Annotated in this window: 50 protein-coding genes (1 of these 50 cut by a window edge); 20 read left to right on the top strand and 30 right to left on the bottom strand. The window is 72.1% G+C overall.

Annotated features, from left to right (window positions below; translation table 11 throughout):
- Positions 1-421: the 3' portion of an NAD(P)/FAD-dependent oxidoreductase gene (locus ACZ592_RS04145; protein WP_471579939.1), read on the top strand. The gene continues 992 nt to the left of window position 1, outside the view; 421 of the gene's 1,413 nt are visible here — the last part of the coding sequence; its start codon lies beyond the left edge, outside the window; its stop codon occupies positions 419-421.
- Positions 422-461: 40 nt separating this feature from the next.
- Here the strand turns inward: ACZ592_RS04145 and ACZ592_RS04140 are convergent, their stop codons facing one another.
- On the bottom strand, positions 462-1,322 hold the full coding sequence (locus ACZ592_RS04140) for a LysR family transcriptional regulator (RefSeq protein WP_471579938.1): 861 nt from the start codon (positions 1,320-1,322) through the stop codon (positions 462-464).
- 68 nt (positions 1,323-1,390) lie between these two features.
- Between ACZ592_RS04140 and ACZ592_RS04135 the strand changes: the two genes are divergently transcribed.
- The gene (locus ACZ592_RS04135) at positions 1,391-2,347 is read left to right on the top strand and encodes an EamA family transporter (RefSeq protein ID WP_471579937.1); all 957 of its coding nucleotides are present in this window, start codon (positions 1,391-1,393) and stop codon (positions 2,345-2,347) included.
- Positions 2,348-2,395: 48 nt separating this feature from the next.
- Here the strand turns inward: ACZ592_RS04135 and ACZ592_RS04130 are convergent, their stop codons facing one another.
- From ACZ592_RS04130 to ACZ592_RS04115, 4 genes are all read right to left on the bottom strand, one after another.
- Positions 2,396-2,794, bottom strand: a complete 399-nt coding sequence (locus tag ACZ592_RS04130) for an STAS domain-containing protein (protein ID WP_471579936.1) — start codon at positions 2,792-2,794, stop codon at positions 2,396-2,398.
- Positions 2,795-3,047: 253 nt separating this feature from the next.
- Positions 3,048-3,590 carry a hypothetical protein gene (locus ACZ592_RS04125; RefSeq protein WP_471579935.1) on the bottom strand — a complete coding sequence of 181 codons (543 nt, stop codon included), beginning with the start codon at positions 3,588-3,590 and terminating at the stop codon, positions 3,048-3,050.
- 526 nt (positions 3,591-4,116) lie between these two features.
- Positions 4,117-5,592 carry a helix-turn-helix domain-containing protein gene (locus tag ACZ592_RS04120; RefSeq protein ID WP_471579934.1) on the bottom strand — a complete coding sequence of 492 codons (1,476 nt, stop codon included), beginning with the start codon at positions 5,590-5,592 and terminating at the stop codon, positions 4,117-4,119.
- Positions 5,593-5,703: 111 nt separating this feature from the next.
- Entirely contained in the window at positions 5,704-7,155 is a 1,452-nt protein-coding gene (locus tag ACZ592_RS04115; RefSeq protein ID WP_471579933.1) for an amidase, read from the bottom strand.
- A gap of 155 nt (positions 7,156-7,310) precedes the next feature.
- Here ACZ592_RS04115 and ACZ592_RS04110 point away from each other — a divergent pair, with 155 nt between their 5' ends.
- Positions 7,311-7,901, top strand: coding sequence for a TetR/AcrR family transcriptional regulator (locus ACZ592_RS04110; protein WP_471579932.1), 591 nt, complete (start codon positions 7,311-7,313; stop codon positions 7,899-7,901).
- 326 nt (positions 7,902-8,227) lie between these two features.
- Positions 8,228-8,362: a hypothetical protein gene (locus ACZ592_RS04105; RefSeq protein WP_471579931.1), complete on the top strand. Its 135-nt coding sequence runs from the start codon at positions 8,228-8,230 to the stop codon at positions 8,360-8,362.
- A gap of 38 nt (positions 8,363-8,400) precedes the next feature.
- Here ACZ592_RS04105 and ACZ592_RS04100 read toward each other — a convergent pair whose 3' ends face one another.
- On the bottom strand, positions 8,401-9,321 hold the full coding sequence (locus tag ACZ592_RS04100; RefSeq protein ID WP_471579930.1) for a trypsin-like serine peptidase: 921 nt from the start codon (positions 9,319-9,321) through the stop codon (positions 8,401-8,403).
- 204 nt (positions 9,322-9,525) lie between these two features.
- Complete coding sequence (gene fxsT / locus ACZ592_RS04095; protein ID WP_471579929.1) at positions 9,526-13,233, bottom strand: FxSxx-COOH system tetratricopeptide repeat protein; 3,708 nt, start codon at positions 13,231-13,233, stop codon at positions 9,526-9,528.
- Between the two features lie 135 nt (positions 13,234-13,368).
- Here fxsT and ACZ592_RS04090 point away from each other — a divergent pair, with 135 nt between their 5' ends.
- Both ACZ592_RS04090 and ACZ592_RS04085 read left to right on the top strand, forming a co-directional pair.
- On the top strand, positions 13,369-13,506 hold the full coding sequence (locus ACZ592_RS04090; protein ID WP_471579928.1) for a hypothetical protein: 138 nt from the start codon (positions 13,369-13,371) through the stop codon (positions 13,504-13,506).
- Positions 13,507-13,658: 152 nt separating this feature from the next.
- Positions 13,659-14,213, top strand: a complete 555-nt coding sequence (locus ACZ592_RS04085; RefSeq protein WP_471579927.1) for a tellurite resistance TerB family protein — start codon at positions 13,659-13,661, stop codon at positions 14,211-14,213.
- A gap of 115 nt (positions 14,214-14,328) precedes the next feature.
- Here ACZ592_RS04085 and ACZ592_RS04080 read toward each other — a convergent pair whose 3' ends face one another.
- The gene (locus ACZ592_RS04080; RefSeq protein WP_471579926.1) at positions 14,329-15,252 is read right to left on the bottom strand and encodes a class I SAM-dependent methyltransferase; all 924 of its coding nucleotides are present in this window, start codon (positions 15,250-15,252) and stop codon (positions 14,329-14,331) included.
- A gap of 98 nt (positions 15,253-15,350) precedes the next feature.
- Entirely contained in the window at positions 15,351-15,968 is a 618-nt protein-coding gene (locus tag ACZ592_RS04075) for a helix-turn-helix domain-containing protein (RefSeq protein WP_471579925.1), read from the bottom strand.
- Positions 15,969-16,146: 178 nt separating this feature from the next.
- Here ACZ592_RS04075 and ACZ592_RS04070 point away from each other — a divergent pair, with 178 nt between their 5' ends.
- Entirely contained in the window at positions 16,147-17,091 is a 945-nt protein-coding gene (locus tag ACZ592_RS04070; protein WP_471579924.1) for an NAD(P)/FAD-dependent oxidoreductase, read from the top strand.
- Entirely contained in the window at positions 17,088-18,101 is a 1,014-nt protein-coding gene (locus tag ACZ592_RS04065) for an MFS transporter (RefSeq protein ID WP_471579923.1), read from the top strand. The genes ACZ592_RS04070 and ACZ592_RS04065 overlap by 4 nt, the downstream gene beginning before the upstream one ends.
- 60 nt (positions 18,102-18,161) lie before the next feature.
- Here the strand turns inward: ACZ592_RS04065 and ACZ592_RS04060 are convergent, their stop codons facing one another.
- Positions 18,162-19,334, bottom strand: a complete 1,173-nt coding sequence (locus ACZ592_RS04060) for a serine hydrolase domain-containing protein (RefSeq protein ID WP_471579922.1) — start codon at positions 19,332-19,334, stop codon at positions 18,162-18,164.
- Positions 19,335-19,474: 140 nt separating this feature from the next.
- Between ACZ592_RS04060 and ACZ592_RS04055 the strand changes: the two genes are divergently transcribed.
- The 4 genes from ACZ592_RS04055 (at position 19,475) to ACZ592_RS04040 (ending at position 25,682) form a co-directional block, all read left to right on the top strand.
- The gene (locus ACZ592_RS04055) at positions 19,475-21,061 is read left to right on the top strand and encodes a hypothetical protein (RefSeq protein ID WP_471579921.1); all 1,587 of its coding nucleotides are present in this window, start codon (positions 19,475-19,477) and stop codon (positions 21,059-21,061) included.
- A gap of 154 nt (positions 21,062-21,215) precedes the next feature.
- On the top strand, positions 21,216-21,734 hold the full coding sequence (locus tag ACZ592_RS04050) for an MmyB family transcriptional regulator (protein ID WP_471579920.1): 519 nt from the start codon (positions 21,216-21,218) through the stop codon (positions 21,732-21,734).
- 193 nt (positions 21,735-21,927) lie between these two features.
- Positions 21,928-23,055: an alpha/beta hydrolase gene (locus ACZ592_RS04045; RefSeq protein ID WP_471579919.1), complete on the top strand. Its 1,128-nt coding sequence runs from the start codon at positions 21,928-21,930 to the stop codon at positions 23,053-23,055.
- Between the two features lie 131 nt (positions 23,056-23,186).
- Positions 23,187-25,682, top strand: a complete 2,496-nt coding sequence (locus ACZ592_RS04040; RefSeq protein ID WP_471579918.1) for an ATP-dependent Clp protease ATP-binding subunit — start codon at positions 23,187-23,189, stop codon at positions 25,680-25,682.
- 28 nt (positions 25,683-25,710) lie between these two features.
- Here the strand turns inward: ACZ592_RS04040 and ACZ592_RS04035 are convergent, their stop codons facing one another.
- Positions 25,711-26,313: a vitamin K epoxide reductase family protein gene (locus tag ACZ592_RS04035; RefSeq protein WP_471579917.1), complete on the bottom strand. Its 603-nt coding sequence runs from the start codon at positions 26,311-26,313 to the stop codon at positions 25,711-25,713.
- Between the two features lie 200 nt (positions 26,314-26,513).
- Between ACZ592_RS04035 and ACZ592_RS04030 the strand changes: the two genes are divergently transcribed.
- Complete coding sequence (locus ACZ592_RS04030; protein WP_471579916.1) at positions 26,514-27,380, top strand: AraC family transcriptional regulator; 867 nt, start codon at positions 26,514-26,516, stop codon at positions 27,378-27,380.
- Between the two features lie 22 nt (positions 27,381-27,402).
- Here the strand turns inward: ACZ592_RS04030 and ACZ592_RS04025 are convergent, their stop codons facing one another.
- The 5 genes from ACZ592_RS04025 to ACZ592_RS04005 form a co-directional block, all read right to left on the bottom strand.
- Complete coding sequence (locus tag ACZ592_RS04025; RefSeq protein ID WP_471579915.1) at positions 27,403-28,326, bottom strand: TauD/TfdA dioxygenase family protein; 924 nt, start codon at positions 28,324-28,326, stop codon at positions 27,403-27,405.
- A 102-nt stretch (positions 28,327-28,428) separates the two neighbouring features.
- Positions 28,429-29,259: an ABC transporter ATP-binding protein gene (locus tag ACZ592_RS04020; protein WP_471579914.1), complete on the bottom strand. Its 831-nt coding sequence runs from the start codon at positions 29,257-29,259 to the stop codon at positions 28,429-28,431.
- The gene (locus ACZ592_RS04015; protein ID WP_471579913.1) at positions 29,246-30,334 is read right to left on the bottom strand and encodes a taurine ABC transporter substrate-binding protein; all 1,089 of its coding nucleotides are present in this window, start codon (positions 30,332-30,334) and stop codon (positions 29,246-29,248) included. The genes ACZ592_RS04020 and ACZ592_RS04015 overlap by 14 nt, the downstream gene beginning before the upstream one ends.
- Positions 30,335-30,426: 92 nt before the next feature.
- Entirely contained in the window at positions 30,427-31,188 is a 762-nt protein-coding gene (locus ACZ592_RS04010) for an ABC transporter permease (protein WP_471580008.1), read from the bottom strand.
- Positions 31,189-31,795: 607 nt separating this feature from the next.
- The gene (locus tag ACZ592_RS04005; protein ID WP_471579912.1) at positions 31,796-32,641 is read right to left on the bottom strand and encodes a hypothetical protein; all 846 of its coding nucleotides are present in this window, start codon (positions 32,639-32,641) and stop codon (positions 31,796-31,798) included.
- Between the two features lie 581 nt (positions 32,642-33,222).
- On the opposite strand from ACZ592_RS04005, the gene ACZ592_RS04000 reads away from it, so the two are divergent.
- The 3 genes from ACZ592_RS04000 to ACZ592_RS03990 all read left to right on the top strand — a co-directional run bounded on the left by ACZ592_RS04000 (position 33,223) and on the right by ACZ592_RS03990 (position 35,258).
- The gene (locus ACZ592_RS04000) at positions 33,223-33,558 is read left to right on the top strand and encodes an STAS domain-containing protein (RefSeq protein ID WP_471579911.1); all 336 of its coding nucleotides are present in this window, start codon (positions 33,223-33,225) and stop codon (positions 33,556-33,558) included.
- Positions 33,559-33,658: 100 nt separating this feature from the next.
- Positions 33,659-34,516, top strand: a complete 858-nt coding sequence (locus tag ACZ592_RS03995; RefSeq protein ID WP_471579910.1) for a DUF1206 domain-containing protein — start codon at positions 33,659-33,661, stop codon at positions 34,514-34,516.
- Positions 34,517-34,664: 148 nt separating this feature from the next.
- Positions 34,665-35,258 carry an acyl-CoA-like ligand-binding transcription factor gene (locus tag ACZ592_RS03990; RefSeq protein WP_471580007.1) on the top strand — a complete coding sequence of 198 codons (594 nt, stop codon included), beginning with the start codon at positions 34,665-34,667 and terminating at the stop codon, positions 35,256-35,258.
- A gap of 35 nt (positions 35,259-35,293) precedes the next feature.
- Here ACZ592_RS03990 and secD read toward each other — a convergent pair whose 3' ends face one another.
- The 12 genes from secD to ACZ592_RS03930 all read right to left on the bottom strand — a co-directional run bounded on the left by secD (position 35,294) and on the right by ACZ592_RS03930 (position 50,692).
- Positions 35,294-37,642: a protein translocase subunit SecD gene (gene secD / locus ACZ592_RS03985; protein WP_471579909.1), complete on the bottom strand. Its 2,349-nt coding sequence runs from the start codon at positions 37,640-37,642 to the stop codon at positions 35,294-35,296.
- 70 nt (positions 37,643-37,712) lie between these two features.
- Positions 37,713-38,111, bottom strand: coding sequence for a hypothetical protein (locus tag ACZ592_RS03980; protein ID WP_471579908.1), 399 nt, complete (start codon positions 38,109-38,111; stop codon positions 37,713-37,715).
- 185 nt (positions 38,112-38,296) lie between these two features.
- Positions 38,297-39,346 (bottom strand): LacI family DNA-binding transcriptional regulator, encoded by a 1,050-nt coding sequence (locus ACZ592_RS03975; RefSeq protein WP_471579907.1) that lies wholly within the window; start codon positions 39,344-39,346, stop codon positions 38,297-38,299.
- Positions 39,347-39,410: 64 nt separating this feature from the next.
- Complete coding sequence (locus tag ACZ592_RS03970) at positions 39,411-40,298, bottom strand: ROK family protein (RefSeq protein WP_471579906.1); 888 nt, start codon at positions 40,296-40,298, stop codon at positions 39,411-39,413.
- Positions 40,295-42,028, bottom strand: a complete 1,734-nt coding sequence (locus tag ACZ592_RS03965) for a class I mannose-6-phosphate isomerase (protein WP_471579905.1) — start codon at positions 42,026-42,028, stop codon at positions 40,295-40,297. Before ACZ592_RS03965 ends, ACZ592_RS03970 begins: the two co-directional genes overlap by 4 nt.
- A 46-nt stretch (positions 42,029-42,074) precedes the next feature.
- A complete protein-coding gene (locus ACZ592_RS03960; protein ID WP_471579904.1) occupies positions 42,075-45,305 on the bottom strand; it encodes a glycoside hydrolase family 38 N-terminal domain-containing protein in 3,231 nt (1,076 codons plus the stop codon).
- 36 nt (positions 45,306-45,341) lie between these two features.
- Entirely contained in the window at positions 45,342-46,154 is an 813-nt protein-coding gene (locus tag ACZ592_RS03955) for a carbohydrate ABC transporter permease (protein ID WP_471579903.1), read from the bottom strand.
- Positions 46,155-46,165: 11 nt separating this feature from the next.
- Positions 46,166-47,140, bottom strand: a complete 975-nt coding sequence (locus ACZ592_RS03950) for a carbohydrate ABC transporter permease (RefSeq protein WP_471579902.1) — start codon at positions 47,138-47,140, stop codon at positions 46,166-46,168.
- The gene (locus ACZ592_RS03945; RefSeq protein WP_471579901.1) at positions 47,137-48,468 is read right to left on the bottom strand and encodes an ABC transporter substrate-binding protein; all 1,332 of its coding nucleotides are present in this window, start codon (positions 48,466-48,468) and stop codon (positions 47,137-47,139) included. Before ACZ592_RS03945 ends, ACZ592_RS03950 begins: the two co-directional genes overlap by 4 nt.
- 169 nt (positions 48,469-48,637) lie before the next feature.
- Positions 48,638-49,474 (bottom strand): aminoglycoside adenylyltransferase family protein, encoded by an 837-nt coding sequence (locus ACZ592_RS03940; protein ID WP_471579900.1) that lies wholly within the window; start codon positions 49,472-49,474, stop codon positions 48,638-48,640.
- Positions 49,475-49,527: 53 nt separating this feature from the next.
- Entirely contained in the window at positions 49,528-49,998 is a 471-nt protein-coding gene (cynS, locus tag ACZ592_RS03935) for a cyanase (protein WP_471579899.1), read from the bottom strand.
- An 82-nt stretch (positions 49,999-50,080) separates the two neighbouring features.
- A complete protein-coding gene (locus tag ACZ592_RS03930) occupies positions 50,081-50,692 on the bottom strand; it encodes a carbonic anhydrase (RefSeq protein ID WP_471579898.1) in 612 nt (203 codons plus the stop codon).
- A 162-nt stretch (positions 50,693-50,854) separates the two neighbouring features.
- On the opposite strand from ACZ592_RS03930, the gene cynR reads away from it, so the two are divergent.
- From cynR to ACZ592_RS03910, 4 genes are all read left to right on the top strand, one after another.
- Positions 50,855-51,775, top strand: a complete 921-nt coding sequence (gene cynR / locus ACZ592_RS03925) for a transcriptional regulator CynR (protein WP_471579897.1) — start codon at positions 50,855-50,857, stop codon at positions 51,773-51,775.
- A gap of 98 nt (positions 51,776-51,873) precedes the next feature.
- Positions 51,874-52,389, top strand: a complete 516-nt coding sequence (locus tag ACZ592_RS03920; protein WP_471579896.1) for a lytic polysaccharide monooxygenase auxiliary activity family 9 protein — start codon at positions 51,874-51,876, stop codon at positions 52,387-52,389.
- Between the two features lie 318 nt (positions 52,390-52,707).
- Positions 52,708-53,583 carry an SGNH/GDSL hydrolase family protein gene (locus ACZ592_RS03915; protein ID WP_471580006.1) on the top strand — a complete coding sequence of 292 codons (876 nt, stop codon included), beginning with the start codon at positions 52,708-52,710 and terminating at the stop codon, positions 53,581-53,583.
- A 160-nt stretch (positions 53,584-53,743) separates the two neighbouring features.
- Complete coding sequence (locus tag ACZ592_RS03910; RefSeq protein ID WP_471580005.1) at positions 53,744-54,574, top strand: endo alpha-1,4 polygalactosaminidase; 831 nt, start codon at positions 53,744-53,746, stop codon at positions 54,572-54,574.
- Positions 54,575-54,631: 57 nt separating this feature from the next.
- On the opposite strand, the gene ACZ592_RS03905 is transcribed toward ACZ592_RS03910, so the two are convergent.
- A complete protein-coding gene (locus tag ACZ592_RS03905; RefSeq protein ID WP_471579895.1) occupies positions 54,632-55,543 on the bottom strand; it encodes an ATP-binding cassette domain-containing protein in 912 nt (303 codons plus the stop codon).
- The gene (gene cbiQ, locus ACZ592_RS03900) at positions 55,540-56,235 is read right to left on the bottom strand and encodes a cobalt ECF transporter T component CbiQ (RefSeq protein ID WP_471579894.1); all 696 of its coding nucleotides are present in this window, start codon (positions 56,233-56,235) and stop codon (positions 55,540-55,542) included. Before cbiQ ends, ACZ592_RS03905 begins: the two co-directional genes overlap by 4 nt.
- Positions 56,236-56,323: the final 88 nt, after the last annotated feature.

Genomic DNA, 56,323 nt, shown 5'->3' with positions numbered 1-56,323 from the left:
CGTCTACGGCCAGGGCCTGACGGTGGCCGCCCTGGAGGCCGACCTGCTGCACCGCTCGCTCGTGCGGCGCCGGGCGCGCGCGCAGGGCCTGGACGGACTGAGCCGCGCCTACCAGCGCGGGGTGGCCCGCATCCTGCAGGCCCCCTGGGCGCTGTCCAGCAACTCCGACCTGATGTGGGACCCGCGCGACCGGCCGCTTCCGGCCCGGTTCACCCACTGGTACAACCACCACCTCTTCGAGGTGGCCGTGCGCGACCCCCGCGTCTGGGCACGCTTCGTGCGGGTGATCAACATGGTGTCCCCGCCGACGCTCCTCTTCCACCCCGCCGTCCTCGGCAAGGTGCTGGCCCGCGCGGCGACGCAACGCCGTGCCCGGGGTAGCGCGCCCGGGGCCCGGCGGGACATCGGGTCGGCCGTCTGAGCCCGCTCCCCTGCTGACGGAGGCCTCCCCTGCTCTCGCCTCAGCGTTCCGCGACCATCGCGCGGGCCAGCCGGACCAGGTCCGGGATCGCGGGGTGGGCGGGGGTGCCGCGCTGCCAGGCCAGCACCAGCGGGACCGGCGGGGCATCGGTCAGGGGACGGTAGACGATCGAGGGGTGCGTGTGCAGGCGGGGCGTCGCCGAGGTCGAGATACCCACGGCGCGGCCGACGGCGACGGCCGTCAGCCACTCGTCCGTGTTGGTGACCTCGATCGTCGCCGTGGGCCGCGCGGTGTCGGGCCAGAGGTCCAGCGTGGTCGTGCCCGCCACCGTGTTCAGGGCGATCGGCCACGCCGCGAGATCCGCCAGCGTGAGGGAGTCGCGCGCGGCGAACTCACTGTCCGCGGGCACCACCGCCACCCGCTCCTCCTCCACCAGCAGCTCCGTGACGAGGCCCGGCGCCGTCACCTCCCCGCGCAGCAGTGCGATGTCGACCTTGCCCTGGGTGAGCCCGGCCGTGCGGTCGTCGATGCGGCGCAGCTCAAGCGGTACGTCGGGATGCTGCTCGGCCCAGCGGCGCAGCAACGGAATCGTGAGGTCGCCGAGCGCGGCCCAGGGATGCCCGAGGCGCAGCGGCACGGTCGTCAGCGAGCGCGGGTCGAGGGCCTGGTCGACGGCGGCGAGCGCGACGGCGGCCTTCTCCCGGAACGTCCGGCCGGCCGCCGTGAGCTCCAGGTGGTGCGTGGAGCGGTCGACGAGCCGTGTGCCGAGGTGCTCCTCGAGCTGGCGGAGCGTACGGGAGAGGGCGGGCTGGCCGATGTGCAGGCGGGCCGCGGCACGGGTGATCGTGCCCTCCTCCGCGATGGCGAGGAAGGCCCGCAGGTGGCGCAGCTCCATGGTCATGCTTGGCAAGCATAGCCACTGTTCAATCGGCATTTCACACGGAAGGCGCGGCTTCCTAGCCTGTGGGCATGACCTCCACGACGCCTCGGGCGAAGACTGCAGGCACGGTCCTCATCGAGAAGGCTCCCGTCGGCACGACCTCCGACACCGGCACTGGCACTGGCACTGGCACTGGCACTGGCACTGGCAGCCTCGGCGGCATCGGGCTGATGCTCGCCGGCACCCTCTCCGTACAGTTCGGTTCCGCCGTCGCGGCGCTGCTCTTCCCGCGTGCCGGTGCGCTCGGCGTCGTGGCGCTGCGGGTGACGATCGCCGCCGTCCTGCTGCTGATCGTCTGCCGCCCCCGGCTGCGCGGGCACAGTCGTACGGACTGGGCCGTGGCCGCCGCCTTCGGCCTGGCTCTCGGCGGCATGAACATCTTCTTCTACCAGGCGATCGACCGGATCCCACTGGGCCCTGCGGTGACTCTGGAGGTACTTGGACCGCTCCTGCTGTCCGCCGTCGCCGCGCGCCGGGCGGTGAGCCTGCTGTGGGCGGGGCTCGCGTTCGCGGGCGTCTTCCTGCTCGGACAGGAAGGATTCGACGAACTGAGCCCTGCGGGCGCCGCCTTCGCGCTGGCCGCGGGCGCCATGTGGGCGGCGTACATCGTCTTCAACTCCCGTGCGGGCGCGCGCTTTCCGCGTCTCGACGGTCTTGCCGTGGCCATGGCGGTGGCCGCCCTGGTGAGCCTGCCGCTGGGGATCGGTTCGGCCGGTGCCACCTTGCTCGAACCGGGGGTACTGGGCCTCGGCCTCGCGGTGGCGCTGCTGTCCTCGGGTCTGCCGTACACGCTGGAACTGCTGGCCCTGCGCCGGCTGCCCGCCGGGACGTTCGCCGTCCTGACCAGCGTGGCCCCGGCCGTCGCCGCCCTGGCCGGGTTCCTCGTCCTCGGGCAGACCCTCTCGCCGCTGCAGTGCCTGGCGATCGCCTTGGTGGTGGCCGCGAGCGTGGGGGCGGTGCGGACGAGGACGGCGGCGACGCGGTGACCGCGTACGGCGAGCCCACCAAGAGGTGACGGGAAGTGCCAGGCCGCGCTACGCCGTGAGGCGGCCCATGCCCAGGCAGTGCAGCGTGGCGGCGGACCGAGGGCAGGCCCCGCGGACCACCATCGTGCCCTCCACCTCCTTGAGGGCACGCAACGTGCCGAAGAAGACGCCCGCGCCCTCCCGAGCCAGGTAGGTGACGTCGGACAGGTCCACGATCAGATGACGGCAGCCGTCCTGCACCAGGCGCCCCAGCTGCGTCCGAAGCGACTCGGCTTCGCGTGCGGTGATCTCGCCCCGCAGGGAGACGCGGACCAGGCACCCGGCGACCAGCACCCGCCCGATGCCGGCCCGCCGCAGCCGTCGGGCCGTGCCCGGGGTCGCCAGACGTCGGGCCCCGCGGGAGCGTCGCGCTCTCGCGACGGGGGAGGCGCGATCGGGAGCATGCACGGGAACAGACCTTCCGGCGGAACACCGCCTGTCGGCCGACGTGGCCGAGAGGTGCTTATTTCATATGTCTATACCATGCCTGCCCCGCCACGGCGAGAGCCGGATGTGCGCCCCGACCTGGCAAGGAACCTGCGGACGCGACGTCTCCGCAGGCCAGACGCACCCTGAGGAAGATCCTCGGTTTCCCCTGCCGCACACATTTACACCATTGGTCTACGCCAATCTGAAGCGAGGCGCGAGACACACCTGCACGTCACCCGGAGACCTCGGCCCGCCACGACCGCGGCCACTGGCCGGAGGGCGGCGGCGCGCCCGCGATGCCGAGATCGCCCCGCGCCCGCGCATAGAAGGCGTCCCGGGCCGCGCTGGCCGCCCGGTGCGCCTTGCTCCACTCCGCCGACTCGGCCCCGCCCTCCCGTACGAGCAGCTCGATGGACCACACCGACTCGTGCCACCGCCGGGCCGCGGCGATCGTCTCCGCGTCACCGACGAGCAGCACCGACTCCCACTCGGCGGCCCGGTGGGACTCGGCCTCAGCGAGCAGGGGCAGCCCCTCGGTGGGCTCCAGCGGATCAGCGACGTCCGAGTAGCCGAGGGCGGCCCCTATGCGCTGAGCCGTACGCAGCTGGACCTTCAAGACGTTCGCGTAGCGGCCGTACGTCTCGAAACGCTTCTCGTCCCACCGCTCCGCCTGTTGACGCTTCCACTTACGGCGCTCGGTGAGACTCTGCCCCGCGTACGACGCGACCGAGCCCACCACCACCCCTATGAGTGCAGGAAGTTGATCTCCGAGCACGCTTGCTCCCCTCAGCGATTCGTGGAGCAATCATGCCCTCCACCCTTCGATGCGTCCTGCACGGAGAAGAGCAACGGTGCCCGGTCAGGTAGGACAACGGACTTGCTCAGGTGTGGAGATCCGCGGTGGACGTCTCGTCGGGTGCCGTCGCGCAGGCCGCGTGGACGGTGGACGGGCCGACAGGGAGTGCGGGGTGTGCGGGCGGGGCGTAAGTGGCCGCCACGGCGGTGGCGATGTCGCGGTGAGGGCGCCGAGGACGACAGGCAGGGGTCGTTGGCGCGCGGACACGAGAATAAGGGCCTTTCGAGCCGGTCGGACGGTCGGAGCTGGGGCCCTTGGGGCAGGGCCTGGACGTCGGCCTGCCAGTGACTCGCGGACAGCTTGTAGACCGTGTCCATGGAGCCGTCCTTCAGCGTGTCGATGCGGACCAGCTCACGCTTGCCGGGCTTGGGCTTCGGCTTGGGTTGGGCTGCGGCTTGGCCTGGTCGCCCCAGGAGGTGACCTGGCCGGACGTACGGCGAATTCTTCACCCAAGGCGGTGAGCGCCCTTCGAGGTTCTCAGCCACTGGTCCGAGCTCCACGCATAGGACGTGGAGCCCTTGCTCCAGCCACTGGTCCGGAACGCCTTCCCTTGGTCGTCGACGCGGAGCGTCCCGCGCCGGTCGCCGCTGGACCACCGCAGCTCCAGGTACCACCGCACATCGTGCAGCTCGGCGTCCGCCATGACGTAGAAGACCTGGGGCTCCCCCTCACTGACCTTGTACGGGAAGTCGCGCTGCCCCTCGCCGGGCACCGCACGCGGCGTCGCGTCGTCCAGGTCCACGTCGAAGGACTTGACGTCCATCGCTTCGCCGCAGCCGGTATCCACGTGGAATCTGTTCCAGGCGAGCGGCGCACCGGTGCTCTGCACGCGGACCCTCATGCCCGTCAGGACGACGGGAGCCTTGCCCAGGCCCTGCACGGTGACCTCGACGTACTGGTCCCGGGCCGAGACAGCGGCGAGTTCCCCCACCCAGGCGGGCACGTCCTGCTGCACGGGCGGCTCCGGCACCCGGCCGACCTCGCGGTTCACCAGGAAGCTCTGCACGCAGTCGTCCTCGTACTCGGCGGCGTACGGCCGGGTGCGCGTGGCCAGCGGCGGGCCGGGGTTCCCTTGCCGCGCGCCACCGGACGCGGGGCTCTTGCCGCCCCGCCATGAGGAGTCGGACGTGGCGCTCCCCTTGCCGGAAGGCGGAGCGGAGGAGGTTCCTTTGCTGCCTGCCCCGTCGGGCCCCTCCGCCCCCTCGGGCCGGTCCGTCCCGCGAGAGCTTCCCTTTCCGCCGCTCTTGCCATCACCGCTGCCATCGCCCTTGCCGACCCGGACCGACGGCGAGGAACTCGGCCCCCATGACCCGTCGAACGGCGCGGCGGTGGGGTCCGACAGGACGGCGGCGCCGGCACTCTGCTTCCGCTGGTGCCTTTCGCCGTCACCGCCGTCGTTCAGGGCAAGAGCGACGGAGCCGATGCCCACGACTGTGACGACGGCCGCCACGAGCGCGCGGGCGCGGGCGCGGGTCCAGCGCTTGCGCGACAAGGACAACGGCGACGGAGCTGACGCGGAACCGGCGCCCGGCCGCGCCCCGACGCCCTGCACAGGTTCCGGTTCGGGGTCCGGTTCGGGGTCCGGATTGAGGTCCGGCTCGGGAGCCGGGGCGGAAGCCGGGGCGGAAGCCGGGGCGGTGGACGCGGCCGGGCCCGGCTTCCGCCCACGCGCCGCGTCCGCCAGGACCCACCGCCGGTGGACCTCCACCAGCTCTTCCGGCGTCGCCCCGCAGAGGCGCGCCAACCGCTCCACCACCGCGAACTCGGTGGGTACCGCTCCCCCGTTGCAGCACCGGTGCAGCACGGAGGTGCTCATGTGAAGCCGCTTGGCCAGCACTCCGTAACTGAGCCCGGACCGCTCCTTGAGCTCCCGCAGCAGCTCCCCGAGCGACGCCATCCCCACCTGCCCCATTCCAGTCATGTGCTCGGGTCCAGCTATGCGCTCGGGTCCGGTTGCGTATTCGGGTCGATTTCGCGTTCGGGGGCCGAGACGATCACAGGTCCCCTCGCGGTTCCGGGCGCCCCGCCGCGCTCAACGTACGCTCCCCGCCCACACCCCGGGGCTCCGGGCGGCCCAAGGAGCGGCTTGTTCCAATTGTCCGGCGAGACGGAAGAGTTGGTCTTCGCGCCCGAAACCGGCGGCGAACTGCATGCCGATCGGAAGTCCCGTACCGGTGTCTTCTGTTACGGGCACGGACATGGCCGGCGTGCCCGCCACATTGAACGCCACGGTGAACGGCGAGCGGTCGAAGATGCGGTCGAGCCCGCCGTGGCCGTACGCCGCCGCTCCCTCGGCAGGGGTGGCGAGGGACACGGGAAGCTCCGGCAGCGTCGGGGTGAGCAGCATGTCGTGGGCCTCGAAGTACCGCGCCAGGCTTCGGGCCACCCGGTTCCGGACCGCGAGAGCGGCGACGAACTCGGCTCCGGTCACCCGCTGCCCGTAGTGGTACCCGGCAAGGGTCGCGGGCTCCAGGGTCGAGGAGTCCACGGGCCGGCCGAAGGCGGCAGCCAGTTCGTTGACCGAGGCCGTGATGTTCGCCGTCCACAGACGGGCGTTGGCCGTCACGAACTCCTCCCAGCCGACGCCGAGATCGGCCTTGGCCTCTGTCACGTGATGGCCGAGGGATTCGAGCAGGCGCGCGGTACGGGCGAGGGCGTCGGTCACGGGCTCGGCGGTGCGGCGCCCGCCCCAGGCCTGCGCGAGGACCCCGATCCGCAATGCGCCCGGATCGCGGGTGACTTCTTGCGCGTAGGGCCGGTACGGCTGCTGGGCGAAATAGGGATCACCCGGTTCCGGGCCGCGGACCTGGTCGAGCAGTGCCGCGCTGTCGCGCACCGTGCGGCTGACGCTGCCGTGCACGGCCAGGCCGTTGAAGACCTCGTCGGCGCCGGGGCCCATGGAGACCCGGCCACGGGTGGGCTTCAGCCCGAAGAGGCCGTTGTAGGCGGCGGGTATGCGGAGCGACCCTGCCGCGTCGGTGCCGTGCGCGACCGGGACGATCCCCGCGGCGACGGCCGCACCCGCGCCCCCGCTGGATCCACCCGCACTCCGCCCCAGGTCCCACGGGTTGCGGGTCGCGCCGTACAGGACCGGTTCCGTCGTGATGTCGTAGGCCATCTCCGGAGTCGCGGTCCGCCCGAACGTCACGAGCCCGGCGCGACGGAAGCGCAGCATCAACGAGGAATCGGCGTCGGCGACGTTGCCCGCCGCGAGACGGCTGCCGAGCTCCGTCCGACGCCCGGCCATGGCGACCCCGATGTCCTTGATCAGGAAGGGGACCGCGGTCAGCGGAGCGTTGTCAGGGGTACCGGGCGCGGGCCCGTCATCTGCCTTCCATGTCTCTACGACGGCGTTGATCTGCGGGTTCACCGCCCGCGCGGCCTCGCGTGCCGCTGCTTCCGGTTCGGTGGGGGCCACGTGACCCCGGGCCACCAGTTCAGCGAGCCCGACCGCGTCGAAGGTCACGTACTCGTCAACTCTCATTGCCACTCCCATCTCATTGCCACTCCCAGAACGGACGCAGAACAGATAGCGATACCGATCAGTACTGGACGATACCGTTCGGTATCGTGCGGGACAGGCTGGTACCGTAGCGCACCTGAGAAACCCCCAGCACCACCGGACGTCACGGAGCAGCCATGGCATCGACCGCCGGCAGGCCGAGCAGAGTGGCGAAACTGCCACCCCGCGAGCGCATCCTCGACGCGGCGGAAGAGCTCTTCCAGAGCGAGGGGATCCGGCGGGTGGGCGTGCAGACGATCGCCGAGCGGGCCGAGACCACCAAAATGGCGATCTACCGGCACTTCGAGACGAAGGACGCACTGGTCGCGGAGTGGCTGCGGATCGTCGCCGCCGACTATCAGGCCGCCTTCGACCGGGTCGAGGCCGCACACCCCGGCAAGCCGGAGGAGCAGATCCTGGGCCTGGCCCGCTTCATCGCGGAGGGGTTGCCGGAGATCTCCCACCGGGGCTGCCCGTTCATCAACTCCCTCGCCGAACTGCCCGACCGCTCCCACCCCGCCCGACAGGTGATCGAGCAGCACAAGGCCCTCCAGACCCAGCGATTGGTCGGGATGTGCGTCGAGGCCGGGCTGCCCGACCCCGGACAGGTCGCGGCCGAGATCACCTTCGCACTCGAAGGCGCGCAGGTCAGCACGCAGAACGGAAGCATCGATCAGACGGGGGACCGGCTGATGAGAGTCGTCGAGGGGATCGTGCGCCGTCGGTGACGGATCAGGGGCGTCCCTGATCAAAGTCCGGGTCATCCCGGATGGTGAGCGGAATCCGCGCTTGGTGAGCTGTTCTCATGAGGAATTCGAAGCCACAGCATCGCGTTCTCGCCGTACTCACCGCAGTGGGCGCGCTTGCCGTACTCACCGCCATCGCCACCAGCGCCGCCATCGCCACCCCTGCTCTTGGTTTGGTGCCCCACCCACGCCCGCCCCACCCACCACGCCCAGGGCCGCATGCCAAGACTCAGGCGGCGCTCAATGAGATCTCGGCGAGGTGAACATCTTCCTGTCCGCGCTGCTGGGCGGCCTGGCGCCACGGCGGCATGGTCCCCGGCTCCGCGACGCGCACGGTGGCCTCGGCGGACGGCCGGCATGTACTGACGATGAACCGCAACGGCGACTGGGGCGACCAGCGGCTGGAGGACGCCGTCGTCGAGGCCGCGCGGTGCGGGAGCTGACCCGGGTGCCCCTGCCCTGGGCAGGAGCGCCCTCCGTGTCAGGCCTTCTGAGCGCGGTCGTACACCTTCTTGGCCGTGGCCTTCAGCACCTCTCCGTACATCTTGGTCGGCTCGAGGGAGTCCAGGGCGCTGTTGACCGAGACCAACACGCCCTTTCCGGTGGTGGCGTTGAAGTCCGCCAGCCAGGGGCCGCCGCTCGATCCGCCGGACATGTCGCAGGGAATGGCCTGGGTGCCCTGGTCCTTCTTCGCCGTGCCGACGCAGCGCAGGAGCTCCTCGCCGAGTTGCGGGCGGGTGGCCGAGTACCCGAAGGAGGAGATGGTGCCGCCGACGGGCCGGTTGAAGGCGATCGCCTGGCCGCCCACGGCATCGGTGAGCTTCTTGCCGTTCTTGCCCGCGTCGACCACCAGCGCGGACATGTCGTTGGTGGAGTCCGTCTCCCACGTGCGCGGGGCCGCGGCCTGCCGGACCGCGAACGCGCCGTACGGCGCCTTGCCCTTGTGGTAGGCGGGGACGAACACCATGGAGAAGTTGGTGTTGTAGGGCGAGGAGCCCCGGCGCACGCAGTGGGCCGCGGTCATCACGGCCGAGCGGTTGGCACTCTTCACGGCGGTCGCCGTGCACCAGGTATCGGCGCCGTTCGCGTTGACGAAGAAGAGGCGCCCCACGGTCTTCAGGGTGGTGCCCCGCCACGGCTTGGCCTTCGGTCCCGTCGGGCCGAGGTCCACGGACTCCCCGACGGCCTTCATACGGGCGGGCGTCCAGTAGGCGAGAGCGTCCTTGCGCTCCTTCGTCGTGAACTTCAGGACGGAGACCGGGTCTGCGGCGGCCGCACTGGCCTGGCCGGCCGTGGCCGTCGCCGCGACCGGGGCCGCGAGGGCGAGGACCGTACCGGCCACGGCGAGTCCCGTGGTCCGGCCGCGAGGACGCCGGGTCACAGAGGCGGATGTCTCGGTCACAGCAGATGTCTCCTTGACTGGGGCAAGCAGCGGACGGGGGCCGTCGGCCCGCCCTCCAAGAGCGGGGAACCCACCCGTTCGGTTGCCTTGTCGACGATCTGTGACACAACTGCACGGATGCACGCAGACGTTCGGTGCGGGTGGCCCGGCGCCCCGCGTCCGAAGAGCCACTCCGTGCGAGCCCGGGGCACGGTGCCCCGCGCGTCAGACCGGCAGCGGATCGAAGTGCCAGACCGGGTGGCTGCGCGCGTGCGCGGCGACGGTGAGCCGGTGCTGGTCGCCCAGCGTCTCCGTGAGGTCTGCCAGGGCGCGCCCCTGTACGACCTCGGCGTCCCCGCTCTTGCCCGTCGAGTCGAGCTCCGCGGCTACGGCCACCTGCGCCAGCAGCGTCTGCGGATGGCGGGGCCCCAGCGCTTTCGCCGTGTCGCGCGCGGTGTGCCGCGCCATCGACAGGGACTCCGTGTGCCGGCCCGCGTTGCTCAGATCCGCGGCAAGGTTGTACGCGATACCGAGCGTCCAGGGATGCCGTGCTCCGAGTGCCGCCACGGCGGTGTCCTTCGCCTCTTCGCCGAGCGCCACCGCGCCCACCGTGTCGCCTCCCATGCGCACGGCCACCGCGAGGTTCGTCAATGCCCCGGCCGTGTACGGGTGTGCGGGGCCGAGCAGGGACCGGGAGCGGTTCACCACGTCCTGGCACAGCGCTGTGCCGTCGCCGAGGTCACCGTGCGAACGTTCCGCGGCCGCGAGGCTCGTAGCGGCCCTGAGCGCGAGAGGCGTGTCGGGGCCGAGGAGCTCGTCCGCGGCCTGACGCACCTCACGGAGCCTCACCAGACCCTCCCCCACGGCGTCGTTGCGCAGTTCGCAGAGGGCCAGGTGGTGCTCGGCGCAGAGAGTGGCCGGATTGTCGAAGCCGAGCAGCTCCCGGTGCCCGAGGGTGGCCTGCAACTGCCCGGCCAGCGCGTTCTCGAAGTGACCCAGCAGGCGCAGATCCAGCGCGTGCCGTGCCTCGGCGAGCAGGCTGCCCATGCTCGGGGGTTCGGCGAGGTTCTGGTGTCCCTCGATCGCCCGTCGGTCGAAGAGCAGCGCTTCGGAGTAGCGTCCGAGCAGCCGCAAGGAGTCGGCCACGCCGATGACCGCTCCGAGGGTGCGGGGGTGGCGCGGGCCATGCAGCGCCTCACGCCCCTCGCAGGCCTTGCGGGCTTGTTCCAGTGCGTCTTCGTAGCGTCCGAGGCCGCGCAGGTCCGCCGCCACATCCCCCGTCACGCCGAGCGGGTCGGTGCACTCGGGGTGTTCGCTCGCGCGCAGTCTCGCCTCCTCCGTGCGGTCGGCGTCCAGCGCCCGGGCGTAGTGGCCGAGCGTCCTGAGGACTTCACTGCGCCGGGCCGCGAGGACGTGTGCCTGGGGCGGACTGTCGCCGAGCCCGCTGGTCCACGCGCGCTCGACGCGTTCGACGAGGTGCAGCGCCGACCGGGAGTCGCCCCGCAGGTGCAGGTACCGGGCGCAGTTGAGGATCAGTCCCGAGTCCTCCGCGACGGCTTCACCCGGGGCTCCCGAGGGTTCCAGGTGCGGCACGATCTGCGCGTACTGGGGCCACACGCGGACGTTCACGGGGTCGCGCGGATCCGCGGCGACGAGCGCGTGGCGGACGCGGCGCAGGAGCGTCGAACGGTAGCCGCCCGCCATGTCGTCGCGGACCACCCTGCGGACCAGCGGGTGCATGCGCAGGGTGGCGCCGGGCGGGTCGTGCGTCTCGTCGCTCTCCTCGCTCGGCTCCACGTCCGCGAGCGAGTGCGCGACGATGGTGCCGACCATCTCCTGCCAGCGCAGCGAGTCGAGGGACTGTCCGCGCAGGGGTTCGGGAAGGCTGAGCCTGAGCAGGCCCAGCGGCGCCCCGCTGTCCGCGAACAGGACGCACACGTGCAGGAGGTCGACGGCCTCCGGGGACGATTCGCGCAGCCGCTTGAGCACGGCCGTCAGGGCACGGGAGAACGTCGTCGGATAGTCGCCCGTGGCCCGCAGCGGCGCCCGCTCCCAGGACGTGTCGCGCAGCCGGTCGAGGTACTCCGGCACGGCGATCGGGGTGTGGTCGAGATAGGCGAGTGCCTGGGCGACGGCCAGCGGGTGGTCCCCGAGTTCGTCGGCCAGTCGGTCGGCCTGGGACGGTCTGATGCGCGGAATCCTGCGGCGGATCAGCCGGATGCTCTCGGGACGGTCGAGCGGGAGCACCCGCACGGTCTCCACCTGGTGTTCCGCCCAGTCGCTGTTCTGGGAGGTGATCAGGACGTGGCCGGGGCCGCTGGGCAGGGAGCCGGCCGTGTCCGCGGGCCAGTCGGCGCCGTCCAGGACGAGGAGCCAACGGCCGTACGGAGTCCCCCTGCGCAGGGCGTCGAGCACCGCGCCCACCGGATCGGTGCCCCCGTCCACCCCGAGGGCCGGGGCGAGGTCCGCGAGACCCTGACGGAACGCCTCCCGTGTCCCGGCGGCGACCCACCACACCACGTCGTACTGGGCGGCGAAGCGATGGGCGTACTCGGCGGCGAACTGTGTCTTCCCGATGGCGGGCATACCGACGAGGGCAGCCATGGCGGCGCCCGACGGCGCTTCGTCGAGCCAGTGGCGCAGCTGTCCCAGCTGGACGCCACGGCCGGTGAAGTGCGGGCTGCGCCGGGGGACGCCGCCCCACACCGGCGGTGGCTCGGCGGGGTAACGAGGTGCGCTGGCACCGGTCTTGACGCCGCCGAGCGCCGGATCGAGGTGGAGCCGGCGCAGCACGCGGCGTTCGTCGTCGTCCGCGCCGAGACCGAGCAGGCGGGCACTGGGCAGCACGGCGGTCAGGTGCGGGAATTCGCGGCCGGTGAGGGTGAAAGCGACCAGCCTGCGCGTCTTTCCGCTGGGGGCGACCTCGCGCAGGGCGCGGGCCCAGGCTTCCTCGGTGTGGCCGCCCACCGGCACGAACTCCTCGCTGAGCAGCAGGACGTGGGTGCCGTCGACGACCAAGAGCGAGCGCAGCGCCTCCGGCAGGGGCAGGCCGACGGGCGGCTCCCAGCTCTGGATGGCGGCGTCGTGGCCGATGGTCTCGAGCCGGTGCCTGATCCATACCGCCCACGGCCGGTCGGGCCCCGCGTAGCTGATGGTGAAGCGTCCGGGGGCCGCGCCGGATGCCGCCTCGGCCTCCACGGCGAGGGACTCCTCCGTTTCGAGCATCTGGTGCTCCAGCACCTCGCAGCGTGTTTCCGCCTCGATGGCCTGGCGCTGGGCCTGTTCCAGGGCCTGTTGCAGCCGCGCGATCTCTCCCAGCAGCCGGTCGCGCTCTCCCAGTAATCGGTGGTGCGCGGTCTGCAGGGACTCCAGTTCCTGTCTGTTCCTGCCCTGCTGGACGGTGAAGGACAACTGCAGCCGCTGTTTCTCGGTGTCCATTTCGGCGATGCGGCGCTTCTTGCCCAGCAACACCTCGGAGAGCGCCTCGACGTTGGCCTCGGCGGACTGCAGTCTCCGGTCGGCGTCGACCAGATGGTCCTTCAGTACCTGCACTTCGTAGCCCAGCTTGCTCGTGGCCTTCAGCGCGGCCCGTTGCAGGGCCGTCACACGGTCGGTGGCCTCGGCGGAGACGGGTCGGCGCAGCGCCTCGGCCGCGTCGGTCAGCAGCCGTTCGGTGAACTCCGCGGGCGCGACCGCGGTTCCGTTGAGGTAGCGGGAGACCGTGCCGGGGTCGTGGTGGGTGCGTACCGCGTAGCGGCGCACCGATATGCGCAGGCCCACAAAGACGCTGCGCAGCGCCTCTGCCAACTCCCGGCACTCGGGCGTCACATGGGCCGGGATCGGTTTCAGGACGCCGGGCCCGGGGTCTTCCCACGAGGCGGGCGCGAGCTCCGCGCGCGCCGTGCCCTCGGACTGCTCCGCCAGTTCGTCCACGTCCAGCCCCCGTCGGATTCCCCGCGTTGGACAGACCCGCAACGCGTGCGTGCTGCCGCAACACCCGGTGTGGCGAGCAGGGTGAGAGCAACCGGCGACGACGCCGAACCCGCCCACACCGAAGGGACTTCAAGAATGCCACGATTGAGCCGCAAGAGCCCGGCCCGAGAAGAGGCAGCAACGAGCTCCGCTCTCACCCTGGCCGCCGCGGCCGTGGCCGGGACGATGAGCGCCCTCATCGCATGGCTGTTGGACGCGGTCCCCTGGCCGTGACGGGCCGGGCACCTGATCGCTCGTGACGGAGCGGCCCGCTGCCCTCCGTCCTGCCGGCTCGTCGGCCACGGAACTTCGGGGGGCGGGACGGCGTTGGCAGGAGGACGCGCGGAAGTCGCGCGGACGACGAACGGGTAGCCGAGGTGGCACGCATGGCGATGTGGGACCGGATCAAGGACCAGGCCAAGGGTCTGCAGCAGTCGCAGGGGGCCCGGAGCTCCGGCGGACACGGACGGCCGGGATCGGGGTCGGGCTCCGCAGGGGGGTCGAAGGCCCAGATGGTGGGCGTGCTCAAGTCCCAGCTCGCCTCGCTCAAGACGGAGCTCAAGAGCGGCGCCTACCGCGACGCCAGCATGGCCATGTGCGCCCTGGTCGCGGCGGCCGACGGCACGGTCGACCCGGCGGAGCGCCAGCACGTGGAGTCGCTGATCCTGCAGAACGACGTCCTGCAGAACTTCCCGCCGGAGCAGCTGCGCACGCGCTTCAACAAGCACGTCGACCAGCTGTCGTTCAACTTCCAGCAGGGCAAGACCGAGGTCATGCAGGAGATCGCCAAGGCGGCGAAGAAGCCGGCGGAGGCCAAGGCCGTCGTGCAGACCGGATTCGTCGTGGCCGGCGCGGACGGGTACATCGCCCCGGCCGAGGAGCAGGTCCTGAGGGAGGCGTGCGCGGCGCTGGGCGTGTCCCCGCAGGAGTTCGGCCTCTGATCGCGGCAGTCCGAATGCCTTCTGCGTGAGAGGTTCCGGACGACGGCACCCTCCGTACGACCATCGGCCGGGGCCCGCACCTCATGGTGCGGGCCCCGGCCGCGGTGCGCCCGCGTCACGCGCGGCGTGCCGCCCACACCGAGCGCTCGGTGCGCACCCGCAGATCCGTGCGGCGCAGGATGCTGTGCGGCCCTTCGGTGTCGAGCAGCTGGTCGAGAGCGTTCAGGTCCTCGGCCGTCAGGGTGGCCGCGGCACCGCCGCGCAGACGGCGCAGGCTGCTCAGCGCGTAGCGGCCGATCGTGTCGGTGGAGGGCGGGCCGATGTCGACGGTGACGGTACGTTCACCCTCGACGGCGAAGCCCGCCTCCCGCAGCTTGATTCCCCAGTCGGCGCCGCGGTGCGGGACGTGCTCGGCGTGGTGGTGGTCCAGCGCGGCGTGGCACCGCTCCTCCAGGCCGGGGGCCTCCGCCGGGGCGTCCTCGGGCAGGAACCGGGGGAAGCCGGCCAGCTCGATGACGGTGAACAGACCGCCCGGCGCCAGCAGGTCGTGGATCTGGCGCAGGGTGCGGTCGGGGTCGGCCATGTGGTGCATGGAGGCCGACGCCCAGACCAGGTCCGGCGTGCCGAGGTCGGGCCAGGACGCCGCATCGAGGTCCGCCTGGACGACCCGCACACGGTCGGCAGCGCCGACGACGGCCGCCTTCTCCTTCAGGCGCTCCAGATGGGAGGCCGAGGAGTCGACGGCCGTCAGTTCGGCCTCCGGGAAGCGCGCGAGCAGGGCGAGGGTGCCGGCTCCGGTCCCGCACCCCAGATCCACGATGCGACGCGGACCGGACGCGACGGGCAGCCAGGCGGTGATGGACGCGGTGTGCTCGGCAAGCACCTCGGCGTCCAGCTCGAGGATCTCCGCCTGGTCGGCGTCGGTCCCGGTGTGGCCGCCCGCTCCGTGCTGGTGAACGTGGTGCGCGGAGTCATGCTCGGAGTCGTGCGCGCTGTCGTGCTCGGAGCCGTGCTCGGTGTGCGAGGAAGCGTGGTTCATGCGTCCACGCTAAGCGGGCGATCCGCCCGTGACCTGGCCTGTTCCTGAACACGCAAGACGATCGCCGACCGCCTTGCGCACCGCGCAATCCGTCGCCGTCAGGCGTGCTTGTCGGCGTTGCCGGAGTTACCGGTGTGGGGGGCGGTGTCGGCGTTGTCGGCGCGCTGGTGGCCACGGCGGGCGTCGCGGTCGAAGATGCCGAGGATCTCGCAGGGGCCGCCCTCGGCGCCGATGGCGTGCGGAAGCATCGTGGGGAACTCCGCTGCCTGGTTGGTCTCGATCCGCAGGCGCCGGTTGCCCAGGAGCAGGACCGCGGTGCCGGAGATGACGACGAGCCATTCGCGGCCGGGGTGGGCACGCATGCGCGAGGGATTGTCGGGTGGCGGGTTGGTCATGCGCTGGCGCACGACGCTCATGCCGGGTTCCGCCTTGATCGGCCAGCGCATCAGCCCGTGGGCCCCGTCGATCGTCGGGTTGGCGATGACGTCGTCCGTGGCCGTCTCCACCAGCTGATCGAGGGAGGTGTCCAGGGCCCGCGCCAGGATGACGAGCTGGTCGAGCGCGAGCCGGCGCCGGCCGTTCTCGATGCGGCTGAGCGTGGACTGGCTGACGTTGGCGCGGGTGGCCAGTTCCTCGAGGGACCAGCCCTGGGCCACGCGCAGGGCACGGATGCGTTTGCGTACCAGGCTGTCCAGCTCACCACCGTCTTGCGTCATAGGCAACATTGTATGCGACCACCGCAAGGAGCGCTTAGCGTCGTCCGTGTTCGGCCCCGGAAGCAAGCACCGGGGCAGCAAGGCGAAAGGGGACCATGACATGGATGCCATATCTGACGTGCCTGGACCGGCCGTGTCTGTATCTGCCGTGTCTGTATCTGCCGTGTCTGCGTCTGCCATGTCTGCGACGACTCCCGCACACGTGACCGACGCGCTCCCGGGCGGGACCGTTGACGCCGTGGTGATCGGCGGCGGCGCCGCCGGGCTCAACGGAGCGCTGATGCTGGCCCGCTCCCGCCGCTCGGTCGTCGTGATCGACAGCGGCATCCCGCGCAACGCGCCCGCCGAGGGCGTGCACGGACTGCTCGGCCTTGACGGCACTCCCCCGGGCGAGCTGCTGGCACGGGGCCGCGAGGAGGTCCGCCGGTACGGCGGCACGGTACGCGCCGGTGAGGTGGTCGGCGCCGTCGTCGCCGACGGGGACCCTCGCTTCTCCGTCGCCCTGGCCGACGGCGCGACGCTCCACGCGCGCCGCCTCTTGGTCGCCACCGGCCTGCGGGACGAACTGCCCGACGTGCCCGGGCTCGCCGAGCACTGGGGACACGGCGTCGTGCGCTGCCCGTACTGCCACGGCTGGGAGGTCCGCGACGAACCCATCGGCGTGCCCGCGGTGGGTCCGGCCTCGATCCACAACGCGCTGTTGTTCCGCCAGTTGACCGACGACCTCGTCTACTTCACGCGCGGCACCGCGCTCGACGAGGGCACCCGGGCGCGTTTCGCCGCCCGCGACATCCGCGTCGTCGACCAGCCCGTCGAGCAGGTGGTCGCGGCCGAGGGCGGCGGTATCGCGGGCGTACGCCTGGGGGACGGGCGGCTCGTGCGGCGTCGTGCCCTCGCTGTCGCGACCACCATGCGGGCACGTACCGAAGGCCTGGCGGGTCTCGGACTCCGAGGAGGAGCGCGGCCGCGCGATCGGCGTGTGGACCGGTGTCGCCGGAGGCGGTGGCGTGCTCGGCATGTTCCTCTCGGCCGCCCTGGTCGACGTGGCGAGCTGGCGTGCTGGCGTGCTGGCGGTGGCTCTTCGTCCTGCCCGTCGCTCTCGTGGTCGTCGCGTTCGTCATGACGCTGCGATCCGTTCCCCACTCCAGTGAGAGGTCGGGGCATTCGTTCGACACCGTCGGCGCGCTGACCTCGGCCGTCGCCGTGGTCGGACTCATCTTCGTCCTTCAGGAGGGGCCCGAACGCGGCTGGGCCGCCCCAGCGACCCTGCTCGGCCTGGTGATCGGCGTCGTCGCCGCCATCGGTTTCGTGACCTGGGAACTGCGCCGCGGGGACGCCGCTCTCCTGGATGTCCGGCTGTTCGGCGAGCGCGGCCTGACCGGCGGCTCGATCACGCTCCTGGTGGTCTTCGGCGTGCAGGCGGGCATCTTCGTGGTGCTCTTCCCGTTCTTCCAGGCCGTACTCGGCTGGTCGGGGCTGCTGTCCACCCTGGCGCTGATGCCCATGGCCGCACTGATGATGATGGCGTCCGGCCTCGCCCCGCGACTGGCCGCGCGCATCGGCGCCAGGGCGACCATGGCCGGGGGCATCCTCCTGGCGGGTGTCGGCCTCGCGCTCATGGCCGCCGTCGTGTCCGTCGACGGCGGATTCCTGTCCGTCCTCCCCGGCATGCTCGCCATGGGCACCGGCATGGGTCTGTCGATGACGCCCTCCACCGAGGCGATCACCGGCGCCCTCCCCCGCGAGCGCCAGGGCGTGGCGTCGGCGCTCAACGACGTCACCCGCGAATTCGGAACGGCGCTCGGCGTCGCCCTGCTCGGCGCGCTGCTGCCCGCCGGCTACCGCGACGCCATCGGACCCCGACTGGCCGACGTCCCCCAGGGCCCGGCCGACACCGCCCGCGAAGGTGTCGCCAACGCCCTCGACGCCGCACACCGGGCGGGCCCGCACGCACAGGCGCTGGCCCGTGCCGCCCGGGAGTCGTTCGTGGACGGCTGGCAGCAGGCGATGTGGGCCGGAGTCGCCGTCATGGCCGCGCTGTTCCTCTACGTCGTCCTCCGAGGCCCGCGCCGCCCGAGCGATACCGACACCGACACTGACACCGACACCCGCACTCACACCGCCGCCGACTGACTCCGCGTGGTTCCGCCACGGACGCCCCGCGCCGGGACACGGCGCGGGGCGTGCGTGCCGCTATCCCTTGCCGCAGAACTCCGCCTCGAAGACGTTGTCGTACAGCTGGCCGTCCTCCAGCCAGTCACCGTTGAGGTGGAACGTCAGGGTGTGCTTGCCGTCCGCGGTCGTCGCCGTGCTGGTCAACGAGCCCCAGACGATGCCGTCGTGGCCGTAGACCTTCACTCCGCAGGAGAGGGTGCGGGCGATCAGACCGGTGCCGTACTTGAAGAAGGTGCCGGTCTCGACCGTGTCGAGCAACTCCCGCTGCTGGGCGGCCGGCAGCAGCTTTCCGCTCAACAGGGCGCTGTAGTAACGGTTCAGATCGCCCGTGGTGCTGATGACCTCACCGGTCGCGCCGGACCACGCCGGGTTGTACTCCGTGGCGTCGTAGATCTCGGGGCCGGGCTTCTCCGCGTACAGCTTGGAGTAGCCGACCGCGTAGGGCGCGGGCATCTTCGGGTCGGTGCCGGGGAACGTGGTCTCGCGCAGCTTCAAGGGCTTGATGATGCGCTCTTCCGCCTCGTGCGCGTAGGTATTGCCCGTGGCCTTCTCGATGATCATGCCCGCGAGCACGAAGTTGGTGTTGGAGTACTTCCATCCGGTGCCGGGCTCGAAGTCCGGCTTGTACTTCAGTGCCATGTCGACGATCTGCCGGGCCGTACGGGTCTCGTAACGGTGGGCCAGGAAGCCGGGGCCGTTCATGTACTCCCGCCACTCCGGCGTCGACACCGTGTCGAACACGCCGCTGGTGTGGTTGAGGAGTTGACGTACCGTCACCTTGTTGCCGTCGTAGCCGTTGTCCTGCAGCAGGCCGGGCAGCCAGCGCTCCACGGAGTCGTCCAGACTGAGCTTGCCCTCGGCCTCCAGCTGCAGAAGGACCACGGAGACAAGGGACTTGGTGTTGCTGCCCGCACGCAGGTGGTCCGCCGCGGTGCGCTTGCGCTGCGTCGAGGTGTCGGCGTAACCGGCGGAGCCGAACCACGTCCCTTGCGGTCCGCTCACCTCCGCGGCCACGCCCGGCATCCCGGCCTTCTCCAGCGCGTCCAGAGAACGCTGCGTCGCGTCGTGCTTTCCCGCGCGCTCGGCCGCCGTGCCGGTGCCGGCGGTGCCCGTCAGGACCGCCGCGACGCTCAGCGCGACCGTGAAGCTCCTGAGGAGAGCGCGATTGTTTCGAGTTGTACGTATGGACATGCGGTTCCCATCCCCCAAGCGGTGAAGCATGATCATTTGACGGAGGAAGTGTACGAGGAGCTGCCGACAGCCGACCGGACCGCACGCCTCCGCCCCGCCGGTGGCGGAACCCCTGGAGCGCACCCGGCGTCGTGAAGATCATGACGAAAGCGCACGACCCGATGAACGGCGACCCGATGAACCACGGCCCGATGAACCACGACTCGACGAACCGCGACTCGACGACCGCGGTCGGCATACCGAAGGACGAGCTCGACGAGCTGTCCAGGACCTGGTCGGAGATCCACGAGAACCACGAGGACTCCCGCAACAGCGCGTACGACCGCGCGATCCGCGACTGCGCGGCCCGGCTCGCCGCCGATCCCGGCGGCGCCGCGTCGTACGTCTGGACGTTCGCTCTGGTGGCGACGGCCTCGTACGTCACCTGGCTGCCGGGGGACGGCGTGGAACCCGCCACGATGGCGGCGCTCGCGGCTGCCGACCGAGCCCTGCGCGACCGCCCGTGCGACCACGGCCTCCACCCGTACGAGAACCATGACGACGAGGACGACGCGTACCTCGCCGATCTGGTGCCCGGCCTCGCCGACGAGAGCGACGAGTGGTCCGAGGACCGGCCGCGGGACGAGTGGCTCTGCCCGCGCAACGTCGCCGGGTTCGCCCGGATCGCGATGGACGCCATCGAGCCGGGATCGGTCACGGACGTGCCGCCCCGGCTGCCGGCCGACGCCAAGGAGACCATCGCCACCCTGTCGGCCCTGCTCCACGGCTACCCGAAGCCGTGGACCGACATCAACGAGGAGATCTCCTCGCAGGCAGGGCACCTGTCCGGCGCCGAGCCCGCGGACCGCGCCGGACATCTGCTGGTCGTCAGGGCGGTGACCTGGTACGCCGTGTCCGGCATGGTGCGCACGAAGTCGGTGCTCGACGACCTCGTCGAGGCGCTGGAGGAGACACTGCCGCACTTCGCGGGAGCGTCGTGCGCGCACGAATGGCACGCCACGCTTCCCGACAGCGGCCCCGAGGCCGCGGAGGTCGGCGTCGTCCTGAGCAGTCCAGGGGGCCGCGCGGTCTACGAGCGGAACCGGGCCGAGTCGGGCCGGGGCGCGCCCCTGGAGCACGTCGTGTGCCCGGTCTTCATGGCGGAGATCGCGGAGAAGTCCCTGACGGCGCTGGGCATGCGACGCGAAGAGCTCTTCGGGGACCGCGACACCTCCCACGTCGACGCCGAGTACCTGCGCGCGGACGGACGTCTGGAGATCGAGAAGATCGCGGAACGCCTCGATCACAAGAACTGGAACGAGGAGTACGCCGACGATCTGGCCCTGTGGGCCGCCCGCCGGCACGAGGGGGCCGACGGCCGGGAACGCGCGGTGCTGCTGGTCACCGCGTACCAGGCGGCGGAGAACTCCTACCCGAGCCCGCCCCTGCCGGTGGTCCGTGGCGTCCTCGCGACGATGCGCGCCGTCATCGCCGCCCCCCGGCCGGAACAGTGCGCACACGACGACGAGCACCCGGCGCTGCGCTACGCGAAATTCCGCGACGGCATGCCGCACTACTACGCGCCCGACGAGTTCCCGGCGACCGAGGAGTCCCGCAGCCCGGAGGCGTGGTCCTGCCCGCGGTTCGCCGTGACGGTCGCGGAGAAGTGCGTCGACACCCTGTCGGACCTTTACGAGGACGAGGAGGAGGACGAGGAGGAGGGCGGAGAACAGGGCGAGGAGGGGTAGCGACGGGAGGACAACGGGGCCACGGACGACGGGCCGTCATCGCTGGCTAGGCTTGCGCCGCACGCTGTGATCGCATGGATGCCGACGCTCGACATCACCGGAAGGGACCAGACACGTGCAGCCGGGTGAACAGGACTTAGCGGGTTCGACACCGATGATCGCGAGCTGGCGGACGGTCGTCGAGAGCATCACGGGGTCGATGGCCTACCTCGCCGACAAGCACTGGAACGTGGTGGCGTACAACGCCGAGTTCAAAGCGCTCTTCCCCGGCGGGCGGACGCCGTCCAACATCATGCGGTGGATGCTGCTCGACGCAGAGGCCCGCGAGGGCACCTTGCTGAACTGGGCCGAGGACTGGGCACGAGGAGCGTGCCCGGCCATCAGGCAGGCCCTGTCGAAGGACCCGTCCGATCCTCAACTCATCAGTCTGGCCAGCGACGTTCGGCTCGACCCCGTCGCGGGTCCCATCTACTTGGCGACCGCGGCCTCGCACGCCCTGCATCCGGACGGCGCCGTTCGCATGGTCCACCACCCCGTGAAGGGGCCGTGCTGGGTGATCGCGGCCGCCGCCAGCCCGCTGCCCGAGATCGAGACCCGGTTCGTGACGATGCAGTTCCGGCCCGGCCCGACCCGCCCCCATCAGCCGCCGCCCCTGAGCAAACACCCCGACTGACGGCCCGGCCCGGGCGCCCTGTGCGGCAGACCGGGTCGTCCGCGGGTAAACCATCGCGGTACGCGATGTCCACCCGCGGCGGTACGCGGCCCCCACACCGCGCCGATAGCGTCGAGGACCACCTGCGCACCGCCGCCGGCGCACCGTCCGACGGCGTGCCGCCTCCGTGGGGCATCGAACCGATTGGGGAGCCATGCAGCGGTCCGCATCCATCAGGGCCTGGCCGGCGATCGCCGCCCTGACCGTAGGCCTGGCACTCGGCGGGCTGCCCGCTCCGTCCGCCTCGGCGGCCGCCGTCACCTGCCCCGACATCGGGGCGGGGGACTCGAACGGCCTGGAACTGCGGGACTGGCAGCCCTCTCCCGACGGCCTGCTCTGCGAGGCGGAGTTCACCACGGGCGCGCTCTTCACACCGCGCGGGCCCGGGGCACCGCAGATCGACCCCGTACGCAAACCCGTGCGGGTGCGCGTCCACCTGCCCTCGGACTACAGCCCGTCGGACCGCTACCCCGTGCTGTATCTGCTGCACGGCGGCGCCGCCGACTACGAGCAGTGGTCCAGCGGCGGCGGAGACATCAGCCGGAGCGTCAGGGAGGCCGGGTTCAAGGGCATCGTGGTGATGCCCGAAGGCGGCAAGGTCGGGTTCTACTCCGACTGGCAGGGCGCCACGTACGGCAACTTCACCCCGCAGTGGGAGACCTTCCACATCAAGCAGCTGGTGCCGTGGGTCGACGGACACTTCGCCACGTCCGGCCGGCGCGCCGTCGCCGGCATGTCCATGGGCGGCTTCGGCGCGCTGAAGTACGCCGCCCAGTACCCCGACGTGTTCAGCGCGGTGGGCGCCTTCTCCGGCGGCACGGACCTCCGCCGCCCCGACCACCAGCAGATCATCAACAGCGGCACCACGGCCTACGGGGCGCGCTTTTGGTGGCACGGCGCGGGGAGCGACGCCGGGAACTACTGGAAGTACCTCTTCCCCGGCAATCCCGACGCACTGCGGCGCACGGAGCTGGTCTTCGGGCCGCAGTCCGGCTGGCCGTCGTTCAACCCGGTCCAGGTGGCCGCGACGCACCCCGCCGCCTACCGGTCCTACCAGGGGAGGCTCGCGCTCTACAGCGGCCGGGCCGAGGACCCGTACGCATGGAACAACGCGCTCCATCACACGCTCGCGCAGCAGAGCGTGCCCCACCTGTACTGCTCCGGCCCCGACGGACACGACTTCAAGACCTGGACGCCCGCGCTGAAGCAGTTCCTCGGCTTCGCGTTCGGCACCGCGTCCACGACATGCCCGGACGGCAGCGGGTGGCGCCAGGAACCCTGACGCGGGCGGCCAGGAGTGGCAGACCCGCGCGGGCGCTGGTAAGGCGCCCGCGCGGGTGCGGCATGTCCTTTTTGTCCATACGGTGGAGCGGAGCGTCCCCCTCCCCCACCGCGCCTTCCAGGACGGCCCTCATGACCATGTCTTCCTTCGGCTCCCCCGGCGGCCCGGACCCGTTCGCCGAGCTGCTCAACCGCTTCTTCGGCATGTCACCGGCGTCATCACCGCCCCAGGTGCAGCGCGTGCCGATCGGGCGGCTGCTCACCGACTCCGCACGGGAGCTGATCGACCGGGCCACCGGGCGGGCGGCGCAGGACGGCAGCCGGGACCTGGACACCGAACACCTGCTCTGGGCGTGCACACAGGTCGAGCCCGCCCGCACGCTCCTCCAGCAGGCCGGGACAGACCCCGACCGGCTCGGTGAGACCGTGGCCGGGGTGCTGCCCGGCGAGAGCGGCACGCCCTCCGCCGAACCCGGTCTCACCCCCGCGGCCAAGCGCACCCTCCTCGCCGCCCACGCACGCTCCCAGGCCGCCGGGCTGACGTACATCGGCCCCGAGCACATCCTCGGCGCGCTGCTGGAGGACCCGCACACGGGTGCCGCCAAGCTGCTCTCGGCCTACGGCACCGACGCCGACGCGGTGCGCCGGACCACGGAACGCGCGGTGCGCGCCGAAAGCCCCGAGAGCGCGCGGGACAGCGAGACGCCGACGCTCGACGAGTACGGGCGCGACCTCACCGAGGAGGCCAGGAGCGGCCGCCTCGACCCGGTGGTCGGCCGGGCGGACGAGATCGAGCAGACCGTGGAGATCCTCTCCCGGCGCTCGAAGAACAACCCCGTCCTGATCGGTGAGCCGGGCGTCGGCAAGACGGCGATCGTGGAGGGGCTCGCCCAGCGCGTCGTCGCGGGCGAGGTGCCCAAGACGCTCAAGGACAAGCGGGTCATCTCCCTCGACCTGTCGGGCCTGGTGGCCGGCGCCCAGTACCGGGGCCAGTTCGAGGAGCGCCTGAAGGCCGTCATCGACGAGGTCAAGGCCGCCTCCGAGTCGACGATCCTCTTCATCGACGAACTGCACACCGTGGTCGGCGCCGGCGCCTCGGGCGAGGGAGCCATGGACGCGGGGAACATGCTCAAACCCGCCCTGGCCCGCGGCGAGTTGCACGTGGTGGGCGCCACGACCATCGACGAGTACCGCAAGTACATCGAGAAGGACGCGGCCCTGGAGCGGCGCTTCCAGCCCGTCATGGTGCCCGAGCCGAGTGTCGAGGAGACCATCCAGATCCTTCAGGGGCTGCGCGACTCCTACGAGGCCCATCACCAGGTCCGCTACAGCGACGAGGCACTGGCCGCCGCCGCGGAGCTCTCCGACCGCTACGTCTCCGACCGGTTCCTGCCCGACAAGGCCATCGACCTCGTCGACCAGACCGGTGCCCGGATCAGGCTGAGGTCGCTGGGCAGGTCCACGGAGGTCGTCTCGCGCGAGGACGAACGGGCCGAGCTGAACCGCGAGAAGGACCAGGCCGTCGACGCGGAGGACTTCGAGCGGGCCCGCGAGCTCAAGGAGCGGATCGCCGGGATCGAGGCCGAACTCGCCGGGATCGAGGAGCGGCGCGAAGGCGTCATGGAGGTCACGGCCGCCGACATCGCCGAGGTGCTCTCGCGGCGCACGGGCATCCCCGTCGCCCAGCTGACCGCGAGCGAGAAGGACAAGCTCCTCAAGCTGGAGGACGCGCTGCACGAGCGGGTCGTGGGCCAGGACGAGGCGGTCACCGCGATCGCCCAGGCCGTCCGCCGCAACCGCGCGGGCATGGGCGACCCGAACCGGCCCGTGGGTTCCTTCCTCTTCCTCGGCCCGACCGGCGTGGGCAAGACGGAACTGGCCAAGGCGCTCGCGGAGCTGCTCTTCGGTGACGAGAGCCGCATGGTGCGCTTCGACATGAGCGAGTTCCAGGAGAAGCACACCGTCTCGCGGCTCGTCGGCGCCCCGCCCGGCTACGTGGGGCACGACGAGGCGGGCCAGCTCACCGAAAAGGTGCGCAGGCAGCCCTACAGCGTCCTGCTCTTCGACGAGGTCGAGAAGGCGCACCCGGACGTCTTCAACACCCTGCTCCAAGTCCTGGACGACGGGCGGCTCACCGATGCGCAGGGTCGCACGGTCGACTTCCGCAACACCGTGGTCGTCATGACGTCCAACATCGGCGCGCACCGCATCCTCGCGCACCAGGGCGACGTCTCCGAGATCCGCGCCGACCTGATGGGCGACCTTCAGGGCCACTTCCCGCCCGAGTTCCTCAACCGCATCGACGACATCATCATCTTCCACGGCCTGGGCGAGGACGACCTCACGCGCATCCTCGACCTGCTGCTGCGGCAGAGCGAGCGCCGGGTCCGCGCCCAGGGCCTGGAGCTGCGGGTCACCGACGCGGCCAAGAAGCTGCTCGTCGCGCACGGGCACCAGCCCGAGTTCGGCGCGCGTCCGCTGCGCCGCACCCTCCAGGCCGAGCTCGACAACCGCATCGCCTCCCTGCTGCTGAGCGGCGAGGCCGATCCGGGCGACACGATCGTGGCCGACGTGCGGGACGACTCCCTCGTCTGTTCCGTGGAGCGGCCCGCCGACGAGGCCGCGTGACCCGCCCGGCCCCGGCGGACCCCGCCGCCTACAGGAGCCGCCCGCCGAACCGCGTCACGATCAGCACGACCACCACCCCGTACAGCAGCACGGGACCCAGCCACCCGTAGCCGCGCAGGGCCCGCTTCAGGCCCGGCGGAGCGGGCAGGGCCGCGGTGCGCAGCGAGTGGAGCGTGACGTACCAGAACAGCGGCAGCACCACCGCCCACACCAGCAGGCACCAGGGGCAGAGCGCCCCGAGCACGTACAGGCACTGTCCGATCAGCCAGATCACCAGGCCGAACGCCGCAGTGACCGCGCCCTGCACGCCGAGCCACAGCCACCGCGGCACGGTGGCGCCACTCGCGAGAAGCAGACCCAGCATGGCGAGCGCGGCGAAGGCGACCATGCCGAGCAGCATGTTCGGGAAGCCGAGCACGTTGCTCTGCCAGGCGTCCATCACGTCGGAGCAGCTGAGCACCGCGTTGATGTTGCAGCCGGGGGCGAAGGCCGGATCGGCGAGGGTACGGATGCGGTCGTACGTCAGGACGGACGAGGCCAGCGCCCCCAGGAGCCCGGCGCACATCAGGAACAGGCTGAGCGGGCGTCCCGCGCCGATGCGCTGCGGACGGGGAGGGGTGGGGTCGGCCATGAACTCAAGGATCCGCACCCGCACACCCCGCCGGCCAGGGACGATGGTCCCGGCGACGGGTGGACTCAAGGCCTCGGGGCCGGACGGCGGGGCAGCCGTGCCGACCCGACCGCATCGGGCACGGAATGTCGGGTCCGGCACCACACGTGCTCCCTAACGTGGTGATCACAGGAAAACGCAGGAGAGGAAGGAGGCCGGGCGTGCTGGAGCGGCTCAATCAGGCCATGGAGTACATCGAGCGCCACCTCGGCCAGGGCGTCGACGTGGCGGAGGTGGCGCGGGTCGCGGCCACTTCGGAGTACCACCTGCGCCGGATGTTCTCCGCGCTCGCGGGCATGCCGCTGTCGGAGTACGTCCGACGCAGGCGGCTCACTCTCGCGGGCGCCGAGGTGCTCGCGGGGCAGGACACGCTCCTGGAGATCGCGGTCCGCCACGGCTACGGCTCGGGCGAGGCGTTCGCGCGGGCGTTCCGTGCCATGCACGGCATCGGGCCCGGCGAGGCCCGGCGCACCGCCGCGACGCTCAGCTCCCAGTCCCGGATGACCTTCCGCCTGACCATCGAAGGGAGCAGTGACATGCGCTATCGCGTCGTGGACAAGCCGGAGTTCACCGTCGTCGGACCCAAGGCCCGGGTGCCGCTGGTGCACGCGGGGCCGAACCAGGCGATCATCGACTTCGTCCGCGGGATCCCGCCCGAGGACGTGGCACGCCTGGAGAAGCTGTCGGACCAGGAGCCGCGGGGCATCCTCGCCGTCTGCGACGACCTGGACCCGAGCCGTGCCGAGGGCACCGAACTCGACTACTACCAGGGGGTGATCACGTCCGCGCCCGCCCCGGCCGGCGCGGCCGTGCTGCCCGTGCGGGCCGGCACATGGGCGGTCTTCACGGCATCGGGTCCGGTGCCGGAGGCCATCCAGTACCTGTGGCGGGACGTGTTCACCGAGTGGTTCCCGTCGAACCCGTACCGCAGCCGCCCGGGTCCCGAGATCCTGCGCACGCGGCTTGCGCAGGACAAGTCCGAGGGGGAGGCCGAGCTGTGGCTCCCCGTGGAGCGCGAGCAGGGCTGAACCGCACCCCGTGGTGCCCCCGTCAGTCCGCGACGGGGCCCACGGGGGTGTCGCCGCTCAGGGTGATGCGGTGCATGACGCGGTGCTGGTCGCCGTAGTCGCGGTTGGCGTAGTGGGCCGTGCCGCGGTTGTCCCACAGGGCGACGTCGCCGGGCCGCCACCGGTGGCGCACGATGTGCTCGGGCTTGGTGAGGTGGGCGTACAGGATGTCGAGGATCCCTCGGCTCTCGTACGCCGAGACGCCCACGATGTGCGACGTGAACCCAGGGTTCACGAACAGACCCTTGCGCCCGCTCTCCGGGTGCACCCGCACCACCGGGTGCTCCACCGGCGTCAGGTCCGTGAAGTCCTCGCCCTCCCAGCGGTTTCCCCGCCCCTGCCTGCGCTGGGCCAGGTAGTACCCGAACGCGCGGCTGCCGTCGTGGACCGCGGTGAGGGAGTCGGCCAGCGTGCGCAGCCCCGGCGACAGGGACGCGTAGGCGAGTTGGCTGTCGGCCCAGGTGGTGTCACCGCCGTGGGGCGGAAGCACCACGGCCCGCAGGACGGAGATCGCCGGTGGGCGGCGGACGAACGTCACGTCCGTGTGCCAGACGTCGGAGAAGCCGTTGTCCTGGCTGTCCAGGGCGTACACCTCGGGGGCGACGTCACCGGAGTCGTGGATCGGGTGTCCGACGGTGACTTCTCCGAGACGCCTGCCGAACTCGATCTGCGCGGTGTCGTCGATGTCCTGGCCGCGGACGAACAACACCTTGTGCTCGACGAGTGCCGTCCGGATCGCGGCGACCTGGTCGTCGTCGAGCCGGCCGAGGTCGATGCCGTCCACCTCGGCGCCGAAGCTCGGGCCGAGCCTGGTGAGGCGCGGTTCCCGTGCTGCTGGTCCCGGGGCCGTCCGGTCGGCGGCGGCAGCGGTCGCGGCGGGCCGCTCGCCGGTGCTGATGAGACTCACTGTGCTCTCCTCGCTTCGGTTGTCGTGCGTGCGGGCGTGTGCGGGGGCGTGCTCGTACGGGCTCATGAGTACGGGCTCCCGCGTACGGGCCCGTCGGTACGGTCAGGCAGCGGCGGCCGACTTCACCGCGTGGGAGACCTCCGCGCGCAGTTCGGCGAACTCGGCGGAGTCGCGCAGCTCGTCGGCGTCCACATCGCCGCGCGGCAGCCCGATCGGCAGGTCGAGCGCCACCGTTCCCGGGCTCTTGGTGAGCACGACGATGCGGGAACCGAGGAACACCGCCTCCTCCGCGGAGTGCGTCACGAACACGGTGGTCCGCCCGGTCAGGGCGCTCACCCGCCGTACGTCCTCCTGGAGCCGTTCCCTGGTCAGCGCGTCCAGTGCCGCGAACGGCTCGTCGAGCAGGAGGAGCGGGCTCTCGGCGGCCAGCGCACGGGCTATGGCGACGCGCTGCTGCTGGCCCCCCGAGATCTCCCAGGTGCGCCGCGACTCGGTCCCCTCGAGTCCGACCCGAGCCAGCAACTCCGCACGCCGAGCGGCTCGTTGTGACCGCTCGACGCCCGCGTACCGCAGGGCCAGGTCGATGTTCCCGCGCACGGTGCGCCACGGGAACAGCCGGGGCGTCTGGAACACGACACCCGCGCTCTCGCCGGGCCGAGGCTCGCCGCCTGACACCCGCACCGAGCCGTGCGTCGGCCGCTCGAACCCGGCGATCAGCCGCAGCAGTGTGCTCTTGCCGCAGCCGGAGGCGCCCACGAGGACCAGGAACTCGCCGGTGGGTGCCGTCAGGTCGACCGGACCCACCGCCGTGACGGCCTGACCGCCTCGTCCGTACTGGTGGACGACCTGGTCCAGGTGCAGGGCGTCGGCAGGCGGAGCGAGATCGGCCGGCGGATGCGGGCCGGGCGCCGTGGTGGTCTCACTTGAGGACATCGGGCAGCCCCTTGAGGTACAGCGCCTTGCGGACGACGTCCCGGCTCGGCGCGGACTGGATCTGCTTCTGGTCGGCGAGGAACCGGCCGGTGTCGGTCAGATAGGTCGCGAGCTTGCCCGGGCTGCCGTCGGTCCCGAGCCAATCGGCGGAGGTGACCTCGGCGGGCGTGAGGAACACCCCTTGCGAGAGCTGGGCCTTGGCGTCCGCGGCGCTGATGCCCAGCTCCGCCGCGATGGCCTTGACCGAGCCCTCGGGGTCGGACTTGATGCGGCGCAGGGCGTCCGCCTCGACCTTGCGCCAGGTGTCTATCGCCTTGGGGTCCCTCGCGATCAGTTCGTCGGAGACCACCGCCAGGTCCAGGGTGGGCTTCCCTTCGGCGCCGATCTTCTTGCTGCTGGTCAGCTGGGTTCCGGTCTTGCGCAGCTCGTCCAGGGTCGGCAGCCAGGCGTAGGCGGCGTCGATGTCCCCCCGCTGCCATGCCGCGAGGATCGCCTGCGGCTGCAGGTCCACGAGCTTGACGTCGGACGGCCCCAGGCCCGCCTGCTTCAGGGCGGCCAGCAGGCTGTAGTGCGAGGTGGAGGCGAACGGGGTGCCGATGGTCTTGCCCTTGAGACCCGCGACCTGCGAGATGCGGGTGTCCTTGCGCGCGACGAGCGCCTCGTTCTCGCCCGCCACGTCGAGGATGAACGCGACCTTGTACGGGATCGGTGAGCTGTCGGACACCCCGCGGGCGAACGGGCTGGAGCCCAGCGCGGCGATGTCCAGGGACTTGCCCAGGAAGGCCTGGTTGACGCTCGCGCCGGAGTCGAACTTGACCCACGTGATCTTGTAGTCCGGCAGCGCCTTCTCCAGGAGCTTTCCGTTCTTGACGATCAAGTCGCCGCTGGGAAAGGCGAAGTAGCCGATGCGCAGCCGCTTGGCGCCGCCTCCGGACGAGTCGTCACCGTCCGACGAGCAGCCGGTGACGGCCACGGACGCCGCGGCCAGGGCGCCGGCGAGCAGCGTGCGGCGGGTCGGGCCGTGGAGGGCGGAGGGCCTCTTTCCGGCGGGAGTTCTGGACAGTGAGGGAGACATGGCGGGGCCGTTTCTGTACGGGGTCGGGACGGGCGAGCGGGACCGGGATGTCAGGGTGGGCGGCGGGACGCGCAGGGAGAGCGGGACGGGGCCTACGCGCGGCCGCGCCACGGCACGACGGCGCGCTCCACGCGGAGCAGCAGGCCGTCGATGATCAGGCCGGAGATCCCGATGGCGATGATGCCGACGAACACCACCGGGGTGTTGTTGTAGTTCGCGGCGTCCTTGACCATGCCGCCGATGCCGGGGAGCCCGTTGACCAACTCGGCGGCGACGAGGGAGGAGTAGGCCACCCCCACGGCCAGCCGAATGCCGGTGAAGGTCTCCGGGAGGGCGGACGGCACGACGACGTCCTTGATGACGTCCCACCGTGATCCGCCGAGCGCACGGGCCGCCTCGATCAGTCCGCGCGGCACCGCGGCGACCGCGGTCGTGGTGGACACGGCCACCGGCGGGAACGCGGCCACGGCCAGCAGCGTGATCTTGGGCTCTTCGTTGATGCCCAGCCAGATGACGAGCAGGGAGAAGTACGCGAGCGGGGGCAGCGTCCGCAGGAAGGTGATCCAGGGCTCGAACAGCGAGCGCAACCACCCGACGGTGCCCATGAGCAGACCGAAGACCACGCCGAGGGCGACCCCGAGGCCTGCCCCGATCGCGATGCGCCGCAGGCTGATGCCCAAGTGCTCGATGAGATAGGTGCCGTTGTAGCCACGGACGCCGTCGTGCGTCGTGGAGACGTCGATGAACGCGTCCCACACCTTGGCGGGCGGCGGGACCAGCGTCTCGCTCCACGTACCGCTCGCGGCGAGCAGTTGCCACAGGGCGAGGAACAGCAGAAGCGAGGCGAACGGCAGCCCGGCATGACGGACGCGCGCCCAGGCGCCTCTCGGGCGTGGGCGCGGGCCGCGCCGGGCCGGTGGTGTGCCGGGTGGGGAGGTGGCGGTGGAATCGACGGGTGACGACAGGGGTGTCGTGGACACGGGGCGGCCTCCATGGGGCGCCGAGGCATGAACGGCCGCGACCGGTGGACAGGGGTCGACCGGCCCCGGACGCGAGCGGAGCTGAAGGGAGCGGAGTTCAGGAGCGGAGTCCAGGAGCGCAGGGAGCGCCCCGCGGTCAGCGGGGTGCGGCAGAACCTGCGGGATCCCGTCGAGGAAGCGTCACTCGACGGGCGGGAGGCGTCAGGGACGCGAGATCAACGACAACACGAGACGGGGCATCGGCACAGGTCGATGACCAGGCGTCGCACCAACGGTTCGTGAGTCATGAGGCCTATTTCTACAGCAGTCGCCGCGCTGCTCCAAACAGGCGTCCACTTTCTGGAACGCGAGAACGACCGGTCCCGGCCGGCCCCCGGCCGCACACGGCGGCTCCCGCACAGCGCCGGAACAGATCCTGGACGCCGCACGGGAGGGTCCTGCTCATCCGGTCCGGGCGACGGCCCGCCGGATCACGACGGCCTCAGTCGGCGGTGGCGGCGGAGACGAAGCCGCGGGTGACGTGCGTCCCCGAACCGTCGTTCGCCGCCTGGTAGTTGGACTCGCCCACGCAGTCGCTGTATTCGTAGTTGGCCCGCGCGGTGCCGCTCAGGCCCCCCGCGCCGGTGGACGTCGGCCCGCCGAAGACGGCGTCGGACCTGGGCATCTCGGCGCAGCTGGGGATCCCCGCGTAGTACTCGACGAAGCCTCCCTGGGAGCCTCGGAGGTTGCCGCTGCCGGCGGGCAGCGTGTAGGTGCCGAGGTGCGTCTCCTTGCCGGTGACCGTGTCCCTCGCGGTCCCGGTCCAGGTGTCGGTCCCGGTGCGCTCGACCTTGAGGTCGTAGCGGTGTCCGTAGACCCCGTCGAAGTCGACCGCGCAGGTCACCCCGGGCCCGCCGTCGGCGCCCTCGCTGCACAGCGGGTCGGAGGTGGTCGAACCCGCGACGAAGTTGGAGAAGCGGGCGGACAGGCGCTCGCGGCCAGCGCTGTCGGCACGCGGCTGCAGGCCCGTGTAGCCGACGTCGGCCGCGTTGGTGAACCCGAACTGCTGGGCGAAGTAGATGCCGCTCTGGTGAGCCGTGGCCTTGTTGACCGTCATGGGGAAGGTGATGTCGCTCAGGCCCTCGGACGGCGTGCCGGGGATGGACCAGCCGATCGAGACGTTCCCGCCGCCGACGGAAGCGGCAGCCGATATCGATACGGGTGCCGTGGCGGAAGTCGACGACGTCGGCCCGGGAGCGGCGGCCGAGGCCAGGGCGGGCATCGCCGTCATCAGCCCCGCGGCCGCGGCGACCGCGGCGCACCGGCGCCGGATTCTGGCTGAGGTCATGTGCTGTTCCTCCTGTGTGGGGGACGGAGAACAGTGCTTGTGCCTGACGGGCGCTCGGCGGAATGAGGATGGGTGGGGAAGTCCGCACGCGGAGTGCGACCGGGCACCTCGCACGGCCCGGATGGCCGGTGCCAGTGTCGCGCCCGCTCCCCACGAACGCGCCATGGACAATCGCCGCACGGGCTTGGACTCTTGCCCCTCCCTCCCCCATCGCCCTCCCCGGCGACCCGTCTTCGCGGGCCGTTCCCGCGCGCCCCGGGAACGGCACCGGGCGGCTACGGCGGCGCCTGCCGCGCGACCCTGCGAGCCCACTCCCGTCGACAACTACTCTCCGTAATCATTGAATTGACGACCCGTCAGTTCCGCTTGCCGGCCAATCCACCGCCCGTACGAGGGTACGAATGGCCCTGAGCGGGAACGATTGACTCATGACCTCGGTGCCGCCCAGGACCCCGGTGGCGTCCGGCGCCGGTCAACGCACGCCGCGCCACCGAGAAATTGACTACTCTCCGTGAAGGGACAAGACACTGCTGCACTGGGAAACGGGCACCGCCGACTTCACCTTCGGCCTGCGCCACCGCGTGGTGAACGGCACTGATGTCCTTGCGTTTTGGGGCGAACTGGACGCCTGGGCCGACCAGGAGCTCGCCCCCCGTGTCATCGCACTCCTCGACCAGGCAGGCCCACGGGTCGTCACGGACCTCCGGGAAGTGACCTTCATGGATGCCGGAGGTCTGCGACTGCTGGTCCGAATCCGCAAACAAGTCACCTACCACCAGGGCACGTTATGGCTTGTGCCCGGCAGCAGACGCAACCGGCGCCTGCTGCGCATCACCTCCCTCGACCAGGCCTTCACCATCCCGGCAAGCGCACCGGTCCCCTCTGCGCGAACCGGTGCGCGCACCGGATTCCACTGACACGGGGTGCCGGGCCCGCGCGTCGGAAGGGGCCGTGGAGAGGCCTGGGGCGAGCCCATGAGCAGCGCATGAAGGGCGGTTCACGGGGCACTCGGACGCCATGCATCTCCCCTCCGTACGTGCCTCATCGGCCACCGCCCGAGGCAAGGACAAGGCGAGGCGGGCCGCGAAAGGCCGCGGCATCGCCGCGGTGGCGCGTGCCGGATTCGTCGGACGCGGTGTCCTGTATCTCCTGATCGGCGCGCTGGCCCTGCGGATCGCACTGTCCGACGGCGGCGACCGCCAGGCGGACCGGGGCGGGGCACTGGCGGAGATCGCCGAGAAACCGTTCGGGAACGCGCTGCTCTGGCTGCTCGGCCTCGCCCTGGCGGGCATGGCGCTGTGGCGGCTCTCCGAGGCCCTGTTCGGCCAGGCGGGCCCGGACGGCGACAAGCCCGGCAAGCGGGCGATGGCGGGTGCCCGCTGCCTCTTCTACGGCTTCGTGTCGTACTCCGTCCTCGCCTACGCCGCGGGCGACAAGGGCAGCGGCAGCGGCGAGAGCGACCGGCAGACCCAGGACGCGACGGCCAAGGTGCTCGACTGGCCCGCCGGACAGTGGCTCGTCGCCGCCGCGGGCGTCGGCGTCCTCTGCGCGGGGCTGTGGATCGCGGGACGCGCGCTCCTGCGCAAGTTCCGGGACCGGCTGCGGCTCTCCGAGATGTCCCAGCGCACGCGCCACGTCGTCGATGCCCTCGGGATCGTCGGCGGCACGGCCCGGGGCGTGGTGTTCGCCGTCGCCGGCGGATTCGCCCTCACCGCGGCCGTGCAGCACGAGGCGGGCGAGGCCAAGGGCATGGACAACACCCTGCGCTCCTTCGCCGACACCTCCGCCGGACCGTGGCTGCTCGCGCTGATCGCCGTCGGCCTCGCCGCCTTCGGCCTCTTCTCCTGGGCGAACGCCCGCTGGCGCAAGTTGTGAACGGACGTCTCCGAGGGGGCCGGGCAGCGCTGTGGCACGGCGATGGACATCGCCGCGAATGGCACCGGATGCCAGGACGCCACCGAGCGCCGCGGAAGGCACACGAACCCCTGCTGTGTACGATGACCTGGTGACTTCCCGCCCCCAGATGACCCTCGCCGAGCGCAAGCGCCGGCTCGTGTCGGACGAACTGACCGAGTCCGCGCTGCAGCTCCTGGCGACGAAGGGGTACGACGCGGTCACCATCGACGAGATCGTCGCCACCGCGGGCGTGTCCCGGCGCACGTTCTTCCGGTACTTCGCGTCCAAGGAAGACGTCGTCGTCCAGTTCCTGGCCGACATGGGCACCGGCATGTGCGCGGAGCTGGCGGACCGGCCGGACGACGAACCCCACTCGATGGCGTTGCTGCACGCCGTCCGGGTCCCGCTCGCCGCCTGCTCCTCCCACTCGGAGCGGGCGCTGCGCGTGGTGCAGCTGATTCTGCGTACGCCCGCCCTGCTGGCCCGCTTCCTGGAGCGGCAGGCGCAGTGGCGCGGCGATCTCACCGGGGAACTGGGGCGCCGCACGGGGCTCGACCCCGACGCCGACCTGTACCCCCGGCTGGCCGCGGGCATGGCGCTGACCGCGTTCGACACCGTGCTGCAGCGGTGGAGCGGCACCGACGGTGCCGAGGACCCGGCCGAGCTGCTCGACCGGGCCTTCGACGTGATCACTCCGGCGCTGGACGCCGTGCGGGCGTAGGGCCGCGCACCGCGCCCGACCCCGCCCCGGGCGGCTCAGACCACCGCTCCCGTACCCCTCTTCTTCTTCCTCCGCGCGTCCAACGGGCTGTATCCGTCCGGTACTTCACCGCCGTCCGGTCGGCCGGGACGCCGTGCGGGCGGCGGCGCCGGGTTGCGGTGTTCGAGCGCGACGGCGATCGGGACGGCCGTGAAGACCGTCGAGGCCATGCCCACCAGGACCCCGGCGATCAACGCGAGCGAGAAGTCCGCGAGCGAGTCGCCGCCGAGCGCCGCGAGGGCGGTGAGGATGAACAGCGCGCCCATGCCGGTGTTCACGGTGCGCGGCAGCGTCTGTACGACGGCGCGGTTGGCGAGGGCGGCGAGGTCGCCGCGCGGATGGCGGCGGCGCGCCTCGCGCACGCGGTCGAAGACGACCACCGTGTCGTTGACCGAGTAGCCGATCACGGTGAGCAGCGCGGCGAGGAAGACACTGTCGACGGGCTTGCCGAGCCAGGCGAAGAGGCCCACCACGAGCAGCACGTCGTGGACCATCGCGGACACGGCCGCCGCCGCAAGGGTCCAGCGGAACCGTACGCTCAGATAGATCAGCTGGGCCGCGACGGCGATGCCGAGGGCGATGAGCGCCTTCTGGCGCAGTTCGCTGCCGAGGCTCGGGCCGATCAGTTCGTCGCGCTCGACGGTGACGGTGCCGCCGGGCTTCTCCAGAGCGGCCTTGACGCGCTGCTGCTCGGCGTCGGTGAGCCGTTCCGTGCGGACGGTGATGTCGCCGTCCCCGGACTCCTGCACCACCGCGCGCGGGAAGCCCGCGTCGGACACGGCGCCCCGGGCCGTGTCGGCGTCGACGCTCCTGCTGGTGCTGTACTCGACGAGGCGGCCGCCGGTGAACTCCACGCCGAACTCCAGGCCGCGCAGCACGATGCCCGCGACCGCGACGGCCACCAGGAGGGCGCTTGCGCCGACCCAACGCCGCCGGTGGCGCACCAGGTCCGGATCGCGGCGGGCCAGCCAGGTGCGGACGCGGCCGGTGGAGGTGATGCCCGTCAGGGCGGGCCGCTTGCGCACGAAGCTCCGGCCGACGGCGAAGTCGGCGAGGACACGGGTGATGACCAGCGCGGTGACCATCGACGCCAGGACGCCGATGCACAGGGTGACGCTGAAGCCCTTGACCGGTCCCGTCGCGAAGAAGAACAGCAGGGCGGCGGCGAGCAGCGTGGTCACGTTCGAGTCGACGACCGCGCTCCACGCCTTCGCGAAGCCCGTGCGGACGGGCTTGGCCAGGTCCGTCGACCGTACGCCGAGATACTCCTCCCTGGCGCGTTCGAAGACGAGCACGTTGGCGTCGACGGCCATGCCGATGGCCAGGACGAACCCGGCGAGTCCGGGCAGCGTGAGGGTCGCGCCGAACGCCACGAGGGCGGCGTAGGAGATGAGGCCGTAGAGGGCGAGGGCCAGAGCGGCGAGAGCGCCCAGGAGCCGGTAGACGACGGTGACGAACACCGCTGTCAGGGCGATGCCGATGAGGGCGGCCCGGGTGCTGGCCTCGATGGCGTCCGCGCCGAGCGTCGGGCCGACCGTCCGCTGCTCCACGATGTCGACGGGCACCGGGAGCGCGCCGCCCTTCACGAGTGCGGCCAGGTCACGGGCCTCGGACTGGCCGAAGCCGCCGGTGATCTGCGTGGAGCCGCCGGTGATGCCGGTCCCGCACGCCACGCCCTCGTTGACGCCGGGCGCCGAGATGATCTTGTCGTCGAGCACGATGGCGACGCGTCGTTCGGGAGCGCCCCGCGGCGCGCAGGCCGCGTCGCCGGTGACCTCGGCCCAGGTGTCGCCTGCGCCCTTGCGGAAGTCGAGGGTCACCATCCAGCCGGAGAGGGACTGCTGGTCGAGGGTCGCCTCGGCGTCCTTGACGCCCTCGCCGGTCAGGGCGGTGGGGCCGAGGACGAGACGGCTGCCGGGCCGGTCGGGGTCGGGCAGGGTCCGTGACCCGTCGGCGGCGGGCTTGCCGACGCCCTTCTCCCCCGACTCACCGGACTCCCCCGTCACTGGGTGGACGGTCAGCTGGGCGGTACGGCCGATGACGTCGGCGGCCTTGCGCGGGTCCTGGACGCCGGGCAGTTCGACGATGATGCGCCGGTCACCGGAGCGTGCGATGCCCGGCTCGGAGACGCCGAGGGCGTCGACACGCTGGCGCAGCACCTCCAGGGCCCGGTCGGTGGACGCGGCATCCGCCTCGACGGTGGGTGAGTCCTTGGTCTCCAGGACGATCTGGGTGCCGCCCCGCAGGTCGAGGCCGAGGCGGGCGGATTGGGTGAGGGCGATGTACAGGGACAGGGCGACGGCCGCGAGCGCGACGATCGCCCGCCACAAGGGCGCGCGGGACATGGGTTCTCCACGATGAGGGCAGGACGGAAGAACGCGTGACCGGGCGCGTCGCGCAGGCGGTGTGCGCCGGTCAGGCGTCGGGGACGGGCTGCGTGTTCATCGGGGTGGGAGGGCCGCGCGGCGCGGCGGCCGCGCGGGGCCGGCGCGGTGGCGCGGGCGCGGTGGCGGGGCGGGCGTCGGGCCCGCCCAGGGCGCGGTGCGGTGCCGTGTCGACGGCCGTGCGGGCCGGACCGACCGGTTGCGGGCCGGGTATGTGGGCATCGGGCCGTTGTGTGACGGCGACGTGCAGCGCCGGGACGTCGTGGGGTCCCGCGGGCTTGCCCGCGTGCGCCACGACGGTGTGCCGGGACAGCGGCGCGTCGGCCGGAGTGCCGTGGGCCGCGGCGGACGGCACGAACAGGGCGAGCACGGTGACGACGAGCGACAGCGCGGACGCGGCCAGGCGCGCGGAACGGCTCTGCTGCGCCACGCGTGCCCCCGTTCCGCTCGTCCCCTGATCCTGCTCATCGGGTGCGCACGGCGTGCCCCCGCCCTGCTCAACGTACGGCGGACCCCGCTCCGTTCCGTCCTGCGCGAAGAACATCGAGCACATCGAGCACATCAGGGACCTCAAGATCCTCAAGAACCTCAAGATCCTCAACAACACCGAGTACGTCAGGTTCCGTACTCGACCAGGCTGGTGGGGACCACGATCCTGCGGGGTGGTGCGCCCTCCGTCGCCGCGTCGCCCCTCCGGTCCGCGAGCAGGCGGCCCGCCGCACGGCCCAGTTCGTCGCTGTCGTAGGCCACGAGCGTGAGGGGCAGGCCCAGCGCGTCGGCCAGTTCGAAGTCGTCGAAGCCCGCGAGGGCGACCCCGGTCCGCGCCGCGGTGGCACGCAGCGCACGGAACGCCCCGATCGTGTTCCGGTTGTTGGAACAGAACAGCGCGGTGGGCGGATCGGGCAGCGCGAGGAGTTCGGCCGCGGCCCGCGTCGCCTCGTCCGGTTCCGTCTGGCCCCGGCGCACAAGGCGCGGGTCGGCGCGCAGCCCTGCGGCGGCCAGGGCAGCCGCGTATCCGCGGAGCCGTTCGGTGCCGGTGTGGACGGCGGGCGGTGAACCGAGGAAGCCGATGCGGCGGTGCCCGCGCGCCAGCAGACGGGCCGTCGCGTCGCGGGCGCCGCCGAAGTCGTCGACCAGGACGCAGTCCGCCGCGAAGCCCTCCGGCGGGCGGCTGGCGAGGACCACCGGCACCCCGTCGGCCACCGCCGCGGCGAGATGGCGCTGGTCGGCGCCCGCGGGCACGGCGATGATGCCGTCGACCCGACGGGCCAGGAGGTCGGCGACCAGCTCCCGTTCCGAGTCGAGGTCCTGCCCGGTGTTGCCGATGACCGTCTTGAGGCCGTGCTCGGCGACCACGGCGTCGACGCCGAGGGCGAGCCGTGAGTAGAAGGGGTTGGCGAGGTTGGTGACGACGAGGCCGACGAGGCCGGTGCCGCGGCCGAGCCGGAGGCTGCGGGCCACCGCGTTGGGACGGTAGCCGAGCGCGTCGGCCGCGGCCCTGACCCGCTCGCGGGTGCCGGGCAGGACCTGCGGGTCGTCGCGCAGCACCCGGGACGCCGTCATCGCGCTGACTCCGGCCCGCTCGGCGACGTCCCGCAGGGTGGGCTGAGAGCTCCTGGCGTCACGCGGGGAACGACCGCCGCGAGAATCGTGCGGTCCTGGCATGGTGCGGACGTCCTTCCGTTCCGTTCGGCGCTCTTGCTGGGCGCGCTGGTTCGGTGCGCGGCGCTCAGGGCGCGGCGGCCGCGTGCGCCGCCGCCCCGACGAGCGCCGCGTTCGCGCCGAGCAGCGCGGGGCGCAGCGTGACGGGAGTATCCCCCAGCCCGGCCCGCAGCGCGGGACGGAGCAGGTCCCAGGAGCCGGCCATGGCGCCGCCGACCACGAGGACACTCGCGTCGAAGGCACGCAGGCCCGGCGCGAGAACGGAGCCGAGGGTCGTGAAGGCGTCGTCGAGGACCCGCCGCGCACGCCGTTCGCCCGCCCGCGCCCGGTCCGCGATCCCGCTCACGTCCAGGCCCGGTTCCTCGTCCCCCGCGTTCCGGTGCGCGGGGTCGGCGCCGTAGCCGGCCAGGATCGCCCGCCGCGACACCGTGTCCTCCAGCGGTCTGCCGCCCGCCTCGACGAGGTCGATGCGGCCCTGCGGCGGTACGCCGGGCCCTTTGTGCTGTACGCCTCCGTCCACGAGGAAGGCCGACCCCACGCCCGTCCCGAGCGTGATGCCCACACATCGCTCGTGCCCGCGTGCCGCGCCCGCCCGCCACTCGCCGAGCACGAAGGCGTGCGCGTCGTTGAGGAACACGGTCTCGGCGGGGCGCGGCCACACCCCGTCGAGGAGCACCGCGCGCACGTCGATGCCGTAGAGGTCGTCGAACTTGCCGACGCCCTCGAACCGCGCGACGCCCTTGTCGTGGTCGAAGGGTCCCGGAACCGCGACGCCCCACACCTGTCCGGCCGGGGCGTCCAGTTCTCCGGCGCAGCGCACGAGCGCGCCGAGGATGTGTTCGGCGCTGCCGCGGGCTCGGACCTGCCGGCGCACGCGCCGGGTCACGGTGGCCGTGCGCGGGTCGGCGAGGGCCGCGGTCACATGGGTGCCGCCGAGTTCGAGTACGGGTCTCATGCGTTCGCTCCCGGGCCGGGTCCGGTGGGCGGCTCGGGGCGGACCAGCGCCTTGACGACCTTGACGGGCGCGTCCCCCACCGCCGCGAGCCGGTACGGGCCGACCGCCGCGGGCACCGTCAGCGTCTCCGCGTACGACAACAGGTGCCGCTCCCCCGTCGGCGTCCGCAGCAGGACACCCTCGCCCTCCACCACGTTCAGGACGTGGAAGCGGCCCGCCGTGTCGTCGTCGGCGACGGCGTCCGGGCCCAGGGCGTAGCGCCGCACCTCGTAGAACATCTCGTCCAGCGCGCCCAGGAGGTCCTCGCGCCAGCCCTCGCCCGTGCGCAGCGTGCGCGGTTCCTGGACCAGGTCCCGTGCGACGGCGTCGCCGCGACGGCGGGTCTCCAGGTTGGCGAGTCCGTGCGCGTAGGGCAGCGGGCGGGGCCGGCCGTCGGCGTCGGGGCGCAGCCAGTCGTAGAAGCGCAGGGAGTAGAGATAGGGCGTGGCGCTGATCTCCAGGACGACATGGCCCGCGCCGCTGGCGTGCGGGGTGCCCGCCGGGATCAGGAAGAGGCGCCCCTGGTCGGCGGGGAAGGTCTGGACGTGGTCCTCGGGGTCCATGGGGACGCCGTCATGTGCGGCCTCCTCGATCTCCTTGCGGAAGAGGTCCAGGTCGGCGTCCTCGCGCAGGCCGAGGAAGACCCGGGTCTCCGGGCTGCCGAGGGTCATGTAGTACGTCTCGTGCTGGGTGTAGCCCCAGCCGAACCGCTCCTTCATGTAGCGCGCCTTGGGGTGGCAGTGCACGGAGAGGTTTCCGCCGCCGACGGTGTCGAGGTAGTCGAAGCGGATCGGGAAGGACGTGCCGAAGCGCGCGGTCACCTCGGGGCCGAGGAGCGCCTCGGGGTGCAGGACGCACAGCAACTGGAAGGGGACTTCGACTTGTTGGCCGGGGTGGGAGCCGATGAGGACGCCCGACTCCGGGGCGATGAGTTCGTATCCGAGGGCCGTGTTGCGGGCCGTGCGGTCGAAGCCGAGGCTGTGCTGGGCCCAATGGCCGCCCCAGGGCGTTGAGTTGAAGTAGGGACGGGTTCGTATGGGGCGTCCGGCGAGGCCGGCGAGGGTGGCGCGCAGGCCGGCGCCGTCGATCCGGGCGGGCCGGTCGGGGTCCTGTACGTCGAGCCAGGCGTCGAGCCGGGGCGCGAGGGCGTCGCGGTGGCGGTCGAGGACGGGCCAGTCGAGGTAGAAGAGCCGCCTCAGCTCTCCTTCCTCGCCGGGGAGTCCGAGGTTGTGTCCGGCGCCCGTGGCGACGGCGGCCTCGGCGTGCCGCTTGGGCAGGTCGGCGTACCAGAGCAGGTCGTGCGGAAGGAGGGCGGCGCCGGGGCCGTGGACGAGGAGCAGTTCGCGGCCCTCCGGCGCCTGTGGCCGGGGCAGGTCGTCGAAGAGGTCGCGCAGGCAGCCCTCGGCGAGCCGGGCGAAGTAGGGGTCTTCGGCGTCCTCGGCGGTTTCGGTGCGGCGGCGCACCTCGGCGGGCGGCGCGTGGTGGGCGCGCAGGTCGAGGGTGCGCACGGTCGTGCCGCGTGCGGTCAGTTCCTCGGCCAGCCGGGCGGCGAGGCGGTCCCAGTCCACCGTCGGGGGGCCGTCCACGGCGACGGTGGCGGGGCCCGGGGGCAGTTGGGCGGCGACGGCCTGCCAGCCGGTGGCGAGGACGGCGCCCGGCGCGGGGGCGTAGCGCGGGTCGAGCCGGTACACACGATCTCCTTCGCGCGGGTTACGGGAACACGCTCGGGTGCGGGGTTCAGGGACGTACCGAGGGGGCTGCGGGCACACCCTCGTCGGGGCGCACGAAGAGCACGGCGGTCGTGCCGAGCGTCGGCACCTCCAGCACCACTTCGCCTTCCTCACAGGCCAGTTCGCCGACGGGCGTGCCGAGGAAGTCCGCCCGGTGGGCGGTGTCGACCGGGAACCGGGCGCGGACCCGGCAGGCCGACGGCCGCTCCGCGAACGACTGCAGGCGCAGCAGGACGTGGCCGGGCCGCGGTGTGGTGGCGCCGACGAGCCGGACGCGCGGATCGTCGACGTCGACGAAGGAGTGCACGTCCGGCGTGCCGCCCGGGTTCCCCCTCGCCCGGACGGCGCGCATCGGGCGGCTCCCGGCCGCGGCCGCCCGCGGGCCGATCCCGTCGACGGCAGCGTCGCCGGGGACGCCGGGGCCACGGGAACCGCTGGCCAGGCTGTACCGGAAGGTGAACTCGAATCCCTGCTCGTGGGGGAAGTTGGTGTCCCAGAGGTTGTTGTGGATCCAGGAGAAGACGGTGGCGGGCTCGTCGTGGCCCATCGTCCTGGGGAACGGCGCGTAGGGCAGGGCGATGTTGCCGAACTGCACGAGCGGCGCGTCCTGCGTGGCCCAGGCCACCGTCAGTTCGTCGTCGCCCAGCGTCACCCAGCGGCGTACCGCCCGCATGTGCAGGGCGGAGCCGGGAACCACCGGCAGCCCGCTGCCGGTCGCGCCGCCCGAGGCCTCCATGCGGACGACCGGGGTGTCGAAGGCGAAGGGGAACGCGAAGTAGGCGCTCTCCTTGCCCGTGCGGGCGTCCTTGTCGAGGCGGTTCTCGATGTCGAGCCGGGGCACGCCGTGCGGCAGCGTGAGCGTGGTGCGGAGCCGGTTGGCACCGGCCGGCCGGGTCTCGTACGTCAGGGTCTCCGCGGTGGCGGTGGAGCGGCGGGCGATGAGCGCGGCGGGCGGGGCGACGGCGCGGGCGCCGAGGTGTTCGAGGCGGTCCGATGCGGTGGTGCGGCTGGAGTTGTGGTTGAAGGCCCCGGCGGTGGTGTAGCTGTCGTGGATGTAGCCGTTGAATCCGACGGTGGCGTCCTCGCGGACCAGTTCACGGCCGGTCCGCCTGTCGACGACGGAGGCGATGCAGGCGTGCGCGAGGTCGACGCGGACGGTGAAGTGGTCGTTCTCCAGCAGGGTCGGATCGGGGTGGGCGAGCGCTTCGGCCGCCGTCCGGGCGGGGTCCTCGCGCTCGGTGCCGCCGGTCGGGTTCCACCCCGTGGCGGCCTTGACCGTCCTGCCCTTGTCCGCCTGGCCGGCTCCGGTGTCCGCGGCCAGGATGTCCAGGCGAACCGATCCGGCGGGCGGCACGCCGTCGACGCGCACGAGGAGGAACCGTCCGGCGTCGCGGTGGTCCTCGTTGGTCTGCGGCTGCTCCTCGTGGGCGAGCGGCCGCCCGTCGCGCGCGTCGCGGACGGTCACCGGCCGCTCCAGCGGCACGGTGCTCTCGGGCAGGAAGAAGCGGACCACGTCGGTGCGCTGCCATGCGCAGGTGTTGACCACGTGATAGGTCGCCGCCGCGTCCGGCGCGACGGCGAGCCGCTGCCCGAGGCGGGCGCTCGCACGGGCCAGCAGCGCGTTCCCGTCGTCATGGGCGCGCATCGCCTGCCCGTACTTCCAGTGCCACTGGTGCTCGCCGGAGTGGCCGCCCTCGTCGCCATGGGTCCACGGGTCGCCGGCGCCCCAGGTGTGCTCGTCGAAGAGCGACACCGCCTCGTAGACCCCGGCGGCGTCCCTGCTGTCGTCCTCGGCCCCCGTGGCGCCGAGGAGGGCGGCGAACGTGCCGATGGTCTGGGCGTCGGCGACCACGGACTGGGCGGTCCTGGCCAAGGACAGCGGGCGCGCCCCCGACCCGACCCCGTCGACCCACCAGTCGGTCCAGTCGCCCTCGAAGGTGCGGATCTCGTCGCCGAGCCGGGCCTCGGCGTCGGTGAAGAAGTCCTCGTTGCGGGAGAGCCGCAGCTGGGGGTGGGCCCAGGTCTCGTTCCAGCGGCGGACGGTGTCGGCGATGATGCGGCGGGGCGGCGCGTTGTCGCCGAACTTGCCCTGGACCCGCAGGTGGAGGATGTCCCAGGGGTAGGGCTCGCGCTTGACCTCCGTGTGGTCCATGGCCCAGCCGAAGATGCCGCCCCGGTAGGGGTAGGGGTGGGTGGCCAGCGAGGTCAGATAGGCGGGCAGCAGGTCGTCGACGTCGGCGTAGTCGCTGTCGAAGCCGAGCAGCGGGCCTTCCATGTAGGCGAGGCCGTGCGGGGTGTCGGTGACCCACACCAGGACGCTGTTGCCGCTCGGTGCGCGCCAGCGGAACAGGCGGGGGAGCTTCTCGCCGCCGACCAGGTGCGGCACGGAGCGGCCGGCCCAGTTGTGGGCGACGGAGAGATACGTGACGCCTGCGGCGGCGAGGGCGTCGACCAGTCCGACCACCGCGCCGGGTACATCGGTCTGCATGGCGGAGGTGAGGTCGACGCCGTGTTCGTCGCGGACGGAGCGGGCCAGGCGCAGGAGTTCGTGCAGCTCGTCCGTGGAACAGGTCTCGGTGTGCAGGTTGAACGGCAGCGCGGTCAGTTCGATGCGGCCCTCGTGGACCCGGCGCACGAACTCCGCGACCTGTTCGGCGGGCCGGGCGTTCGCCCACTGCTGGAAGGACCACAACGACTCGACGCACCAACGGAATTGCGACTCGGCCGGCCAGTCGTCGGTGGCGCGGGTGAGCTCCAGGCAGGAGTCGAGGAAGGACAGGTGCTCGGCGAGGACCCGGCCCTGCGGGTCGGTGTAGCCGATGTCGAGGTGGGAGTGGTGGATCAGGTGCAGCGTCCAGCGGCGCTGCGGGGTGAGCGGTACGTCGATGCCGTCCCGCCCGTCGGGGAGTCCGACGGTGACGCGGGTGGCGGTCTCGACGGCGGGCACAAGCAGCCGTACGGACCGGCCGGGGCCGGCGATGCGCTCGGCGCGCAGGGCGGCGCCCGACTCCGTCCGCACGCTCAACTCCGGCGGGACCTCCGCGCCGCCCACGGTTTCGACGCGCAGCGACTGGAGGAGCGTGCCGTCGTCGGCGTGGCGCAGGAGGGGTTCCTCGGTGAGGCGCAGGGCGGTGCCGTCCGCGAGGGCGCCCTCCGCGCTGACCACGCCGGCGCGCAGGCTGTCGCGGATCCGGTCGTTGTCCCAGTCGGTGGTGCGGACCAGAGCCCGTGTCGTCATGCGGATCTCTCCCGGGAAGGGCGGGTGGGTGGCGGGTCAGCGGGCGGATGCGGTGATGCCGCGCAGGAACAGGCCGCGGAACACCAGGAAGAGGACGAGGGTCGGCACGGAGACGATCAGCGCGCCGGCCAGGATGACGGGCGGTCCCGTCGATGCGTAGGCGCTGCTGAGGGTGGACAGGGCCGCCATCACGGGCTGCACGTCGGGGCTGCGGCTGAGGGTGAGGCCGAGGAGCAGGTCGTTCCAGACGGCCGTGAACTGGAAGAGGAAGGCGGCGCCGAGCCCTGCCTTCATCAGCGGTACGTGGATGCGCCAGAAGATGCGCCGGAAGGACGCCCCGTCGATCAGCGCCGCCTCCGTCAACTCGGGTGGCATCGTGGACATCTGATTGCGGATCAGGAAGAACGCGAAGGGCACGGCCCAGGCCGCGTACACGAGCATCAGGCCGAGCCGGGTGTCGTACAGGTTCGCGTCCGCGTACAGGCCGAACAGCGGGGCCAGGAACATCTGCAGCGGGAAGAGCGTGCCGGAGTAGATCAGCCAGAACCAGAACGCGGGCTTCGGGATGGGCAGCACGACGACGGCGAACGCCGCCATGGCCGCGACCAGGACGGCGGCCAGACCGCAGACGACGGCGTACAGGAGCGAGGCCTGGAAGCTGTCGCCGATGCCCGCCACGTTCCAGGCGGTCTTCACGTTGTCGACGAGGTCGAAGCCCTGGAAGGTCCAGTCGGGCTTGCCCGCGTACTCGGTGACCGGGGTCAGGGCGTTGACGACCAGCAGGTACAGCGGGATCAGCCAGAGCACCACGCACCCGGCGACGAAGACGCCCCGCAGCACACGTCCCATGAAAGTCCCCCTCACCTCTCGGCCGTGCCGGTGCCGGGCATCTGACGGCGCAGGTACATCCACGACGAGGCGACGACGATCACGGAGAGGGCCAGGGCGATCGCCGAGCCGTAGCCCACGTGGAACAGCCGGAACGTCTCGCGGTACATGCTCAGCGCGAGGGTCTCCGAGGAGCGGGACGGGCCGCCCTTGGTGAGGATCCAGATCATGTCGAACGCCTTGAGGCTGTTCACGATCGCCATGCCGACCACCACGACGGTCACCGCGCGCAGCTGGGGCAGGGTGATGTGCCGGAACATGCGCCAGCCGCTCGCGCCGTCCAGTTCGGCGGCCTCGACGGTCTCGCGCGGGATGGCGCGCAGGCCGATCGCGAAGAGGACCACGTTCAGGCCGGTCGCCTGCCAGGTGCTCGCGACGATCATCGACAGGGTGTTCTGCGGCCACTCCAGGAGCCAGGTCCGCGCCAAGCCGTCCAGGCCGACACCGCGCAGCACCTGGTTGACCGCGCCGTCGGACGTCAGCATGAAGTTCCACAGGACGGCGGTGGCGGCGCCCGAGATCGCGTACGGCAGGACGATGACGAGCTGCGCGATGCCGCCGAACCGCATCCGGTGGGTGGCGACCGCGATGAGGAGCCCGGCGAGAACGGGCAGGAGCAGCGTGCCCGCCACCCACATCAGGGTGTTGACCACGGACCGGCCGAAGACCGGGTCGCCGGCGAGCCGCGTGTAGTTGTCGAGTCCGGTGAAGCTGCTGGTGAAGCCGTTGTCCTCGAAGAAGCTGCCGTACACGCTGCGGAAGAACGGATAGACGAGGAGGACCCCGACGAGGGCGAAGGCCGGCAGCGCCCAGGGCAGGGCTGCGAGGGGGCCGCCGAGCCGGCCGCCGCCGGCCCGCGCGGCCTGGTGCGGGGTGCGGGTCGGCACCCGGCGCCGGACGCGCACGGTCGGCGCGGCACCGGGCGCGGATGTCGCGGTCCCTGTCATGTCTTCTCCGCCTCCCGCCACACCTGCCAGGCGTCGTCGGCACGGTCCTGCATGGTGCGCAGGGTCTTGCGGTACGAGGACGGGTCCAGGAGGAACCCGGCGAGGTCGTCGACGGTCGCCTCGACCAGTTCGGGCGGGCCCTGTTCCCAGAAGCGGTTGAGCAGCCACAGCTTGTCGCCGCGCACCTTCTTCGCGAGCCCGTCGATCAGGGGGTTGGCGGGCTCGACCGCCGGGTTGGGGCAGCCGTCCTGCAGGGTGTGCGCGAAGGCCTTCATGACGCTGGGATGCAGCCACGCGCCGGTGGCCTTCGAAGCCTCCGCGCGGTCGGGGCCCTTGACGGTGGCGACGAGGGCGCTGGACTCGAAGATGACGCTGGGGCGGGCCTTCGGGTCGGCCATGGGGAGCACGAACGCGCCGAGGTTCTTGCCGGGTCGGCCGCCGGCGGCGGCCAGGGTGGAGCCGAGCCAGGTTCCGCAGGGCACCATGCCGACCTGGCCGTGCAGCAGGGCGGCGGCCGCGTCGGTGTGGTTCATGTCCATGGGCGTGAACCAGCCCTTGTCGAAGAACGACGCGATGGTGCGCAGCGCACGTTCGGCCCGCGGGTCGGTGTAGCGCTCCCTGCCGTTCATCAAGTCCTCGTAGAACCGCGGGTCCTGACGGCTGAGGATCTCCTGGAACCAGATGAAGGCGGGCCAGCGCCCGTCGGCCGTGCCGTGCAGCGGGGTGACGCCGGCCCGCTTCAGGCGCGAGCAGGCGGCGAGGAATCCGTCCCAGGTCGTGGGCGCTCGGAGGCGGTGCTCGCGGAAGACTTCGGGGTTGTGGAAGAAGACCCAGTACGCGAGGTTCATCGGCAGGCCGTAGACGCGTCGCCGGTAGGTGAACGCGTCGCGCAGGGAGGCGTCGACCCAGCCCCTGGCGACGGCGCCGTCCCACTGTCGCGTCAGGTCGGATATGCCGCCGGTGCGGGCCAGGTCCTGCAGGCGGTAGCCCGACCAGTACTTGAGCATGTCCGGAGTCCTGTTGGTCCGCAGCGAGGACTTCACGATCTGCTCGAACGTCTCCAGGGACGGGTTGACCTGGGGCACCATGCGCACCCCCGCCACCGGCTTCATCGCGGCGCCCGCGGCCACCATGGGCTTCTCCCACTGCGCGCTGTCGCCGAGGACGGCGACCTTGCCGGGCGGCTGCCCGTCGGCGGTGCCGCAGGCGGTGGCGAGCGCGCCGGTCGCGGCGGCCAGGAGCAGGCCGCGACGTGCGAGGGGCGGCGCCCAAGGGCTCGGGGCGGGTGACGGTCCGGGCGAAGGGTGACGGTGACGACTACCTGACATGGATGACTCCCTCAGGTGTGCCTCAGCCCGTTGTTATCGTTAACACGGACGTCTTGGAGCTTCACCGCGGGCGTGCCGGATGTCAATGGGTCGCGAGCCACTCGCCCGCCAACTCACTGTTCCACCAGGGGAGTTCGCGCCCTCCGCCGGAGGTGTCCGGCCAGCGCCCTCAGCCGCGCGGGGACAGCCGCTCGATCTCCCGGACCACGTACCGGGCGTGCGGCTTCACCTGCGGCAGGAGGTCGGCCCAGCGCTCGTCCTCGTCCCCCAGATAGACGGCGCGGGCCCGCGCGAGCACCGGCCGATGCTCCGCGGGAAGCTGGTCGAGAGCCCAGTCGGCCGCGCCGTCCTTGGACGTGATGTCGCCCGTCGCCAGGGTGGTCCAGACCCGGGCGAGGGTCAGCAGGACGTTACGGGTGTCGGTGTCGAGCCCGGCCATCAGCTCGGGGACGCCCGCGACCGTCGCACGGGCGATGTCCCCGGCCGGGACCGGATCGAACACCCGCCACGGCTCCTTGCCCACCAGGACCGCCCCGCCCCGCAACGCCGTCGTGACCAGGAGCGCGAGATCCGGGCTCGGCCCCGGCTCCGGGACCAGACCGCGCAGGTAGGCGTCGCGCAGCCACTCGCCGTACTGGAACTCGCAGCGGGGCGGGTACGCCCAGGGGCGGATGTCGTCCTGGACGGCGACGGTCAGCTCGACGGGCCGCAGCGCCTCTGCACCGCCATCGCCCCCATCGCCCCCACCGCCACCGCTCCCGCCGCTCCCGCCTCCGGAGATCGCGAGCAGACCGTCGGTGAGGGCCTGGCGCTGCCCGGCAGTGGTGCGCTGCCGGGCGACGACCAGGACGTCGAGGTCGCTGTGCGGGTGCAGTCCGCCCAGGACGGCCGAGCCGTGCAGGTAGACGCCGACGACGCCGTCGGCACCGAATACCTCGCGCACCAGGCTGACCACGTCGTCGGTCTGCGTCACGTCCTGCTCCGTTCGTCGTGTGTCGTCACGCATCGTAGACACCTGCGACGGCTGGAGAGTCTTTCGGAGGGTTCAGCTTCAGAGGTTCAGAACGGCTTGGTGGGAAGGTACTTGCCGTCCAGCGTGATCACCGCGCGCTCGCCGCCCTCGGGGTCGGCGACCTTGCGCACGTCCAGCTTGAAGTTGATCGCGCTGATGATGCCGTCGCCGAACTCCTCGTGGACCAGAGCCTTCAGTGTGGTGCCGTAGACCTGGAGCATCTCGTAGAAGCGGTAGATCGTCGGGTCGGTCGGTATGCCGCCGGGGATCGAGCCGCGCGTCGGGATCGTCTGCAGCAGCACCGCGGCGTCGTCGTCCAGACCGAGCAGCTCCGCGACGGCCTTCGCGGCGGGCTCGGGCAGGGCGTGCTGGCCGAGGACGGCCGCCGTCACGAAGGCGACGGACAGGCCCGCGGCGTCGGCGATCCGCTGCCAGGAGAGGTCTTCCCGCACCTTCGCCTCGACGGCGCGGACGGCGAGGTCCTGACGGGCGGTGGCGTCGAACTGGGCGTGGATCATGGTGAGGTGTCCTTTCGGGGAACGGGTGAAGCGGGTGGGTCGGGCAGGTCGGACCGCCGGACGGTCCGGGCCGGCCGAGGGGTCAGGCGGCCGCGGTGAGGTTCTCGACGGCGCCCGGCGTGAGGCTTTCGACGGCGCCCGTGGCGATGTCGTAGACCCAGCCGTGCAGCGTGAGCGCGCCACGGGCCAGGCCGCGGGCCACCGAGGGGTACGTGGCCAGGTGGTTGAGCTGGGCGAGGACGTTCTCCCGCACCAGGGCGGCCACCCGCGCGGCCCCGGTCACGGAGTCGGGGGTGCGGGCCACGGCGGCGTCGGCGTGGCGCAGCCAGTCGGCGACGGCGGGCGTGTCGGCGGCCAGTTCGCCGCCCTCGGCGAGGGCGGTCATCGCGCCGCAGGCGGAGTGGCCGCAGACCACGATGTCGGCAACGCCGAGGACGGACACCGCGTACTCGACGCTGGCGGCGATCCCGTCGGCGGACGGCGCGTGGGCCGGTACGAGGTTGCCGGCGGTGCGGACGACGAACAGCTCGCCCGGTTCGCGCTGCGTGATCAGTTCGGGCACGACGCGGGCGTCGGAACAGCCGATGAACAGCGTGTCCGGCGCGTGGTGGGCGGCCAGGCCCGCGAACAGCTCCGCCTTGGCCGGGAAGACGTCACGCTGGAAGCGTCGTACTCCCGCCGCGAGGTCTCGCATGGTCACTCCCTTCGGTAGAGGGCCGGCCCCGCAGGGCCGCTGGGTCCGCCCCGCGGGCTGTCGAGTCCGTGGGCTGATGAGATCTACCGTGCACGACCTGGGCCTATAGTGTCCAAGACGTAGTAGCCATGACTTCTATCGATGTCATCTATAGTCGGGAGCATGGCCCCTGAACTCCGTCATCTGCGCTATCTGCTCGCCGTCGCCGAGCACGGCAACTTCACGCGGGCGGCCGAGGAACTGCACATCTCGCAGCCGACGCTCTCCCAGCAGATCCGGCAGCTGGAACGCACGGTCGGCGTCCCCCTGCTGGACCGCAGCGGCCGGTCGGTCCGCCTCACGGACGCCGGCGCCGCCTACCTCCCGCACGCGCGGCGCGCCCTGCAGGACCTGGCCGCCGCCGAGCGCGCCGTGCACGACGTGACCGACCTGTCCCGCGGCACCCTGCGGCTGGCCGTGACGCCGACGTTCACCGCCTATCTCGTCGGACCGCTCACCGCCCTGCTGTACGAGCGCCACCCCGGTATCGCCCTGCACCTGCGGGAGCTGCCGCAGGACCACATCGAGCCCGCGCTGCTGGCCGACGAACTCGACCTCGGCATCGCCTTCCGGGGCACCCACCTGCCGGGACTGGCCGCCACGAGCCTGTTCACCGAGCGGCTCAGCCTCGTGGTGGGCGACCTCCACCCGCAGGCCGGACGCACCACTCCCCTGCCCCTGGACGAGCTCGCGTCCGTCCGGCTCGCCCTGCTCAGCGGCGACTTCGCCACCCGTGTGCACATCGACGCCGATCTCGCCCGGCACGCGGTCCGGCCGGACGTCGCCGTGGAGGCCACCTCGATCAACGCCCTGACCGAGATCGTCCGACACGCCCCGCTCGCCACGGTCCTGCCCGACGCCCTCGCCCGCGACCGCCCCGGCCTGCACACCGTCCCGCTCGACCCCGCCCTGCCCGAGCGGACGGTCACCCTTTTGCACCGCGAGAGCGGGTACCGGAGCGCGGCGGCGCGCGCCTTCGCGGCACTGTCCCGCGAGTGGGCCCAGAAGCAACTCCCACCCCACGAACATCAATTGAAGGGTTGACGGAGTCCAGACAATCAGTAAGGTCTAGGCCAATGAGTCGACCGAGGCGCCCGGTTGTCTCCGTCCCCCTCACCCCCCCCACCCCAGAGGGAGCAGAGATGCATTCGAAGCGGAAACTGGCGGCGGTCATCGGAGCGGGCTTCGCGCCCATGCTCGTCCTGAGCTCGGTCTCCCCGGCCAGCGCCCACGGCTACGTCTCCTCACCCCCGAGCCGCCAGGCACAGTGTGCGGCCGGGACGGTCTCCTGCGGCGAGATCACCCACGAGCCGCAGAGCGTCGAGGGCCCCAAGGGCCAGACGACGTGCAGCGGCGGCAACTCGCGGTTCTCCGACCTCGACGACGACGGCAAGGGCTGGCAGGTCACCGACGTCGGCTCGTCCCAGGAGTTCAGCTGGAAACTGACGGCCCGTCACAGCACCAGCACCTGGCAGTACTTCGCGGGCGGCCAGAAGATCGCCGAGGTCGACGACGGGGGCGCCCAGCCGGGCGAGACCGTCACGCACAAGGTCGACTTCGGCGGACTCACCGGCAAGCAGAAGATCCTCGCCGTGTGGAACATCGCGGACACGTCCAACGCGTTCTACGCCTGCATCGACGTGAACATCAAGGGCTGACCGAACGTCACAGCCCGCGGGTGGACCCCCACACATGCCACCTCGCCCGTACCGCCGGACCGCACTCGGTCCGGCGGTACGGGCGTTTTCGGGGACGCCGATGCGCTGCCGACAGGACGGGGCGCGCAACCACCGCGACGGGCACCGCCCGAGGCCCCCTCACCCTCGCTCCCCCCCACTTGTCACCCGTCTGCCAAGACTCCGCTCCGGGACGCGCACGCATGCACGTAGTGAGGCGTACAAGCGTGAACTACTTTGCACGAGCCCACCTCTGGAACTCCTGCCCCGCTTCCCCTCACGGAGGAGACCCCCATGCGTATGCCCGCACAGCATCGCGCCGTCGCCGCGCTCGCCACCGTCACCGCAATCGCCGCCCTGGGGCTCGGCGCGGGGCCGGCTGCCGCCGACGCCGAGGCACCGCTGCGCTACGTCGCCCTCGGCGACAGCTACAGCGCGGGGTCGGGCGTCCTCCCCCTGGACCCCACCGCGTCCCTGCTGTGCGCCCGCACCCTGCGGAACTACCCGCACCTCCTCGCCTCCTCGCTCGGCGCGCAGCTCACCGACGTGACCTGCGGCGGTGCGCAGACCAAGGACTTCACGCAGGCCCAGTACCCGGGCGTCGCCCCGCAGTTCGACGCGCTCAAGAGCGACACGGAGCTGGTGACGCTCACCATCGGCGGCAACGACAACGGCACGTTCATCAACGCGATCCTCGCCTGCGGCAGCGCCGGCATCCTGTCGGGCGGCCAGGGCAGCCCCTGCAAGGACCGCAACGGCGACACCTTCAAGGACCAGATCGAGACCAAGACGTACCCGGCGATCAAGGCGTCGCTGAACCGGATCAAGGCCAAGTCGCCGGGGGCGAAGGTCGCGATTCTCGGCTACCCGTGGATCACCCCCGCAAAGGCCGTGCCGGGCTGCTTCGCCAAGATGCCCATCGCCGAGGGGGACGTGCCCTACCTCCGCGATCTGCAGACGCACCTGAACGGCGCGGCGCGGCGGGCCGCCGCCGAGACCGGCGCGACGTTCGTCGACCTGGGCGCCGCCTCCGATTCCCACGACGCCTGCCGCCCCGCGAACGAGCGCTGGATCGAACCGGTCCTCTTCGGCACGAACTTCGTGCCCGTGCACCCCAACGCCACCGGCGAGGCCGGGATGGCCGAGCAGACGGCCAAGGTGCTGAACCTGTCCTGACCTGCGGCCCGGCGTACGGGCCGAGGGCACGGGCTGAGATCCTTTACGGGTGACCAGTACCAAGTGGCGTACCAGCAGCAACCGCTCCGCGCGGATCGACGAGAACCCCTCCGTACCGCATCCGACCGGCACGGCGGGCGCCGCGCGGGCCCGGCGGTCCGTGCGGGCCGGCCTGGGCGGCACGCTGCTCCTCGCCCTCCTGGCAGGCTGTTCGACCGCCGACTCGGGCGGCCCCGAGCCCGGCGCATCGGCGGCCCGCTCCGCAGGCGACGTCCGGCAGCCGCCCGACGCCGCCTTCGACTACCAGCTGGGCGGCCCGTACAAGCCCCCGTCCACGGTGCGCGCCGTCTCGCGCGACCGCGGCGCCGACCCGGTCCCTGGCCTCTACAACATCTGTTACGTCAACGCCTTCCAGGCCCAGCCCGGCAAGAAGGCGACGCGCTGGTGGGAGCGCGAGCACGGCGATCTGCTCCTGCGTGACGACGACGGGGACACCGTCATCGACGAGGACTGGGAGGAGCCCCTCCTCGACATCTCCACCGGCAAGAAGCGCGCGGCCCTCGCCGAGATCGTCGGCACGTGGATCGACGGCTGCGCGAAGGCGGGCTTCGACGCGGTGGAGCCCGACAACCTCGACTCCTACGAACGCTCCGACGACCTGCTCACCGCCGACGACGCCGCCGCCTTCGCCCGGCTCCTCGCGCAGCGCGCGCACCGCCAGGGCCTGGCCATCGCCCAGAAGAACACCACCGACCTGCTGGACCGGCGCAAGCGGATCGGCTTCGACTTCGCCGTGACCGAGGAGTGCGCCAGCTACAAGGAGTGCTCCGACTACGCGTCCGCGTACGACGGGAAGGTCTTCGACATCGAGTACGTGCCGAAGGACTTCGACGCCGCCTGCCGCACCTACGGCAAGAAGCTGTCGATCACCCTGCGCGACCGGGACGTCCGGCCGAAGGGCGAGGACGGCTACGTGTACGACCACTGCTGAGGGCCCCCGCACCGCACGGAGCGCCGCCGGGCGGAATCTGTCGGGGCGGCCGCGAGGTCAACTCTCGACCGTTCCGTCCGCGCGCGCACCCGGCACCGCCGCCGCGAGCTTCGCCAACTCCTCGGCGGTGCGCGGCCCTTCGGCCGTCCCGGTCGGCAGGCCGTGGGTCCGCAGCAGCTCACCGACGGCGATCCCCCACGGCAGGTGCAGCCCGGCCTGGGCCAAGAGGTCCCGCCGGGCCAGCATCCGCGCCACCGGGCCCGTCCGCACCCCGGAGGGGGTGAGCAGCGCCGCGTCGTCGGCCCAGCGCAGGGCCAGGTCCACGTCGTGGGTCGCCATCACCACCGTGGTCCCGCCGTCCCGCAGCCGCTGCAGGGTCGCGAGGAGCCGTTCCTGGCCGTCGGGATCGAGTCCCGCGGTCGGCTCGTCGAGGATGAGCACCCGTGGGCGCATCGCCACGGCGCCCGCGATGGCGGTCCGCTTCCGCTGGCCGTACGAGAGCAGGTGGGTGGGGCGGTCGGCCAGCGCGGCGATGTCGAGGGCGGCGAGCGCCTCCGCGACGCGGGCCCGCACCTCGGCGTCGGGCAGGCCGAGGTTGAGCGGGCCGAAGGACACGTCCTGCTCGACCGAGGCGGCGAACAGCTGGTCGTCGGGGTCCTGGACCACCAGCTGCACGGTGGTGCGCAGCCGGGTCAGGCCCTTGCGGTCGTACCGCACGGGCGCGCCTTCGAGCGTCAAGGCGCCCTCGGCCGGGCGCAGTCCGCCGCTGAGCAGCCGCATGAGGGTGGTCTTGCCGCTGCCGTTGCGGCCGAGCAGCGCGAGGGCGCGGCCCTCGGCGACGTCGAAGTCCAGGCCGCTGAGCACGGTGGGGCCGTCCTCGTAGGAGTAGGACGCGCCGCGCAGAGCGACCACGGACGCGCCGGGACCGGCGGGCGCGCCCGGCTCGCGAAGCACCTTCGGCTCGCTCATGGCAGGAACCTTTCCAGTACGAGGGTGAGGGCCACCAGGCCCACGAGCAGAGCCCCGGCCGCGGCCAGGAAGGGCCGCGAGACGCGGGCTTCGGGCACCAGGACGCGCAGGGTGCCGTCGTAGCCGCGTCCGGCGAGCCCGGCCTGCAGCCGGCTCGCCCGGTCGAAGGCGCGCACGAACGCGGTGGCGCCGAGGCCGGCGAGGGAGCGCCAGGTGGCGGCGCGGGTGGTGTGGCCGAGCCGGGCGGCCTGCGCCTGCCGGATCCGTCCCATGGAGTCCAGGAGCAGGAAACTCATCCGGTACGTCACGAGCGCCACGTCCACGACCGGTGCGGGCACGCCCGCCTTCACCAGCCGGGGCAACAGGTCCGACATCGGTGTGGTGAAGGCGAACAGCAGCACGCCGAGCGAGGCCGCGGAGGTCCGCAGGAGCAGGCCGCCCGCGCGCGCGGGACCGCCGTCGGCGAACGTCACGAACCCGTCGGGCCCACCGATCTGGACGAGCAGCGTCAGGGCACCGGTGAAACAGAAGCCGAGCGGCACGCGATAGGCGCGCCACAGCTTGCGGGACGGCACGCCCGCCGGGCCGAGGAGCACGGCGAGCGCGGCGAGCAGCACCAGGGCCGCGCCCGGCCAGGGCGGCAGCGAGATGGCGAGGACGGTCAGGCCGAGGCCGAGCACGGCCTTGTCCACGGGGTGGCGGGGGGGGGGGGGGGGGGGGGGGGGTGGGGGGGGGGGGGGGAGAAGCCCACACCCACACTGAACCGTGGTGCCCCCGGGG

This window comes from Streptomyces sp. NPDC040622 (genome assembly GCF_055593965.1).
Note: the sequence above shows the minus strand (reverse complement) of the source record. Positions and strands in the feature narration are given on the sequence as shown.

Excerpts from the sequence above, each read along its gene's own strand:
- ACZ592_RS04140 (WP_471579938.1), bottom strand. The coding sequence starts at position 1,322 with ATGACCATGGAGCTGCGCCACCTGCGGGCCTTCCTCGCCATCGCGGAG.
- ACZ592_RS04135 (WP_471579937.1), top strand. The coding sequence starts at position 1,391 with ATGACCTCCACGACGCCTCGGGCGAAGACTGCAGGCACGGTCCTCATC.
- ACZ592_RS04120 (WP_471579934.1), bottom strand. The coding sequence starts at position 5,592 with ATGACTGGAATGGGGCAGGTGGGGATGGCGTCGCTCGGGGAGCTGCTG.
- ACZ592_RS04115 (WP_471579933.1), bottom strand. The coding sequence starts at position 7,155 with ATGAGAGTTGACGAGTACGTGACCTTCGACGCGGTCGGGCTCGCTGAA.
- ACZ592_RS04110 (WP_471579932.1), top strand. The coding sequence starts at position 7,311 with ATGGCATCGACCGCCGGCAGGCCGAGCAGAGTGGCGAAACTGCCACCC.
- ACZ592_RS04105 (WP_471579931.1), top strand. The coding sequence starts at position 8,228 with ATGGTCCCCGGCTCCGCGACGCGCACGGTGGCCTCGGCGGACGGCCGG.
- ACZ592_RS04090 (WP_471579928.1), top strand. The coding sequence starts at position 13,369 with ATGCCACGATTGAGCCGCAAGAGCCCGGCCCGAGAAGAGGCAGCAACG.
- ACZ592_RS04085 (WP_471579927.1), top strand. The coding sequence starts at position 13,659 with ATGGCGATGTGGGACCGGATCAAGGACCAGGCCAAGGGTCTGCAGCAG.
- ACZ592_RS04080 (WP_471579926.1), bottom strand. The coding sequence starts at position 15,252 with ATGAACCACGCTTCCTCGCACACCGAGCACGGCTCCGAGCACGACAGC.
- ACZ592_RS04075 (WP_471579925.1), bottom strand. The coding sequence starts at position 15,968 with ATGACGCAAGACGGTGGTGAGCTGGACAGCCTGGTACGCAAACGCATC.
- ACZ592_RS04070 (WP_471579924.1), top strand. The coding sequence starts at position 16,147 with ATGTCTGCGACGACTCCCGCACACGTGACCGACGCGCTCCCGGGCGGG.
- ACZ592_RS04065 (WP_471579923.1), top strand. The coding sequence starts at position 17,088 with ATGACGCTGCGATCCGTTCCCCACTCCAGTGAGAGGTCGGGGCATTCG.
- ACZ592_RS04060 (WP_471579922.1), bottom strand. The coding sequence starts at position 19,334 with ATGTCCATACGTACAACTCGAAACAATCGCGCTCTCCTCAGGAGCTTC.
- ACZ592_RS04055 (WP_471579921.1), top strand. The coding sequence starts at position 19,475 with ATGACGAAAGCGCACGACCCGATGAACGGCGACCCGATGAACCACGGC.
- ACZ592_RS04050 (WP_471579920.1), top strand. The coding sequence starts at position 21,216 with ATGATCGCGAGCTGGCGGACGGTCGTCGAGAGCATCACGGGGTCGATG.
- ACZ592_RS04045 (WP_471579919.1), top strand. The coding sequence starts at position 21,928 with ATGCAGCGGTCCGCATCCATCAGGGCCTGGCCGGCGATCGCCGCCCTG.
- ACZ592_RS04040 (WP_471579918.1), top strand. The coding sequence starts at position 23,187 with ATGACCATGTCTTCCTTCGGCTCCCCCGGCGGCCCGGACCCGTTCGCC.
- ACZ592_RS04035 (WP_471579917.1), bottom strand. The coding sequence starts at position 26,313 with ATGGCCGACCCCACCCCTCCCCGTCCGCAGCGCATCGGCGCGGGACGC.
- ACZ592_RS04020 (WP_471579914.1), bottom strand. The coding sequence starts at position 29,259 with ATGTCCTCAAGTGAGACCACCACGGCGCCCGGCCCGCATCCGCCGGCC.
- ACZ592_RS04015 (WP_471579913.1), bottom strand. The coding sequence starts at position 30,334 with ATGTCTCCCTCACTGTCCAGAACTCCCGCCGGAAAGAGGCCCTCCGCC.
- ACZ592_RS04005 (WP_471579912.1), bottom strand. The coding sequence starts at position 32,641 with ATGACCTCAGCCAGAATCCGGCGCCGGTGCGCCGCGGTCGCCGCGGCC.
- ACZ592_RS03995 (WP_471579910.1), top strand. The coding sequence starts at position 33,659 with ATGCATCTCCCCTCCGTACGTGCCTCATCGGCCACCGCCCGAGGCAAG.
- ACZ592_RS03990 (WP_471580007.1), top strand. The coding sequence starts at position 34,665 with ATGACCCTCGCCGAGCGCAAGCGCCGGCTCGTGTCGGACGAACTGACC.
- secD (WP_471579909.1), bottom strand. The coding sequence starts at position 37,642 with ATGTCCCGCGCGCCCTTGTGGCGGGCGATCGTCGCGCTCGCGGCCGTC.
- ACZ592_RS03975 (WP_471579907.1), bottom strand. The coding sequence starts at position 39,346 with ATGCCAGGACCGCACGATTCTCGCGGCGGTCGTTCCCCGCGTGACGCC.
- ACZ592_RS03970 (WP_471579906.1), bottom strand. The coding sequence starts at position 40,298 with ATGAGACCCGTACTCGAACTCGGCGGCACCCATGTGACCGCGGCCCTC.
- ACZ592_RS03960 (WP_471579904.1), bottom strand. The coding sequence starts at position 45,305 with ATGACGACACGGGCTCTGGTCCGCACCACCGACTGGGACAACGACCGG.
- ACZ592_RS03955 (WP_471579903.1), bottom strand. The coding sequence starts at position 46,154 with ATGGGACGTGTGCTGCGGGGCGTCTTCGTCGCCGGGTGCGTGGTGCTC.
- ACZ592_RS03950 (WP_471579902.1), bottom strand. The coding sequence starts at position 47,140 with ATGACAGGGACCGCGACATCCGCGCCCGGTGCCGCGCCGACCGTGCGC.
- ACZ592_RS03945 (WP_471579901.1), bottom strand. The coding sequence starts at position 48,468 with ATGTCAGGTAGTCGTCACCGTCACCCTTCGCCCGGACCGTCACCCGCC.
- ACZ592_RS03940 (WP_471579900.1), bottom strand. The coding sequence starts at position 49,474 with ATGCGTGACGACACACGACGAACGGAGCAGGACGTGACGCAGACCGAC.
- cynS (WP_471579899.1), bottom strand. The coding sequence starts at position 49,998 with ATGATCCACGCCCAGTTCGACGCCACCGCCCGTCAGGACCTCGCCGTC.
- ACZ592_RS03930 (WP_471579898.1), bottom strand. The coding sequence starts at position 50,692 with ATGCGAGACCTCGCGGCGGGAGTACGACGCTTCCAGCGTGACGTCTTC.
- cynR (WP_471579897.1), top strand. The coding sequence starts at position 50,855 with ATGGCCCCTGAACTCCGTCATCTGCGCTATCTGCTCGCCGTCGCCGAG.
- ACZ592_RS03920 (WP_471579896.1), top strand. The coding sequence starts at position 51,874 with ATGCATTCGAAGCGGAAACTGGCGGCGGTCATCGGAGCGGGCTTCGCG.
- ACZ592_RS03915 (WP_471580006.1), top strand. The coding sequence starts at position 52,708 with ATGCCCGCACAGCATCGCGCCGTCGCCGCGCTCGCCACCGTCACCGCA.
- ACZ592_RS03905 (WP_471579895.1), bottom strand. The coding sequence starts at position 55,543 with ATGAGCGAGCCGAAGGTGCTTCGCGAGCCGGGCGCGCCCGCCGGTCCC.